Genomic DNA, 57318 nt, shown 5'->3' on the forward strand with positions numbered 1-57318 from the left:
GACAGGAATATGAATCACTTCATAAACCTGACTTACTTTAGTGTGAGACTCTTGATACTTTCGCTTTTCTGATCCGAAGATCAGCTCGCTACCATCAAGCGCCCACACTTATCGGCTGTTAATTTTTAAAGAGCATTTCTGCGAGGACCCGGAGGTTTTCTCAGCAGCGCTGCGTTTTCAGCAGCAGAGAAGCGAGATTATGAACCGCTTTTTTCAGTTCGTCAACAACTTTTTAACTGCTTCGTTGCGACGGCTGGGGTTCAACTTCCTGCACCGCCGAGGCCGCTACGACCCGCCCGACAGCACCGCTTCCCTTCTTCCCCCGCGCTGCGTTTCCGTTAGCGCGAAAGAGGCGTGATTCTAAGCACCCGCCCCGCTCTCCGCAACCCCTTTGTGAAAATATTTTGAAAAAGCCCCGTGCGCTGCCGCGCTCGGGGCTTGGGGTGTCACGCTCAAAATACTGCAGCGCGAGAAGTCCACGGCGGATCAGGAGCGCCGCCTTCTTTCCTCCTATATATAGACGGTCGACGACATCCTCTGGTCCACCGCGCTCCGTATTGGCGTCGCGCTCTCGTCATCCTGCTGCGGAACAAACGAGGGGGCGCACGCCGTCGAGTATCATGCCGCGATCGAACAACGCACTCACACCGACGATGGACAGCACCACACAATGCGGCGACGCCGATCTCCGCGATGAATACGCCGCGCTGCGCGAGCGCGCCGTCATGCTCGAAGAACAGGTCCCGCCGCTCCTGCAACGCATCTCGGATGTACTGCCGCGCATCAGCGGCGATTCCGAACTAGCGGACGAGCATCGTGAACGGCTCGTCGGCGCGCGCAACGCAGCGATGGTCTCGATCGAAAACTATCAACAGGCGATCCCGTTCCTGCAGACCGCCGACTCGATCATCGAGCAGCTCGACAAGACGCCCGAGCGCGACGAGGACATCGAGTGGCGCGAATCGCTGCTGCAGCGGCTCGACGAACTGATCGACGTCGCGGTCGTGATGATCGACGATGCGCAAGGCTACTTCGAGCAGGCAGATGCCTGCGATCTCTCCAGCGTACCGAAGTCCATTCTCGAAGACTGAGCATCACGGCCGTGAGGCATACGGTGCGTCGACTGCCTATGTCGATGCGCACGCCACCTGCTGCGCACATGCCGAACGGCCGTCCCTGCTCGACACCGTGACGTCGGCAGTCCGATGCGCCTCCCGAAAAAGCTCACCCCGCTGCCACGGGTTCACCGGTATCAGCGAGCCGCGGCCCGTGACTGGAGCGTATCGAGAACGATAGTCTCGCCGACGACCGGTACACGGATATACCCGCCCTCCGCATCGCCATACGCGTGTGCGCTGCCGTCGATCACGTATTGCGCGGTCAATGCGCACAGCGTGGCGTCCCGCGCGTCGACCGATCGCAGCGTCGAAACATCGATTCCGAGTTGCGCGAGCAATTGCCGCCGCTGGTTGCGTTTCTGCTTCGCCGACGCAATCGCCTTGCCGAGCATCGCACAGGTAATCGCGTACGGATAAGTCTCGAAGCTCACGCGCCCGCCGGCATACCGTGCGTCGGTCAGCAGCGGATAGGCGCCGGCCAGCGCGCGGTAGACGCGCTCCCCCATGAACATCCAGTCGAAAAAGCCCGACGTGCTGGCCACGGCCTGCTCGCGCGACGGCGTCGGGAAACATGAGATCCGTTCACGCGCGAGCGCCTGCTCGGCCGCCCGGCGCCCGCTTCCGGTCCACCACAGGCTCGGCGCGTCGACGCCGACCGCCACCACGTCATGCTCGATACACAGCGAAGGCAGCGCTTCGGGCGCGATCCGCGCCTCGCGCCGGACGATCGTCGAGCCGCGCAGGATCACGAGGTCGCACTGCTTCCTGTCGCCACCCACGTCGACGCCCGCCACCGCAGGCAGTGACCGCGCGACGGATCGGGATCGGGCCGCCCGCATGGCCGCGCGTCAGTCGGCCGGCCGCGCGTCGTACGCGGCGTCGAAGATCCCTTCCAGACCCGGATGTACGCCGCGCATACGGTCGACGACCGACTTCGCCCAGTCGAAGTACGCCTGTTTGCGCTCGAGCGGCCAGTCCGCGGGCGGATGCCGGGCGATGTCGCGCAGGTTGCAGATCTTGTCCGCGAGCTTCACGAGCTTCGCGCGGCGGCTGATCGTCGCCGCATGCTCGACCTGCAGGCGCTTGCGCTCGTCCTTCGGCAACGACTTGTCGTCGGTGACTTCCATCACGATGTCCGCGACGTCCTTGCCGAACAGCCGCAGCAGTTCCTGCTCGGTGGTCTCCGTGTCCTCGATCGTGTCGTGCAACACCGCGGCGACGATCACGCGCTCGTCCTCGATGCCGGCTTCGTTGGCCAGCACCGCGGCCAGCGCAATCGGATGATTGATGTATGGCGACGCCTCGTCGTCCTTGCGCCGCTGATTGCGATGCTTGTCCGCCGCGAACGCAATCGCAGCTACCAGCTTGTTCATGTCGATCCCTCGTGTGGCTGGACCCGTGACCGGCAGAACCGGTCGCGTGCGTTTCGGAACCGCACATACTACCTGTACGCGATGACCATTCCCACGTATCGGGACATCGGGCCGCCCGGCGTCATGCGCCGGCTGCCTCGCGCTGCAGCGCGACCACGTTGACCTGCGCGCCGAACACGTCCCGCACGAGCGGCAGCAGGTGATCGTGGTGCGTCAGGAACAGCACCTGGGTTCGCGTCGACAGATCGCGCAGCGCCTCGAGCCCCGCCTTCGCACGTGCATCGTCGAAGTTGATGAACAGGTCGTCGGCAACGAACGGCAGCGCGGTCCTGCTGGCGAGCTGCAGTTCGAGCGCCGCGATCCGCAGCGCGAGGAACAACTGGTCGCGCGTCCCTTCGCTCAGGCCGGCGACCTCGACCGACGCGCCCTTCGTGCGCCGCGCATACAGCGCGGGCGGCGTCCGTTCGGTGTCGACGGTCAGCCGCGCGAATTCGCCCAGCGTGAGTCCCGCGAAAATCTCGCCCGCCCGGCGCAGCATCGGCCCCTGCTTCTGGTCGCGATAACGATCGGTCGCCCACTTCAGCAAGCGACTAGCGGTCGCCGCTTCCAGATACTGTTCCGCTGCATCGCCCATCGCCGCGAGCGCTTCCTGCCGCTTTGCTTCGGCCACGGCCGCATTCGCCTGGCCGTCGATCGCGCCGAATGCCTGCCGGGCCACCACCTGCTGCTGCGCGAGCGCGTTCAGGCGCGTGCCGACGTCGCCCAGCGACTGCTTCACCGCTTCGAGATGCGCGGGCACGTCGGCGATGTCCTGTTCAGCGACCTCGGCCTCGACGGCCGGCTGGGACAAGCCGTCGCCGTCGCGCACCAGCGCCTCCTTCGCGGCATCGACGGCCTGTCGAAGCTGGCGCTGCCGATCCGATTGCTCGGCCAGTGGCAGCGCCGCGTCGATCGATGCGACGCCGGCCAGTTGCAGCAACGGCTGAATGCGCGCATCCGCGCCTGCCACCGCGGCGGCGGCATCGGCGACCTTGCCGTCAGCCTGCCGCACCGCGTCGTCGGCACGACCGATCGCACGCGCGGTTTCCCGTGCGGCCGCAACGCGCATCGTCAACCGGCGCGCAACGTCCAGCCAGTCGCCGCTCGCCAGCCACGCGGGCTCGAGCGCTTCGGCCAGCCGCCGTGCGCCGGCCTCGAGCGCGGCCAGCTCCGCGCGGATCGCGGTCATCCGATTGCGCGGCGCATCGGCGTCGGCCAGTTCGGCGGTCACCGTATTCGCGAGCGCGAGCGCACCTTCCGCGGCAGCCAGCGTCACCGCATGGGCGGACAGCTTCGCGTCGGCAAGCGCGTCGCGCCATTGCGCGTGCCACGCATCGTAGGCGGTCTGGGCCTGGTCGGCGCGCGAACGAGCCGTCGCGCATCCGCGTTCGGCTTCGCGCGCGCGGTCCTCCAGGCTGTCCTTTTGCGCGAGCGTCTTTTCCGCCGACTGCACGAACGTCCCGGCGATCGCGATGAGTGCCGTCAGGCCGTCGGCGTCGCCGCCGCGCGATACCATGCGCAGCGCCGAACGCAACGCGGCTTCCGCACCGGCCCGCGCATCGCGGATCGTCGCGAATTCGCGGCGCAGGCGGTCGAGCTCGAGCTGCGCGGCAAACACCGTGTCGCGCTTGGCGAGCCAGTCGCCCATCGCCGCCAGCGGCATGCCGGGCACGCCGGCCGTCGTCGCCAGTTCGGCCCACGCGTCGCGATGTGCCGCCAGCTCGCGTTCGCGCTCGTCCACGGTCGCCTGTCGGCGCGTCAACACGACGCGCGCGGATTCGACCTGCTGACGCAGCGATTGCAGTGTCGCCGCCGCTTGCGTGGCGCCGAGCTGCGCATCGACGAGTTCGTCGGCAAGGCGAATTGCATCGTCGACGGCCGGCGCGCCGGTTGCCAGATCCACCGCGCCGCTGCGAACGTCGCCCCAGGCGCCATCGCGGCGAGCGCGCGCCGCCAGCACCTCGGCGGTCGTGACGACCTTGTGGGTCTGAGCGAAATGCTTCTCCTGCAGTTCGAGCCGCTCGTATTCTTCCTGCGCGCCGTCCCGTGCATCGCGTGCGGCGGCGGCCGCGCTCGCGCGTTCGCTCGCTTCGGTCAGCAGCACACCGAGCCGAGCCGCCGACGGCACGTCGAGCGCACGCAGCGCGTCGACCGGCTTGCGCCACTGGCCGAGCGCATCGAGCGCGTCGGACAGCGTCTGCTCGGCGGCCGCGATGTCGCGTTCGAGTGCCTGTTCACGCTGCCCGCTATTGCGAAAGCCCTGCGCATCGGCGAGCGCCGCACGAAGCGCTTCAGGCACATCGACGGTCGACAGGCGCGCCAGTTGTTCCCGTGCCTGCGCGAGTTCCTGCGTGCGCTCGTCGAGCGACTCGCGCGCGCCGGCCAGCGCCTGATGCAGCGCGCCGTGGTCGCGCAGCAGGTTCGCGACCGTCTTCAGCGACAGCGCGGTCGGCAGGGCCGCGCGCAGCGACGTCTCGTCGGTCGGCCAGCCGAGCTGCGCGGCGGCCGAACCCGCGGCGGACAGATGCCGCTCGACGTCCGCGCCGAGCAACAGCAGATCCTGTGCATGATTCATGCATGCGCCGCGCAGCCGGTCGAGCGCTTCGATATCGGCTTCGAGCGCGAGCGCGTCGGCATCCGGATCGATCGCATCACGCGCCTGCCGTTTCGCGAGCAGGTCCGCGCGCCGTTCCTCGAGCACCTTCTGTTCGGCCGCGAGATCGCCTTGCGCTTTCAGCAAGTCGGCATACGCGGTCGGCGGCAGCTCGACGACGGCCCCCAGTTCGGCCAGCGCCGCTTCCTTGATCGTCAGTTCCTTCAGGTACGGCGCCAGCCGCCGCACGCGCTCGAGCTTCGAGCGCAACGCTTCGAGGCGACGCTGCTCCACGCGCGCCTGCTCGATCTCCTGCTCGACCGCGTCGCGCGCCTCCTTGCGATCGACCCAGTCGCGCGTGCGCACCTGGACTGCCTTCAGTTCGCCAACTGCTTCGTTGAACGAAGTCTCGGCCTGCGCGAATGCGCTACCGCTGCGCCGCGGCGCCCACAGCTCGGCCGCGCGCGCGTCGAGTTCCTCGCGCACGGGGCCGAGCGTGCCGACACCCGCCGCCGATTCGAACAGCACCTGGCCGAGCTTGTCGGACGCGTCGAGAATGCTCCGGCCGCCGTCGACGAGCCGCCCGTGGTCGAGCCCGAACATCTGTTCGAAGAACTCGCGCGTCGCGCCGTCGAGGATGGCGTCGAGATAGTCGTCCGGCAGCTTGTCGTCGGCGGGCGTGCGCAGCGGACTGCGCCCGCGGGCGCGATGAAAGGCGAGCGCGCCGGCGCCGCCCTCCAGCACGCCGCCGATCCGCAGTTCGGGCGTCGCATGCAGGAAGTCGAGCGGGGTCTGCAGTTTCATCCCGAACAGCAGTTCCGACACGGCCGTCCGGATCGTCGACTTGCCGGCCTCGTTCGGCCCCACGATCACGTGGAAATCCTGGCCGGCCGACGGAAAGCGCAGCGTCTCGTCGGTGAACTTGCCGTACTTGATCAGGTCGAGCTGGCTGATTCGCATCGCTTATTCCCCCCTCGCCAGCCGCGCGAGCAACGCGGGACCGACCTGCTCGACCAGCGCCGTGAGTTCGCCGGCGCGCGCCATCGTCAGCAGCGGCACCTCTTCCTTCACGTCGCTGCGCACCTTGCCGACGAACGGCTTCAGGTCGCGTTCGAGCAGCGCGAGAAAATCCGGATCGTGTGCGGCATCGGCCAGGATCTGCTTCAGATCCTCCAGCGCCTCGAGTTGCTCGCTCTCGCCTTGCGGCTGCACGGGCGCGGACGTCGCGAGCCGGACCTTCTCCAGCCACAGCCGTTCGTTGCCGATGATGCCGATCTGGTTCAGCACCTCCGCACGCAATTGCGGCGCACGGCCGAAGAAGAGACCGTGCGCGGGCGTGCGGCCCGTGACCGTCACGCGCACCGCGCGCGGCACGTGGCCATCGACGCTCAACAGCGTCTCCAGCGACTGGCCGATCTTTCTCGACAGGTCGGCGACCGTCAGGCAATCGGACGCGTCGACCGACAACGCTTCCCAGCGCAGCACGTCGAGGTACAGGCGCTCGACGTGCGTGCGGCCCTGCTCCACCGTCACGAGTACCGCACCACGGCGGCCCGTCTCGCGGATATGGCGCCCCTGCAGGTTGCCGGGAAACACGACGGTCGACGGCCCCGACCAATGCTGGAATTCGTGCACGTGGCCGAGCGCCCAGTAGTCGTAGCCTTTCGCATGCAATTCCGCCAGCGAGCACGGCGCATAGTTTGCATGCGCCGCATAGCCTTCGAGCGCGGTGTGCAGCACGCCGATGTTGTAATGGCCCGGCACGGGATCCGGATAGCCGATCGCGAGATTGTCGACGACGGCCTTGTCCTTGAAGCTCTGCCCGTGCAGCGCCACGTCGAATTCCGGCAGCTTGAAGGTTTCCGGCTTGCGGTGGCCGAACACGGTGACGTTGTCGGGCAAGGTCAGCTTCTTCGTCATCTCGCTTTCGGCATCGTGATTGCCGCCGAGCACGAATGCGCGAATGCCGGCCTTGCGCAGGCGGCCCATTTGCTGGCCGAAGAAAATGCCGGTGTTGTGGTCCTTCCAGTCGCCGTCGTACAGGTCGCCGGCGATCACGAGGAACGCGACTTCCTCTTCGATCGCACGATCCACGAGCTGCCGCAGCGCCTCGCGCGACGCGTTGCGCAACTGCGCGGCCGGCGCATCCGGATACGCGCTCAGGCCGTGCAGCGGGCTGTCAAGGTGAATGTCTGCGGCGTGGATGAACTTCACGAAGATTCCTCTGGTTCATGACGAAAGGGCGATGTCGACCGGCATTGTGCGCCGTCGAACGACGCGCGGCCGCTGGTCGCAGTCCGGACCGCCGCCGGATGCGCCGTCGCGGGTGGCGGCGCTCGTCCGCACCGATCGTGCCGCCCGTCGCCAGCGGGTCGGGATGGTACCTGAAAGCGGGCGCCGCGAATTCGTCCGGCCTCGCGCCCACCGTGCTCACCCCGCACGCGTCACTCGCCGCACGGCATAGGCGGTGACGCGCAAGCCGCGAACCGCGGCACGCAAGCAGGCGCGAGAAGACGGAGCGGGATGGTCATGGTCGTGGTGCCTCGGAATGTTATCGGACCACGCCGGGCGGGCCGCGGCAGCGCTTTGGAGTCGTCTGTCGTCATGATGCCGATCGGACATGCTTGCCTGCATCGACCGGTGCCGCGCAAGAACGACCGTCGACCGGGAGCCCCGCTATTTAAGCATGGCGGGCAGGCAATGGGCAGAGGGTGCGCGGCACGCCTGTTCCGGTTCGCGGCACACTGACGCGGCCGCGATGCGCGGCTCGCGCCCAAAAAAAGACCCGGCCCGCATCGAAGCGGGCCGGGCCTTGGCTGAAAGCGTATCGCTTACAGCGCGCCGCCTTGTGCCGACGCCGAACCCTTCACGCCGACCGATGCGCCGCCCTGCACCGAGTTCGCCGCACCCTCAAGCGCTTCGCCGGCCTTCGCCTTCGCGCCGCCTGCGACATCACCCGCCGTCGACACCGCGCCTTGCGCGTGGCTCTTTGCCGAGGATGCAACGTGCTTCACGTGCGACTTCGTCGTGTGCACGGCCGATGTCGCGGCATCCTTCGCCGAACCTGCAGCCGAGCCGACCGCCTGCGTCGCACCGCCAACCGCATTGCCCGCTGCCGAGCCGACGCCGCCGACCGTCTTGCCCACGCCGTTCAGCGCACCGCCGACCAGGTTGCCTGCGCCCGAACCCGAGCCCGCGGCATTCGCGCCTGCACCCGCCTGCACGCCCACGCCGCCGCCGAGCAGCGGCGTCTGGACTTGTGCGCCGACGCCGGCGGAACCTTCTGCGCCCGTCTGGGCCGTTTGTGCGAAAGCGGCCGACGCGATTGCCGTCAGCGCGGCGCCAAGCAGAATCGTGCGAATCTTGTTCATGGTCATTCTCCCCAAAGACGTTGTTGCTGCGGGCCGCCTTCGTGCGGCTTGTCGCATGCCTCACCGCGACGTGCGGCAGGTGGAGCCAATGTAGCCGCACCCACGCCCGAAACCGTCGAATTGCGGGGACTGTTACTTCCGTTGCAAATGCTGACGATTGACTCACACTGTTTGACAATCATCGCGGCAGGCACGTGATTGGCATCGTCCGATCGCATGCATCGGCGCATCCGGTACGCCGCATCGGCTAGCAGGGAAACCGGCCGTTCCTGTAGGCATCCCAAAGAACGCGTGACGGCCAGCCGTCGGTGCGGCCCGACAGCCGGCTTCGCGCGATCAGCTCGATGTCGTCCGACACGCACGCCGCGATGTCGGCATTCCCCGATGCCCGGAACGCGAGCCTGAACGCCTTTTCCCTCAGGGCATCCACGGCCGGCTTGTCCAGCACGGCGCCCGGATCGCCGTCGATTTCGTCGAATGCCGTCATCCAGCCGGCGTCGAACGGCTCCGCCTCGCGGCTGGCCAGCGCTCGATCGCAATCGACGTCGCCGAGAAAATCGAAAAACCCCGGGCCCGACAGGATGGCGTCAATTTCGAGCAGATGCGCGTTCGTCACGGCACCCCCTTGCCACGATGCGTGGCCGTTCTGTTCATCGATCGTTGCTGCCATGTGCCGCCTTCATGTTTCGCATTGGTGACGTGCAGCACCCTGCCCGCCGCGACCGGCAGACCGGAGCCGCAGGCGAGCGCTGATCGGCGCGGTGCCGCGCGACGGCGCGCAATCAGCCCTATTCGCTCTTGTTCGACTGGATCAGCCGCAGAATCCGGCTGTCGTACGGCGACTGCATGACTTCGGCGATGCGGATCCCGGATGCGGCAGGGTGCAGCGGATTCAACAGGAAGTTGTGCGCGTGCGGCACGACGACGCTCGGTACGCGCAACAAGGCGCTCGGCTGCGTGTGCAGCCACTCGGTGCCGGCGCTGCGGGTCCAGTCGACGTCTTCTCGCCAGTCGGCCGGCGCATCGCCCTCCGCGATCTCGGCAACATCCACCGATTCAGGCACCTCGACCCGAAGCAGCTGGTAGCCGCTCGGCAATTGCGCAACGGTGGCGATTTCGAAGTGAACGAGCGTCTCGAGCAGCGCGAGCGCCGGATGCTCGGCGAGATAGACGACGGGCTGCCCGGCAAAATGCCAGCGCCCGCCGGCCCGCAATCCGCCGATGCCTTTCAGGTCCGCGTAATTGCTGATGCGCCACAGCGTCGTCAAGCGAAGTACCCCTCGTCGATCTGCGTGAGGGCTTCCTCGACGAGCCGCGCGCCATGCTCGGTACTCGCCATGTCGAGCGACGTGCGTCCGCCGAAGCGCTGGAGCCCGTTGCGCAGCCACGCCATCGCCTTGTCCTGGTCGCCGAACGTGGCCGTCGCCTGCGCGACGATGCGCGCCAGCCGGATCGCCTTGTCGGACTCCTCCTGCGACAGCCGTTCGTGCGCCTGGCGGCGATGGCTCAGCGTGCGCCGCGGGATGATGAAGGCGAGTTCGTCCGACTTCAGGCCGCGCTCCGACAGCCGGTCGATCACCGCGACGTCGACACGCGCGCTCGCCAACTCCGCGAGATCGGCGCCCGAGCGCACGCGAATCGCGAGCAGTTGCTCGAGGATCGTGAACTCTGCCTGGCGCGGGTGCGCGACGCCCGAAGGGTGAAACGCGATCGTACTCATGACTCTTCTCCGGCAATTTGCCCAACCATTATAGGCGTTTTGCCGAAGACGGGCGGATTCGGTCGTCAGGCGGTCGACGACCGGTCGACGGCGGGCAATTGCGGGTGTCGGCGAAACGGGGCTTCCCGCTCGCCGCGCCGGCACGCGCGGCCGGAGATGCGCGTCTGAAGCGGGATCGTGAAATTCACGTATATGAAGTCGCTGACTGACGTCATGAAGTTGTCACGTAACAACTTTTCTAATGAATATTCCATCGACGAAACGGAGCCCGCCACGTCCGGCCACCGAATTCGACATGCGTCGCACCGGTTGCCTTCCCCCCGCCCCGCCTGCCACCGACACCGATCAACCGGCCCACGCCGACGCTCGGATCACGCTGCAGAAATTGCCTGCATGGAAATGCGGATCCTTGTCGGCCAGCACATCGGCCTTCACGTTGCCGAACGTCGTGTCCGGCTTGTGCCGGATACCGTCGTAGAACGCCTGGATGATGTCTTCCTTGAAGCGCGGCGTCCTCGGATGCGCGTGGACGACGGCTTCTCGCTCGACGTCGCTGTACTCCGGATACGTGAGGCCCAGCACGTCCATCTCGACACCCGCGGTGACGAGCGCGACGACCGGATGCATGTGCTGCGGAATGCCGGGGGTGGTGTGCAGTGCGATCGCGGTCCACACGACGTCGATGTCCTGCTGCGAAATACCCCTGCTCTTCAGGAAATCGCGGGCGGCATTGGCGCCGTCCACTTCGAATCGCTCGCACGCGCTGCTGTGTCGATGCGTGAGCCCCATGTCATGGAACATGCAGCCGCAATAGAGCAGTTCGGGATCGTAGCTCAGCCCGCGGCGCTGGCCCGCGAGCGCACCGAAGTAGTACACGCGGCTGGAGTGATGAAACAGCAGCTCGGACTCGGTATCCCGTACGAGTTCGGTGATCTCGCGCGCGAGTTGGCTATCGGGAAGGGTGATGCCGGCGACGTTCACAGTCATGATCGACCTCCTTGGAAGACAGCATTCATTCTGCGGAGACCGTCGTTTGGCATCAATCGGCGTATTACGCCAAATCCTGCCATTTTGCTCGATCGACGGCCACCACTGCCGGAACCATCGAATCGCACCCGCGTAATGCGCCGATGCCCCGCCCGTCGCATCGCACCGCGCGTCTATACTGCTACGCGTCACATTCGACACATCACGCAACCGAACATGCCGAAGGTCGTGGGTATTTTCGCGGTACCGGGCGTACAGCTGCTCGACGTCTCCGCGCCGCTCGACGTATTCGCACAGGCAAACGCCGAAAGCGGCAAACCGTTCTATACGCTGCGGATCATCGCGAGCGAGTCCGGCCCGATCCGCACGTCATCGGGCGCGCAATTGCTGGCCGACTGGATCGCTCCCGACATTCCCGATCGCATCGATACGCTGCTCGTTGCCGGTGCACCGGGTGCCGGCCGGATCGCGCTGCGCACCGACGTGCTCGCGTGGCTTCGATCGGCCGCCGTGCAAAGCAAACGGTATGGCTCGATCTGCACCGGCGCATTCATCCTCGCGGCGACCGGCCTGCTGAAAGGACGACGCCTGACGACGCACTGGGCCGCGGCCGATGCGCTCGCCGCCGCCTATCCGTCGCTCACCGTCGAAGCGGACGCGCTGTACGTACGCGACGGCAAGCTGCGCACCGGTGCCGGTGTCACGGCCGGCCTCGATCTCGCGCTTGCGCTGGTCGAGGAGGATCTCGGCCGGGAAATCGCGCGGCGCGTCGCCGCGCAACTCGTCATGTTCTTCAAGCGCCCGGGCGGGCAGCTCCAGTTCAGCCGCAGCGGCGCGGCGCGCCCGGCGGGGCGTTCGGTGCTGCAGGAAGTCCAGCGCTGGATCGCCAGTCATCCGGAACTCGAGCACTCGGTGGCGGAACTCGCGAAGCATGCGGGCATGAGCCCGCGCCACTTCGCACGGCTCTTTCGCGCGGAGGTCGGCATGACGCCGGCCGCGTGGGTCGAAGCGACCCGCGTCGCGGCGGCTCGCCAGTTGCTCGAAAACGGACATGACACGCCGAAGCAGGTCGCCGCGAAATGCGGCTTCGCGAATGTCGATACGCTCAGACGGTCGTTCGCGCGGCATGTCGGGATCACGCCTGCCGAATACCGGAAACGGCAGGCGATCGTCGACGCGTGATGCGGTACGCGCGACGAGATGGCACGGGCATTCCCGTCGATGCGTGCAGAAAGGCTCGGCTCGATTTCAACGCGATGGGGCGTGCGGCTTTCCGTGCCCACCATCAATACTTCGTTATCCGATTCAATTGAGCTTTCTATCGGCCAAGCTCGGGGCCAAGGTCGGCGTTCGGTCGCCATACGCTCCTGTCCTGTAGCGCGCCGGCCCATCGTTCTTGCGTCGACATGCCATGCTCGACTCACCGCCGCCGCGACGATCATGCCGCACCGCAACCCGTGACCGCCATCAGGCACGCCAACAATCGTCCGACAAAACCCGATTTTCCCGCGAATCGTTTACCCAGTTGCAATAATCATTCGCTGGAACGCCTATTTCCGACCGGTATCGCGATCGCTACGATGCAAATCAACCGCTCAACGCAACAAGCGAAGCGCGAAATCTACGAAAACCGGAGGTCATCATGAAGTCGTTCATCTACGCAGTCGCCGCGGCCAGCGCCCTGTCCGCATCGTTTGGCGCATTCGCTCAGTCGAACCCGTCGGACCAACTGACGCGTGCCCAGGTCCGCGCAGAGCTCGTCCAGCTCGAACAGGCCGGGTACAAGCCGGAAGTCTCCGATGTCCACTACCCGAATGCGCTGCAGACCGCGCAGGCGCGCGTGACGAACGGCGACACGACCGGTTACGGCGCACAGGCCGCCGCCGGCGTGCGTGCCGGCCGCGCGATCGTGGTCAAGCAGAACGCTCGCGACTCGGTCTATTTCGGTCAGTAAGACTGCCGCACGCGACGCATTCCGCGATACGCCCGTTGCCGACGCAACACCCCGCTCCCGTCCATCGGGGCGGGGTGCTGTGTTTTCGGCGCACGCGACATGCGCGCCGCACGACGCCCGATCGATGCGCGCGCGCGAATCGGCCGCCGCATCGCGCCGTTCACGCAGACCGCCGGCGTTTGCGCATAGAATGGCCGCGTGGTCGGCGCCGGCCGAAGCGAACGCGAGCGAGACCTCGACTCACCGGGCATACCGCACTCGCTGGCCGACCCGATGCTGCACTGATCGCATTTTTCGAAAAGGAGCGGTTTCATGTCTCAAACATCCGGTTCCATGATCACGTTTCGCCGTCCGGACGGCCAGGAACTGCAGGGCTACCTCGCCACGCCGGAAAAGACCGAAGGCGCACCCGCGGTCGTCGTCATCCAGGAGTGGTGGGGCCTGAATGACCAGATCCGCGGCGTCGCCGATCGCCTCGCGCGCTGCGGCTACTTCGCGCTCGTGCCCGACCTGTATCGCGGCAAGTCGACGGTCGAGGAGGAAGAAGCGCACCACCTGATGACGGGCCTCGATTTCGGCGACGCCGCATCGCAGGACATTCCCGGCGCGGTGCAATACCTGAAGACGCACGCGTCGCGCGTGGCGGTCACCGGCTTCTGCATGGGTGGCGCGCTCACGCTGCTGTCGCTGCAGTTCGCCGAGGCGGACGCCGGCGTCACGTGGTACGGCTTCCCTCCGCTCGACTACCTCGACCCGTCGAAGATCAAGGTGCCGCTGATGGGTCACTGGAGTACGCAGGATGCGTTCTTCGCGATCGACCAGGTCGATGCGCTGGAGAAGAAGCTGACCGATGCAAAGGTCGACGTCGAATTCCACCGCTATCTCGCGCATCACGCGTTCGCGAACGAAACGGCCGTCGGCCCCGGCCGCATCGGCGGCACGCAGTTCGATCCGGTGTGGTCGCAGATCGCGTGGGATCGCACGCTCACGTTCTTCGGGCGCACGCTCTGGGACAAGCAGCAGTAATACCGCAGCAGGCATCCGCCACTGCCGTGCAGCGGCACGTCAAGCAAAACGCCACGGACTTGCATCCGTGGCGTTGTCGTATGCGGCAAGGATTGCGTTACGCGAGCGGCGATGGCGCCTGCCGCGATCACCAGACCGGCCTCGATTAGCTGGCGACGGAATCCGGATGGTCGGTCTGCCATGGAAGCCTGTGTTCGACGGAGCGGAAACGGAGGAGCGGGTTGCGCGTGGCCGGTGCACGACTTGCAAACGGTCGCGTGAACGCGCGGGCACGCGTCGCATCGATGCCAGGCGGTCGACACTTCACACCGAACCGACGATCTCCGATATCGAAAGCAGGTTTTCCATAACGGCGCGCATCGAGCGATGCAGCCGGCCGGTGAAGTCGTGCCGCGTCTTTTCACCATCAATTCAGGTATGCAAAGTATCTTGCTCAGCCGAACCTGGATTCAAGGACGATGCGTGTGCCGCATCATGCGATCCGGCACACGTCGTCCACCTTCGCTCAGGACTCGCAGGAACCGCGCAGCGCAGCCTCGTCGGCGGACAGCATTTCAGGCACGCATTCACGCAGGAAATCGACGAAGGTACGGATCTTCGCGTCGAGGTACTGGCGCGACGCGTACAACGCGTAGACCGTCAGTTTCTGCAGTCGGTACTCGGGCAACACGCGAACCAGCGCGCCGCTCGCCAGTGCGGGCACCGCGGTCGACATCGGCAACGAACCGATGCCGAGGCCGGCGCGCAACGCGGCGCCGAGCGCGTCGGCGATGTTGACCTGGAAATCCGCCAGCGGCAGTTCGAACGTCTCGCGACCGTCGGGGCCGTCGAGATGCCAGCGGTCGCGCGGAAAGATCGGCGTGACGATCTGCAGGCACGCATGCGCTTCGAGATCGCGCACGGTGCGCGGCGTCCCGCGTTCCTTCAGGTACGCCGGCGACGCGCACAGCACGCTGTGCACATCGCCAAGCCGCTGCGACACCAGCCCCGAGTCGGGCAACTCCGTCGCGCTCAGTTGCAGCGACACGTCGTAGCCTTCGTCGATGATGTCGGGCACGTGCTGCGACAGCGTGAGCTCGACGGCCACCGACGGATAGCGCTGCCGGTATCGCACCACTGCGGGCACCAGGTAGGCCTGGCCGAAACTGGTCGTCGCGTGCACATGCAGGCGCCCCGACGGCTTCGCCTGCGCATCGGCCGCCTCGGCTTCCGCTTCGTCGATATAGCCGAGGATGCGCTGGCATCGGTCGAGATAGCGCTGTCCGGCATCGGTCAACGCGATGCGGCGCGTGCTCCGGTTGAGCAGACGGGTGCGCAGGTGCGTTTCGAGTTGCGCGACCGAACGCGATGCGTAGGCGGTGGTGATGTCCAGGCGCTGGGCCGCGCTCGTGAAGCTGCCCTCCTCCGCCACCCGGACGAAAATGCGCATCATCTGTAACGTGTCCATCGACATGTCCCCGGGATTGAAATCGCTTCGCAGCGGCGCCCGCCCCGGCACGGGCCGGTCTGGCGCGAATCGTGCGGAACAGTACCGCAGCGATGCAGGCGTGTCCAGTTTGCCGTGCACCGCGGCGGCAGGCAGTCGTTCACGCGACAACCCATGCCCCAGGACGACCGGCGCCGGAGCGATGCAGGCCGCATGGCGGCGGCCTGCCGGGCACGCATTGCGCGTGCCGCGTCGCGCTCAGGCCGGGTCGAAAGGATTGCTCAGCACGATCGTGTCGTCGCGCTCGGCGCCCGTCGTGATCATCGATACGGGCGCGCCCGCGACCGCCTCGACGCGTGCGATGAAATCCTGAGCGGCACGCGGCAGCGCCGCACGCTCGCGCACGCCCTTCACGGTCCCGTCCCACCCGGCGAACGTTTCATAGACGGGCGTTGCGCGTGCCTGCGCATCGAGGCTCGCGGGCAGATGGTCGACGCGTGCGCCGTCGAGTTCGTAGCCGACACACAGCTCGATCGACGCAAAGCCGTCGAGCACGTCGAGCTTGGTGAGCGCGAGCGAATCGATACCCGAGATCCGCACGGCCTGCCGCAACTGCGCGGCATCGAGCCATCCGCAGCGGCGCGGCCGGCCCGTGTTGACGCCGAATTCCTGTCCGCGTGCGCGCAGCGTTTCGCCGGTGGCGTCGTTCAGTTCAGTGAGGAAAGGGCCGCCGCCGACGCGCGTCGCGTACGCCTTGGTCACGCCCAGCACGTGGCCGAGTTTCGACGCGCCGAGGCCGGTGCCGGCCGCCGCTGCCGATGCAACGGTGCCCGAGGACGTCACGAACGGATACGTGCCCCAGTCGATGTCGAGCATCACGGCCTGCGAGCCCTCGAACAGGATGCGCTCGCCGCGCTCGTTCGCGTCGTTGAGGTCGGCCCACACGGGACGCACGAACGGCAGGATCTTCGGTGCGATGTCGACCAGCATTGCAACCATCGCGTCGCGCGAGCACGGCTCGAGCCCCAGGCCGCGGAACCATGCATTGTGGTGATCGACCAGCACGTCGAGCTTGCCGGCAAGCCGGTCCGGCTCCGCCAGATCGGCAACCCGCAGCCCGCGGCGCCCCACCTTGTCCTCGTAGGCCGGCCCGATCCCGCGCAGCGTGGTGCCGATGGGCTCACGACGCAGACGCTCCTGCGCCTGGTCGATCGCACGGTGAATCGGCAGGACCAGCGTGGCGTTCTCCGCGATCGACAGATTGTCCGGCGTCACCGACAGCCCGAGCTCGGCCATCCGCCCGATCTCGGCCAGCAGCGCCTCCGGATCGAGCGCCACGCCGTTGCCGATCACGCCGCGCTTGCCGCGCACGATGCCGCTCGGCAACAGCGCGAGCTTGTACGTCTTGTCGCCGACGACCAGCGTATGGCCCGCGTTGTGGCCGCCGTTGTAGCGTGCGACGAGATCGGCCTGCGCCGCCAGCCAGTCCACGACGCGCCCCTTGCCTTCGTCACCCCATTGGGCGCCCACCACCACCACGTTCGGCATGCTCCATACTCCATGTGAGAAATTCAGACACATATTCCGGCCGCGTAGGCCGTTTGTGTGCCATATTGGCGAAGCATGATCGCCCGATCAAACGATTAAATCTGAGCATTCGCGTGAGTAAAACTCACGCGAAACGATGAATGGCCCGACGACTTCCTCCGTTGAATTCGCTGCGCGCGTTCGAAGCCGCGGCCCGGCACGGCAGTTTCACGCTCGCCGCCGACGAGCTGTGCGTGACGCATGGCGCGATCAGCCGGCATGTCCAGCAACTGGAGGCGTGGCTTGGCCGGCCGCTGTTCGAGCGGCACAACCGGCGGGTCGACCTGACCGATGCCGGTCGCGCGTACCTCGCCGAGGTCGGTGCATCGTTCGACCGGATTGCGCTGGCCACCGCGCAGCATTTCGGCCAGGGGCAGCAGCGCGTGCTGCGCGTCAGCGCGCCCGCGACGTTTTCGCTGCGCTGGCTCGTGCCGAAGCTGTCGTCGTTCCAGGTCGCCCATCCGGCCGTCGAAGTGCGGCTGTCGACATCGAACGAGCCGATCGAGAAGTTGCGCGACAAGGTCGACCTGATCGTCCGCGGCGGCCCGCAGGCAATCGACGGCTATGTCGCCGAGGAATTCCTGTCCGAAGTCAGGCTACCCGTATGCGCGCCGAAGCTGCTCGATGGCAGGCCGTTGCGTACGCCGGCCGATCTCGCGGGCTTCACGCTGCTGCATGCGGCGACCTATCCCGGCATGTGGCCCGAGTGGCTCGCGGCAGCGGGGCACGCGAATCTGGTGCCGCGGCATTCGCTCACGCTCGAGCATTTCTATCTGACGCTGCAAGGCGCACTCGACGGTCTCGGCGTCGCGATGGGGCCGATCGCGCTCGTCGCGGACGACATCGCCGAAGGCCGGCTGGTGCAGCCGTTCAGCGAACCGGCACTGCCGCCGTGGCGCTACTTCACTTATGTGGCGGCTGCGCGCGCGGAGGACGAAGCCGTGCGGGCATTCAAGGACTGGCTGAAAGTGACGGGGAATGCGGCGACAGCGAACGCGCGGCGCTGACCAGGTCCTGATGGCGACGATCGCTCGGTCGGTGTGGGTTTCGGGCGCCGTTGCGACGCCGCGTATTGCTCATGCTCGAACGTCTTTCGCCTCGCCCTTCATCCAACGTTTTTCATTCAGTAGGATTACTACTAGTCTGAACAGGACGGACAGAGCAGAAAGAGTCAACGCATCGAGATGGTTTCCACTTCATCTAAAAACAAAGGACATCGAATCATTTGATGCGAATGTGATACCCGCATGCGTGCCCGGACACGTATCGCGTTTCCGCAGCACAAACGACAAACCCCGGCTCGAGCCGGGGCTTTTCACGCGAGGGACGCTTATTGGCTGGCGCCCGCGGCTTCGCCCGCCTTCTTCTCAGCGTTCTGCAGATTCTGCGGGTAGTTCGGATCGTTGGCCGCCGGCTTGTAACCCGCGTCTTCGAGCTTCTTCAGTTCGGCGTTGTTCTTCGCGCGCGCTGCCTTGTGTTCGGCTTTGCGTTTTGCCCGTGCTGCCTTGCGTGCTTCACGCTTCGCAGCTTTCGCATCCGAAGCGGCGGATGCGGCCGGTGCGCTGGCGTCGGTCTGCGCGAACACCGGAGCAGCCGAGCCGAAGAGGAACGCCGCTGCCGTAGCAGCCAGCGTCAGTTTTTTGATCTGGATTCGCATCGCTGAACTCTCTTTTCTGATTGGTCACGGAGTGAAAGTACATCGAGATACCGCCCCTGCCCCTGGCCGGTCTTCATCTCGCGATCAGGGCCTTTGCATCATAACCGCGTTGCAAAAAATGTGGCGCTATCGTGCGCACATTCTTGGGGATATACGTATGGGAAACGTCGCATCGTCACGTCTCCCGCGTGTCCGCCGGACCCTCGTTTCGCAGGGACACGGCAATACATCACGCGACGCGTGCGACCGCCGCAAACATGTGACGAAGCGGATTGTTCCGTCGATACGATGCAGGTTGCCGATGAGGATGAGATCCGCTTCGGCGCACCGCGCCCGCGTACGACGCCGACTGTTTCATCCGTGGAATTTGCTGCTCCCGCAACGCGATCGTTGCCTCATGAGCGGAACATGCGACGAAATCGCGGACCTGTGCGCCATGTTGCGATTTGCGGCCGCGCGAACGACGGCTCCTCCCATAAATGACCACGAATCGTTCCATGCCGAGTCCGCCCCGTTCCTCCACTACACGTCGGCCCGATACGATGCGAACGATCGGGTAACCGGTGGCCGCTTGCATGGTTACCTGTTCGGCGCGATTCGTCGCCACTTTTGGGAGACGGCATCTGCAGCACAAGGTGAGCGCTTCGATCGGCATTCGTTCACGATCGCGCATCTGCATCGTACGATGCAGTCGCATGAGCGCCTGCGCTGCGCGCGTCATCGTATCTGCGTCACGAAGCGTTTTGCGCCTGTGCGACAAGCACGCCGGCGCGTCTGGCGCTGCGCGCATACGCCACAGCTTTTCCATCGGGTGCCCGCATCTCGTGCGGACGCGTCGCACGGATGGTCCATCAACCTGCGAGGAGCTAGTCGGTGAGCCTTTACAGGATCCGACAACTTCCGACGGTGAGCATTTTCGGGATTCGAGTATGTATCCAGTGAGGGGGAGCCTGGTTGATGGCGCTTGCCTCACGTTCGGAACCATGCCGGGATCGCCGTGACCGAAGCGCGTTTGATTGTCGTGTCGACCGGCACAGGGATGCAATTCTTGTCCCGGCTGTCGGGATCCTGTACCGATTCCGATACAGGCCCAAAGGTAGAAAGCTATGAGGCCAAATGAACGGAGCAAGGGCCGGGGGTTTCGTCCGCGCACGGGTTACTGACTGAAAAGTGTCGGACGAGCCGGCGCGCGATAGCCGGAGACTTATCCACGGAAGCGCGGGCACAGACGCAAAAATAACCGCTTGCGGATGAATTCCGGTCATTTCTCACTGCCCTGAGGCGTACCCGCAGTATTCCTGTGCGGGTGTGATGGCCGTCGCCTACGGGTAATCCCGGACGGAGAAACCTCCCGCTGTGGGCATTTTCCGATCCCATAGATGGGAACCTATGTCCTGAAAACGCGGATTCCATCCCATAGGTTTCTACGTTTGAGCGCTTGTTAGTAGGTACTCACCTTCTTGCGAAGCCTTGTCAGGCCTGGGAGGCTCGCAGAATGAGGCCACATATCCGGGGATCCACAGGCTGGAGACCCGGATTGCTGTGCCAGTTGAGCCCGCTGGAGTCCCTTTGGTAGCGGTTTATGGGGGTTGTTTTTCTGCACAGGCACACGTGTGTTTACATCTTTGGTAAACAACGTTTACTTCTTTAACTACTTTTAGACGGCTCACAGCCTTGTCTGGCAAGGGTTTGACAGGTGTTCGGTACCCATTTATGGGAGCACAGGCGGAAGAGTATGGGGTTTCAGGTCTGTGGATTTGGGGAATCGGGTACCGCGTTGTGGGAAATGGGGGTTGTGGATATGGGGCACGCGTAGCCTGTTATGGGAATTCGGCCCAAAAACACTTCAGGTAGCCCTCTATGGGGGAATCCATTGGTAGCCATTTATGGTGCGTTCCAGCTGATCGGTTCGTGCCGCCGGGCACAGCATTTTATGTGGGGTAGCCGGTTATGGGGCGGACTTCAGGTAGCCGTTTATGGGTGCCTGTATTGACCGCGTGATCTCGTTTGGCTCGTCCCTATGGTTGTGGCGTCCCATAAACAGGATCAGGCCGGTAGAAAGGTTACCTTCTGTGGGGGAGTCTGAAGGTAGTCATCCATGGGGAGCATTTTCGCCTGTCGGACACAGTTGAAGACACAACGCCACGCCGGTGGATTTCGACAGGTACCCATTCATGGGGCGTGTCGAAGGTAGCGCGTTATGGGAGGAACGCAGATCGTGTTGCAGGGCACCACGAATCGGGTTCGCCAATCCAGTTCGAGTCGATTGTTTCCCATGAATGGGTACCTTTGATAGGGCAAGTCCCATGCCGGATCCTGGCGACAAACCACACAGGTAGAAGGTTTTGGGAGCTACTTTTGACCCAAAGGTATATGGATATGGGGCTCCGAACAAATAGGAAAACCTAGGTTTTTCCTTTTGTGACTGGAACTTAGCATCGATAGTGAAAGTGATACCGTAGAAAGAGACGTTGCTCGGTGGCTGGAAAAGGTATAAAGTCCGCCATCAACACGGTCACCTTCTCCGGACATCACGATGCCGCGCAAGCCCGCAATCAAAGGCTCCGACAAGCAGGTTTCGCTATTTCAGACGCCCGAGCCTCCCGATCTGCTGCGCAAGGCGGTCCAGGCCATTCATATCGCTCCGAAGTCCGGAAAGATCGGGCTGCAGCAGCGCAAGATGTTCAGCTCGTTGATCAAGAATGCCCTTCGTCAGGAAGCGTTCGAGCCCGGCCGGACGAGCTTCTCGATCTCGATCGCCGCGCTCTCGCACGAAAGCGGGTTGAACAGCAACAACACGAAGTACGTGAAGGACACGGTCAACTCGCTGATCAGTACCGTCGTCAACTGGGACTACCTTGCGGCCGACCGCTCGACGGTGTGGAAGGCGTCGGGCCTGCTCGCCGGCGCCGAACTCGAGCAATCGGTGCTGAAGTACAGCTTCTCCGACCAGATTCGCAGCGAGCTGCTCAATCCGGAGATCTACGCGCTCATCGATATGCGGATCGCGCGCGAGTTTCGGCGCTCGCACTCGCTTGCCCTGTGGGAAAACACGGTGCGCTACGAGGGGATCGGCATCACGGCGAAGATTCCGCTGCCAAAATTCCGCGATCTCATCCTCGGTCAGGACAAGGCATCGCAATCGTACAAGGAGTACAAGCTCTTCAAGAGCAAGGTCCTGGTGCCGTGCATTCAGGAGGTGAACGAAGTTTCCGACCATACGCTCGAGCTGATCGAACACAAGTCAGGTCGCAGCGTGGAGGCCGTCCAGTTCAAGGTGACGCGCAAGCAGAGCGCAGATATGGTGGAGGAAGGCGACGTCAAGAACGAAGCACTCGTCGACGAAGTCGCCAAGTTCGGCATCCCGCGTTCGGAAGCGCGCCGGCTGATCACGCAGTACGGTGTGCAGCGCATCAAGGCGGCAATTGCCTATACGCTCAATCGGACTACGAAGAAGAATGCCGCCCCTGTCGACAACGTGGCCGCGTATTTCCGCAAGGCGCTGACACACGGCTATACGCTGGCCGACGGTCAGGGGACCGAAACGGCCGCGCCGGCAAAAGAATCCGCGCAGAGCAAGCAGGAACAGATTCGCGACAAATACCTGGCGGCGAAGGTCGACGAAGCTGGCGCGTATTTCCGCGAGCTGGAGATCGACGACCAGACCAAGCTGATCGAGCGCTACAACGAGACGGTGGCCGGTTCGAAGGATCTCACGCTGTCGCCGAAGAAGAAGGCGAGCAAGCTGGCGCAAACCAGTTTCTTCCGTTGGCTGGCGATCGACACCTGGGGCGAACCGACCTCGGACGACCTGCTGGAATTCCTGCTGAAAAGCAGCCTCGCGACCAACTGATCAAGGCCTCGCAGCCTGGCATGCGCCGCGCGCCGGACTTCATCCGGTTGCGCGGTGCCGTGCAGGCGCGGGGCCTTTGTCTTGGCGCGGCTACTTTTGCGCGGCGTCTGCCAGTTCGGCGACGTACGCATCGATTACGGTCTTGAGGCGGTCGGCGAGTGCTTCCTGGTGAGACGCATCGACTCCCTTCAGTTGCAGATCCAGACGCCCGTCCGGATAGGTCTTCAGCTGACCGATCGCGCGTGATTCGAGCGCGAAATCGTGACGGACGCTGTAGCGCGTGCGCCCCGCCTTCTTGTTGCCGTCGCTCTGCGCGCGCAGGAAATTCTCGAGGTCGCGTACCGACTTTTTCCGGTCGATCACCGCGGTGAGCAGCCGGTCGGCAGCCGGTTCGCCCAGGCGCTCGAAAATCAGCTTCAGGAAGTACGCCGCCTGCAGGCCGACCACATCGTTCGCGCTGGCCATCCGTTCGAGCAGCGTGTTGGGCAGAGCGTTCAGCGACAGCGTCTTGCTGATCGATGCCTTGTCCTTGCCGATCTTTTCCGCGAGCGTGTTCTGGTCGGGGAAGACCTTTTCGTCGAGAAGACGCTTCCACGCGACCGCATCGTCGAAGATCGTCTGGCGCTCGTGGTCGTGGTTGGCGCGATACGCGATCGTATAGAGTTGCTCGGGCGTGTGGTCCGTGCGAAACGTCGCGTTGATCGTCTCGTCGCCGTTGATGCTCGTCGCGCGCAGGCGGCGTTGCCCGTCGATCACGACGAGCTTGCCGGGAAACTCCGGGAGCCGCGTGACCTTGATCGGCTCGATCTGCCCTTCCCGCTTCAATGTCAGTGCGAGCTCGTGCAGGCTCGATTCCGAATAGAACACGCGCGGGTTGAACGGGTTCGGGATGCAGTCCTTGACCGCGACTTTCTGCGGCGCGCCGAGGTCGATCGCGTCGGCGGACGTGGTCGAGGCGGGGGCGACGGGGGAAGCGGCTTCGGTGGCGGGATTCGACGCGGCCACCGGCTCCGGCAGGCGCGTTTCGAGCGCCGCGTTTTCCTGCGCGAGCCCGCGCAGCAGCCCGGCCGCGAGGTGCAGGTTGCCGGTCGGCTTCTTCTCTTTTGAGGTGTCCTTAGCCATGAGCGGCTCCGGTAGCGCGCGTCGACGCGATGTATTGGGCCATTTCGGTGACCAGCCGCTCGATTTCCGCGCGGGCTTCCTTCAGCCCCTTCAGGTATCGATTGTGATGATGGATCGTGGTGCCGAGGGCGAACGTCTGCCGGTAGACCTCTCGCTGCGCGATCTGGCTGTCGAGCAGATGCTCCCCTATTTCTTCAGCCTTTAGAATTTTTAAAATTTCTTCACGCATTTTAGTTTTTCCATTGACGCTATTCAGCATCAGCGCGGAAGACAAATTCGGGTTCCGAACGGCACGCATCGACTCGATCATCCGAATCATCGCGACGGTGCTGTACAGGTCGGCGGGCGACGGGGACAGCGGGACGAGGCAGAAATCGGCGACTTCCAGCACGGACGCGATGCGCGGGTCTTCGAGGTTGCCCGGGCAATCGACGACGATCACATCGAAATTTGCATCCTGCTTCTTGATCTCGCCGCCGATGCCGCGACCGGCGGGGGCCAAAGACAGAACCGTCATCGGGAGCGTATTTTCCCCGCTTGTGACCCATCTGACTGACGTGCCTTGAGGGTCGGCATCGATCAAGGCGACTTTGTTGCCGCCAGCCTCGAAGGCCGCCGCGATATTGACGGAGATGGTCGTCTTTCCAGTACCACCTTTTTGATTACTAACGGCGATCTTGAAAGCCATTAAATTCCTCCAAGGAGTTTTGTGTAATATATGCAGTTGTTGTTGAAAAGTCCAGAAAAGTGTTAGATAAACAGAGAAATTTTCTGATCAATGTGGTTGTCACGTGACAAGCAGGCCAAATGGCTAGCAGATTATTTCTTGAGTTCAAATCGACTGAAAAATAAAAACGGACAACACGTCATTTGAGATAGTAAGTGCCGATGGAGTGGTGGGGAATTCAGCGGCGGAAGCGACAAGAATCGCGGTGCGGTTTCTAAGGGTGATTTTGTTGTCGACCTGAAAATGCGGGACAGGTTTTCCAACTACTTGAGAACTTGAACAGCGTCGGGATCTGCAGTTGTCACGTGACAAGTCGATGCGGATGACTAAGATCGCAAATGCCCGCCGACGGGGAGTATGCAGATTCGACGCGCGGTGGACTCGTGGGGATTCTTTCTTCCTCTTTCGTCATTGCCGCTGTTGCACTCAGATATGCTGGTGCTGGTGCTGGTGCTGGTGCTGGTGCTGGTGCTGGTGCTGGTGCTGGTGCTGGTGCTGCGACTGCGACTGCGACTGCGACTGCGACTGCGACTGCGACTGCGACTGCGACTGCGACTGCGACTGCGACTGCGACGGACGTGGTTGTTACGTGACAACCCGCCTCAGTTGTGATTCCGGGTGGGTTCGCTTGCCTCAATGCACTTACTAGAGAACTTGCTAGCGTGAAGAAATCCGTGCGATATGTGAAGTGACGTGGTCGATCGGACTAGGTCATGGATGGGGGAGCCGTTCGAGTCGCATGGTTGTCACGTGACAACCGCTGAGGTCTCGTGTCGGAATGACCTGCTTCATATCGATGCGGCGTCTTCATTGGGGAGCCAAATTAGCGAGTTGGAACGTGCGAGTGATATGTGCGAGCGAGCGGTACTGGCCGGGCGGCTCGGCCATCCTCTAGCATTCTTGTACTGTGCGGGCTCTCGATCTCCCCACGGCATGTCAGATGGGAACTTTGGCGGCCATGATATGGCCCCAATAAATTGACCCCTGTCTGCGCTCCCCTTGCCACGACGACGTGGCAAGGGGAGGGTTGATATTCGGAGCTTTGTTGCGTTGACGAGTGCTTCAATGGTGGCGGGTATCGACGTCGTTTCACGTATCCTGATCGCGCGACGGCTTTTGGGGCGAATTCATGCATGTCGACGAGGCGAGATGACGCGAATCGACAGGGTCGTGAAACATTTCTCTAAAACGGTTCGTCTCCGTAAACCCTTGTCTAGCAATCAGTTGCGCCACTTTCTTCATGTTGTTTCACGCGAACTGAACGTGATTGATGGGTAAAATGGGGGCGCATGGATCTCGAGCGTCCTATTGGGTTCAAGCGATGAAGAGCGAGGTCAAACCGTATCAATGAAAACGTGTTTTGTAGTTTTCAATACGTTTCGCTCTGCGAAGACAATCGACACGCCGTCGAGCTGCGACGTCGCGCCGAACAGACCCGGGATTCAAGAAATGCGACGCTCCTCTTCATCGCCAGTTGTCACGTGACAACGCGCTGTCCCGGCGGTGCCGGATTGCGAATCCACGGGGGTTGGGAGAAATCGAAGCGGGCGCCGGGCCGATGTTGAATTTACCGGGCGTCCAAAGACTGCGTCGAACTAATGCTGATTCTGTAGACAGCCTCGGATGAACGTCTCCGAGGGGCTTGGCCAATGTCTATCGCAGCGCATACGAAACGGGGATCTGCAGAAACTGCATCAAGATAAGGTGCATTGCCATCGTCGGGCCGGCCGTGTCTATCTGGATAGCGTGGAAGGTCAGATTTCCGGCCTCACCGACCATCAATCCCGTATCGCGACGAAAATTCATCGCCGCGACGTTTCCGCCCAGAAACCGTCGCGGCCATCGAACCTACTTCGTCGCTTGCGACGCGCAGGGTTGCCACCGGCGTGTCTTCGTTTCGGAAGTCTTTGCCGGCTCATCGACCGATCGCCACCACCGCTCGCCGCGATGCGGCTTATTCAGATCGAGTCGCTCGCCCATCCTGGGCGTTGACAGCTCGACGCCATGCACCATTGCCAGCGCGGTGACGCGTTCGAACGGCTCCTGCCAACGGTGCATCGCGAGATCGAACGTGCCATTGTGAATCGGCATCAGCGTGCGACCGCGCAGGTCGATATGCGCCTGCACGGTTTCTTCCGGCTGCATGTGCACGTAAGGCCATTGCGGGTCGTATGCGCCGGTCTCGATCAGCGTCACGTCGAAGGGCCCAAGACGCTCGCCGATTGTCCGGAAACCGTCGAAATAGCCGGTGTCGCCGCTGAAGAACACGCGCAGATCGTCGTCGACGACGACCCACGACGCCCACAGCGTGCTGTTGCCGTCAAACAGGCTGCGCCCGGAGAAGTGCTGCGCCGGTGTCGCGATCAGCGTCAGGCCGTCGACGTCGATGCTCTGCCACCAGTCGAGCTGCCGTACCTTCTGCGAGTCGATACCCCATTCGATCAGGCGGTCGCCGACGCCCAACGTCGTGACGAACACGCCGGTGGTGGCCGCAAGCGCGAGCACCGTGTCGCGGTCGAGGTGATCGTAGTGATCGTGAGACAGGATCACGCCGCGCAACGGCGGGAGGTCCTCGAGCGCAATCGGCGGCGCATGGAAGCGCTTGGGGCCGACGCGCCGGAACGGCGATGCACGCTCGGCAAACACGGGATCGGTCAGCCAGAACTCACCGCGCAGTTTCAACAATAACGTTGAATGCCCCAGCCGATACAGGCTGCGGTCGGGGGCCGCGTCGAGTTGCTCGCGGGTCAGTGAATCGATGGGCAATGCGCCTGTCGGAACCGTGTTGCGCGGCTTGTTGACCAGCATGTTCCATGCGATACCCAGCGTCTTGCCGAAGCCTTCGACCGGTCGCGGTGCGACGTTGCTGAAGCGTTCGCCGTTGTGCTGCGGCGACTCGCCGGACAGCGTGCGGCCACGCCTGGCGGCGGCGAAACCCAGTACGCGATGAAGAAAAACGAGAGGCGAAGCCATGTCGATTCGTCCGGAAATAAAAGTACACCGAGCAGTGTAGTTTATCCCTGGGAAAAGTAAACTCGGCGGTGTAAAATTTTTTGTATGGATACGAGCACTTCTCCTCAGCGCCTGACCGACCGAAAGCGTGCGGCAATACTCGCCGCGGCGATCGAGGAATTTCTCGCGGCCGGCTATGACGCAACCAGCATGGATCGCATTGCCGCGCGCGCCGACGTGTCGAAGCGCACCGTCTACAACCACTTCCCGGGCAAGGAAGCATTGTTCGCGGCGATCCTGCATCAGCTGTGGGACGCGACACTTACCGCCGGCGCGCCGGCTTACTGCGCCGACGTGCCGTTGCGCGATCAACTGCTCGCGCTGCTGGGCCGCAAATTGCGGTTGCTGAACGACGAAGCGTTTCTCGCACTCGCACGCGTCGCGATCGGTGCGGCCATCCACTCGCCGGAACGCGCGCGCGACATGGTCGAGCGCATGGGCGAGCGCGAAGAAGACGTGACGGTCTGGATTCGCGCGGCCGCGGCGGCCGGCCGGCTCACGGTGACCGATCCGGTATTCGCCGCGCATCAGCTGCACGGAATCGTAAAAGCGTTCGCGTTCTGGCCGCAGGTGACGATGGGCCAGCCGCCGCTCGGTGTGCGGGAGCAGAAGAAGGTCGCGGAAACGGCCGCCGACATGTTTCTTGCGTACTACGCGCATGCGGACCGCGCCGATGCGAGTGCCGGGCAGGACTGACCGCACATCGTGCGAAGCGCGGAGTGGAACAGGCGCGTCGATATACTCGATGTGCGCTGCGTCTGCCGCCTCGAAGAATCTGCCATTCGACAGCGGAAGAACGCAGGCCCGGGCACACACGTCGACGTAGTCCGTTTGAGCCGTACCGACGTGTGCGGCGGACGCATTTGAAACCGAACGCGAGCGAACCCCGATGAAGACGCTGTTGATCGTCTATCACACGATGACCGGAGGCACGCAGCAGATGGCCGAGGCGGCCGCGGATGCCGCGCGTCAGCAACCCGGCGTCGACGTCAGGTTGCAGCGTGCGGATGCGACGAGCGCGGATGACGTGCTCGCCGCCGACGCCTACCTCTTCGCGACGCCGGAAAATCTCGCCGCGATGTCCGGGCTGATGAAGGATTTCTTCGATCGCTGCTATTACGCGGCACTCGATCGGGTGAACGGCCGTCCGTATGCGGCGATGATCTGCGCAGGCAGCGACGGACAGAACGCGCTGCGCCAGATCGACCGGATCGCGACCGGATGGCGGCTCAGGAATGTGGCGCCGGGCCTGATCGTCTGCACCCATGCGCAGACACCGGAGCGCATCCTCGCGCCGAAGACGATCGGCAGCGAGGATCTCGCGCGCTGCGCGGAGATCGGCGCGGGTCTTGCCGCAGGGCTTGCTCTCGGCGTGTTCTGATTGGCGACGATCGAGCCGGCCGCCGCGAAGCCGCAACTGCGCGCAACGACCGGAGCGCGACGCCTCGTGTGCCGCATTCGATGACCGCGAGTGCTAGCGATGCGCACGATTCGCGGGACACCACTCCAGCGAACCGCATTGCCGTTCGCGGCAGCGACACCCAGCGACACCAGCGACACCCAGCGATACCAAGCGACACCAAGCGACACCAAGCGACACCAAGCGACACCAAGCGACACCAACAGCTTGTCGATGCCCCGGTCAACCTTTGCCGACACTGGCAGCCGATGATGTTCGGGCCACATGCTTTTCACGTGAAGCGCACTGAAGCGAGAAAGTGCGGAAAGCGACACTACGTAACGCGTGTGTCGATACCTGTCGAAAACACCGCCATAATGCGCGTCACGACTGCGCGGACGCCTTGCCTGCCACCCGGATCCGTCAAATCCGAACCGGTGAGTCAACCGACTGCCGCGCGTACCGGTATACTTCCACTCCTGCCTTTGTCCGGCATCGTGGCCGGGTGCCTGAAACAGTGGTGGTGGCGATGCGGCCCCGCAATGATCCGCATCGGTGGCAGTCGAGCCGCAGGCGATGCGGCGAACGCCGATGTGCGGAATGGCCGCACGAACCACACCTTATATTCCTGGTGGATTGAATTTATGGGTTTTGAACAACTTGCCGAATTGCGGGCGCAGCTCGCAGCCAAGGCCAAGCAGGAGCGCAACGCGAAGCGACCGGCTACGCAACCGGACGCAGGCGCGAAGCCGAAGTCCGGCGATCGGCCCGCTCGTGGGGCCAAATCGGGTGCCGGGGCCAAAGCGCCGTCCGGCGCGAAGCCCGCTTCGGCGAAGCCGTCGACGCCGGTCGATCCGGTCATCGTCGCAATCGGCAAACTGCAGCGCCGGTTCCCGCGCGCGTTCCCGAAGAATCCGGCTCCCAAGGTGCCGCTGAAGGTCGGTATCTGGGACGATCTCGCCCGCGAGGCGCAAGCCGTCGGCCTGAGCGAAGCCGAGCTGCGCGAGGCAATGTCCACGTGGTGCCGCGGCAATCGTTACTGGTCGTGTCTCGTCGAAGACGCGGTGCGGGTCGATCTGCAAGGTAACGAAGCCGGACGTGTGACGCATGACGACGCCGCGCGTGCGCGCCGGCTGAAGTCGCGTCGTCCGGGCAACAAGGGCGGCGCACAAGCAGCGAAGGGCGCACCGCAGCAGCCGAAGGCCGATGCACAGGCCGCCGCCGCCGCGTCGCAGCCGGCAGCCGTGGAAGCACCGGCCGACGCAGCACCGCAGGCCGAGCAGCAAACGGCCGCGAGCGAGTAACACGCGATGCGTCGCCGCGCGATATGCGCGGTGACGCGCCGGCCTTCACCGCGCATATCGCGCATCACAGACGGACCGACCTGTCCTTGTCCGGGCGGGTCGGGACTGCCACCGCTGGCCGTACAGCCAGTCAGCCTTGCCCGATCAGCATCGAACTGCCAATCGAACCGACGACGAAAGCACGTCGGCGGACGCGGCTTGCGAAACGTGTCGCTTACGTCGGGCGCGCGGCGACCAGGCATCGGGGAGTGTCGGCGCGCATCATGATGCACGGTGCCGTCCCATCCGGAGAACGATGCACAGGCGGGCGTCCCGCACGACTGCGTATCCGCGCTTGCGCGCAGACGATCGACGCATGCGCCATCGAGTGAGTGACCAACGCACATCCGCTTGCGTTCAATCACGATAATTCGTGTTCCTAATGTAATCGGATCGGCGATGAAATCCGGATTCGCACCCACGCGAATATGTCTCACGGGAACTGTTGTCAGGCGTGAAGTGCGGCCGTATTCGAGAGACGGACGTTGAGATGTCCGGATGCGCCGTCGCGGCCGGCCGCTCGTCAGTTGGCGACCCGCAACACAAACGCGATAATCTCCCCGGCACGAATCGTCGGGCCGGCCTGCGTTGCCGCCCGCGCATGACGCGACAGGCACCTGAAAGCCTGCGCAATTCGTCCGACATTCCCCGACATTGAAAGGCACCGGCAAACCGCAAGCGCCACCGCATCGCACGCAACCTGCCGATTCCATACGCCCAACGCCAACGCCAAGACCGCATCATGAACCCGAGACATTCCGCGATTCTCGTCGCGCTCACCGCCGCCGCGCTGTTCGGCGCCGCGACGCCGCTCGCCAAGGCACTGATCGGCGCGATGTCGCCGTTCATGGTCGCGGGCCTGTTCTATCTCGGCAGCGGCATCGGCCTGGGCGTCGGGATCCTGCTGCGCGGGTTGCGCCGCCGCCGAGCGCCGGCCGAGGACGCAGCGCCGCTGCAGCGCGCGGACCTGCCGTGGCTCGCCGGCGCGACCGCGGCCGGCGGCGTCGCGGGTCCGGCGCTGCTGATGCTCGGGCTGTCGAGCACGCCGGCCGCCACGAGTGCGCTGCTGCTCAATCTCGAAGGCGTGCTGACGGCGGTCATCGCGTGGGTCGTGTTTCGCGAGAACGTGGATGTCCAGGTGTTTCTCGGCATGGTTGCGATCGTCGCGGGCGGCACGCTGCTGTCGTGGGTGCCGGGGCGCGCCGGCGTGCCGGTCGGCGCGCTGCTGATTGCCGGCGCATGCCTGTGCTGGGCGATCGACAACAACCTGACCCGCAAGGTCGCCGCGAACGATGCGATGGTCATCGCGTGCGTGAAAGGCCTGGTCGCCGGGCCCGTGAACATCGGCATCGCGCTCGCGACGGGTGCGTCGCTGCCCGCCGTTCCGGCCACGGCCGCCGCGATGCTGACCGGCCTCGGCGGCTACGGGATCAGTCTCGTGTTGTTCGTCGTCGCGCTGCGCCATCTCGGCAGTGCACGCACGGGCGCGTATTTTTCGGTGGCGCCGCTGTTCGGCGTCGTGCTGTCGTTGCTGATCTGGCCGGCGCTGCCGTCGGTCACGTTCTGGATCGCGGCCGCGCTGATGGCGCTCGGCATCTGGCTGCATGTGCGCGAACGGCACGAACACGAGCATGCGCATGAGCGGCTCGAGCATACGCACCGGCATCGGCACGACGAACATCATCAGCACGCGCACGACTTTCCGTACGACGGCGATGAGCCGCACACGCATCCGCACGTGCATCTGCCGATCACGCACAGTCACGCGCATTTCCCGGACATTCACCACCGCCATCGACACTGATCGCGCGGCACGGGCGCACGACCCGCGCTGTATGCCACGCGCATCGCAAGGTAACCGTTTATGGGGCCGTCGTTCGTGTCCGCTGCACGGCTTCGGCGTCGATCGATGAGGCGAACCGTAGCGAGTCAGTCGTCCGTCTGAATCAACCGGATCAACGACCCGTCCGGGTCGATCAGCGCGCCGACGGTGCCGCCCCATGCCTCGCGTTTCGGCCGATGCACGCGCGGCCAGCCGGTCGTTTGCTCGGGAATGCCGGCGGCGAGCACTTCGTCGAAAAACGCACCGACGTCGGCGAGCCGGAAGCAGCAGCTGAACCAGCTCGTGGCCGGATCGGGACCGGGATGCAAAAAGAATTCCAGCAGCAGGTCGCCGCGCCGCAGGATCATCCAGCCGTCGTCGCGCCAGGTTTCGACGAAGCCGAGCTTCGCGTAGAAAAGCGACGTAACTTCGAAATCGCGCGACGGCAGATTGGGACTCGCAAAGTCGGTCAAGGCGGTTCCTCCAGTGGGCGCGGCGATCGAACGAACGCGCGGGAAAAACGTGCGGACGGATGTCGCGCATGGTCGGTCAACGATGCGCACCGGCAAGCCGCGCAAGCCGCCGCCGCGACTATCGTCCGGCGGGAAAGCAGAATCCGAAATCCTCGCAGCCCGGGCATCCGGGGGCGGGCCCGGGCGGCAGGCCGAGCGATGCGGCCGCTTCCTGCGCGAGGAATTTCTTCCAGCGCAGGTTCGCGACATTGCGTGCGGCGAGCGCGGGAAAATAGCGGTCGAGCAGCGCGGACACCGCGGCGCGTCCGTCGAGGCCGAGATCGCGCCACAGGTGATCGGGGCGCAGGCACGCATGCGCGATGATGGTAGCGACGCAGTCGGCATCGTCGCGTGCGACGGCGCAATGCGCATCCTGCATCAATCGCGCGTGCAGTGTCGCGACGAACTGCGCGTGCGCGGTCGGCAGCGGCGCGATGGCGGCCGCCGACACGAGCGCGGCGGCATCGTCCGAACCCAGGTGCGGGAACTGGCGAGCAAGCAGGCCGCTCAACCGCGCGGGAGACAGACCGAGCAGCGCGAGCTCGTTGCGGCATGCGCGTGCCGCGACGAGCGTGCCGAACAGACGTGCATCCGGAGAATCGGCGTCGGCCGCCCCGGCCAGCAGCGATTGCAATATGCGCTCATGCGCGTGCTCGAGCATGGACGTCATCGTGTGCGCCCGCGCGCCGGTCGAGCGTCGCACGCCGCGTGCGGGCGCGGCGCACGATGGATCGTCGGTGCGGTCGACAGGGCGCTCACTCGACTCCGACGATCACGCTCGACGCCTTGAAGATGGCGGACGCGGCCTTGCCGCTCGCGAGGCCGAGACGATCGACGCTGTCGTTGGTGACGATCGCGACGATCTCGGCGCCGCCCGCCGCCTTGATCACGACTTCAGAATTGACCGCGCCTTTCGCGATCGACGACACGGTGCCCGAGACGCAGTTGCGGGCCGACACCTTGCTGCTGTCGACGTCGACCATCACGATCACCGACGATGCCTTGACGAGCGCAAACGCCTTCGTGCCGGCCGCGAGGCCCAGCGATGCGACGCTGCCATGCGTGATCACCGCGACGATGTCGAGGCCGTCCTGGGTACGCAGCGTGATTTCGTCGTTGACCGCACCGGGCTTGACGGCGCCGATCTGGCCGGCGAATTGATTACGGGCGCTGGTTCGCATGATGACTCTCCGGGAAATGGGCGGCCCGACGGGCGGCCGGCGAATGACGGAAACTGCGGACGAGTTTACCGGCAATGCAGGCGACGCGCGACGTCGGCATCGACATACCGGACATGCGAAATCGCGCACGATGGCGCGGGACGGCAGACGTGTCGTGCACGCCGGCTGCCGCCCCGCGCGCGCTTACTTTGCGGCGGCCGGCGCAGCAGCCGGCGTACCCGCTGCCGAAGTCCGCTGCGCCGCAGCGGGCGCAGCATCGCCTTCCCATCCGCCGCCGAGGGCGAGGAACAGCTTGACCTGATCGGCGGCGACCTGGCCCTCGGCCGCGGCGACCTGTGCGCGCACGCTCGTCAGCGTGCGCGTCGCATCGAGATCGGAGATGAACGACTCGCGGCCGGCCGTATAAAGCCGGTGCGTTTCGTCAGCGGAACTGCGCGCCGATTCGTAGGCCGTGCGCAGCGCATCGGTGCGCTGCACGTCGGCAGCATAGGTCGCGAGGCTCGACTGCGTTTCGCGCAGCGCGTTCAGCACGACGCCGTCGAAATGCGCGAGCGCGCCACCGGTCGCGGCTTCGGCCTCGCGCACGCGCGCGCGCTGGCCGTTGACCGGGAACGACCAGCTGATCAGTGGTCCGAACGACCAGCGATTGGTGGTGGACGAGAACAGGTCGGCGGCGACGCCGACCGAGCCGGCCGACGCACCGATGCTGACCGACGGATACAGCGCGGCCGTAGCGACGCCGATCCGCGCGGTCGCGGCGGCGAGCTGGCGCTCGGCCTCGCGCACGTCGGGGCGGCGGCGCAGCAGCGCGGCGCCGTCGCCGATCGGAATCGGCTGGCGCAGCTTCGGCAGCCGCTCGCATTCGGCGACAGCCTTCGGCAGGTCGGCCGGCGAACGCGCGAGCAGCGCGGCGAGCTGGTACTGCGCGATCTTGCGGCGGCCTTCGAAACGCGGGATGTCGGCCGCGAGCGTGCGCACCTGCGTGACGCCGCGCGTGACGTCGGTCTGGTTGCCGCGCCCCGCGTCGCGCAGCCGCTGCGACAGCTTCACGCGCTGCTGCTGCAGCGCGAGCGACTGCTTCGCGATCGCGAGCTCGTCGCCGGCGGAGCACGATTCGACGTAGGCGCGCACGACGTCCGCGACTACCGTGATGCGCGCGAGGTCGGCGGCCGCCTGCACGGCTTCGCTGTCCGCGCGCGCGGCCTCGACGCCGCGCCGCAGCTTGCCGAACAGGTCGAGCTCGTACGACACGCTGATGCCGACCGCGCCCTCGTTCACGACCGGCAGCTTGTTTTCGAGCAGATACTGTTCGGCCGATTCCTGCGCGCGCTGCACGGCGGCTTCCGCGCGGCCGGAAAAGCCGCCCTGTTCGTTCGCGACTTCCAGCGCCGCGCGCGAACGCGCAAGGTTGGCTGCGGCGACGCGCAGGTCGGTGTTCGATTTCAGCGCGCTGCGCACGAGTTCGTCGAGCACGCGGTCGTCGTACAGCTGCCACCAGTTGCCGGGCACCGCGTCGCGCGACACGAGCGTGCCGTTCGCATCGTCGAGCGCATGGTTCGCGAGCGGCGCATTCACGTACGCCTGCTGCGGCAGCCTGTAGTCGGGGCCGACGGATTTGCACGCGCCGAGTGCGAGCGCGAGCGGCGCGAGTGCCGCCGCGAGGCGCAGGCCGTGCCGCTTCATTGCGAGGCTCCCGTCGCGCTTGCGCCCGCGGGTGCCGAAGCCGTCGCCGGCGCGGCAGCGCCGGCAGCCGGCTTCGCCTTGTCGTCACGACGCGCATCGGGCGAGCGCATCGCGACGGTCGCGGTGCGCCCTGCGATCATCCGGAAGTCGTCGGGCACCTCGTCGAGCACGACGCGCACCGGCACGCGCTGTGCGAGCCGCACCCAGCTGAATGCCGGGTTCACGTTCGGCAGCAGGTTCGCGCCCTGCGTGCGGTCGCGATCCTCGATTGCGGCGACGATGCTCTGCACGTGGCCGCGCAGCGGCCGCGGCTCGCCCATCACGACGATGTCGACCGGCTGGCCGATGTGGATGCCGCGCAGCTTGGTTTCCTCGAAGTAGCCGTCGACGCGGAACGAATTGCGGTCGACGACCGACAGCACCGCGCGGCCGGCCGGCACGTATTCGCCGACGCGCGGCGCGCGATCGTTCAGGTAGCCGTCGACGGGACTCACGATCGTCGTGCGCTGCAGGTTCAGCTTCGCGGTGTCGAGCGACACCTGCGCGTCGGCGACGGCGGCTTCGCCCTGCTCGACGCGCGTGCGGCTTTCCTCGACCTGTTCGCTGGCGACCAGGTTGCCGAGCTGCTGGTTGCGCGCATATTCGCGCTTCGCCTGGGCGAGAGTCGCGCGGCGCTGCGCGAGCGTCGCTTCGGCCAGCCGTTGCGCGAGCGCGTAGCGGGCCTGGTCGATCACGAACAGCACCTGGCCGCGCTTCACCTCCTGGTTGTCGGCGACCTGCACCGCGGTGATGAGCCCCGCCACGTCGGGTGCGACCTGGATCACGTCGGCGCGCACGTGGCCGTCGCGTGTCCACGGCGAGAACATGTAGTAGTTGATGATCCGCCACAGCACGAGGGCGGCCACGACGACGACGATCAGGGTGAGCAGGATCTGCCCTGCCGAGAGCCAGGTTTTTTTCACGGTTAGCTAGCCACGAGATGGTGAGACACGATGACGACCGCGGCAAGCACGAACACGTAGATGCCGAGGTCGAAGATCGAACGGTGCCAGACGAGGCGGTAAAAGCCGACGCGTTCGAGCAGCGCGCGCACGACGATGTTGATCAGGTAGGCGATCAGCATCAGCACGAGCGGAGCCGGCACGAATACGCCGAAGATGTCGATTTCGCCGATCATGGTCGCGGTCGGAAAGACGGGTTGGAAAGCGGGATCATGCGCGTGCTCCGTCCGGTGCGGCTTGCGGCGGCTGCGCGGATGCGGCCGGGTACAGCGACAGGCGCAGGCCGACGAGCGCGTGCAGCGTATCGCGCAACCGGCGGTGCGTCGCGGGCGTGACCGGCGCCGCGGGCGCGCCGGGCGTCGTGCCGCCGTCCGCCGGCGCGACGGAAGTGCCGGGCAGGTTGCGCCCGGCCACGCGCTGCAGCGCGTCGTCGATCGATGCGAGCAGCGCGGGCGGTGCAGGCTGGCGCGCATTCGCGGCCGCGCAGCGCGTGTAGTGATCGTTGACGCCGGCGAGCACGCGGTCGATCGCATCGGGCACGTCGCCCGTCAGCTTGCGGCGCGAACGGCGCAGGTCGAGCGCGTTCAGCGCGATGCGCAGGTCGCGGAAGCTCTCGATCGACGGATGGCGGTGGTCGTCCGACGCGCCGAGGCGCGGCAGCAATTGCGTGACGCGATCGAGCATGCGCGACGCATGGTTGCGCTGGTCGTCGAGCGGCTGCGTCGACGCGGAGCGCGCGACGTCCTCCCAGCCCGAGCGCAGCAGGCGCCGCACCGCGAGTTCCGCGCCGAACGGCCGCGTCGCGCGCGTCCATACGTACGCGAACAGCAGCCCGGCGACACCCGCGAGGTTGCTGTTCAGGAACACGAAGAAGTCGGCATCGTATGCGCTCTGGATGCTGATGAAGGTGGCGGTGTTCACCGCGACGAGCATCGTCACCATGTTGAATTGCGGGCGCGGCAGCAGCGTGCCGATCAGGATGAACGGCCCCGCGAACATCAGCACGAGCATCGGGAAGTCGTGCACGTGCGGCAGCACGACGAACAGGTACAGCCCGGCGAACACGACGCTCGCGGCCGTCGACAGGAAGAACTTGAACACCAGCGGCGCCGGTTCGTCGAGCGCGGCGAAGAAGCTGCACGACACGGCCACGAGCGTGACGGCCGCGGCACCGTCGTGCCAGCCGGACGAGATCCACAGCGAGCACGCGAACACGATCGCGAGCACGACGGTCAGCGTCGAGAACAGCATCATCCCGCGATCGAAGAAGCGTTCGGTGCCGCCGAGCCGCCAGTGCCGGTAGCGCGGCTGCCAGACGCCCGACTCGTTCGCGATCAGCGCGCGCAGCGAGCGGCAGTCCTGCCAGATGTCGATGACCTGGCGCAGCCGCCACAGCGCGTTCGACAGCAGCGCGCCGTCCCAGCTCGCCAGCGCGCCGTCGGCCGGCTGCAGCGCGGCGATGCGTTCGCGCAGGTCGTCCGCGACCGGGTCGTGCGCCATGTCGCCGTCGCTGCCGGCCTTTACGGCCGGCAACGGCGCGTCGAACCACTTCGCCGCGTCGGCGAGCAGCGCGTCGAGCGCCGGCGGCCGCACGTGCAGGTCGCGCATCAGCGCGATCAGCGGATCGGCGAGCGACGACATCAGCGGCAGGAACAGCTGCATCCGGCCGGCGAGCGCCTGCGCGCGGGCGAGCACGCGCGGGTGCGCATGGTCGTAGCTCAGCTGGCTCAGCAGGAATTCGAGGCCGGTGATGGTCGCGGCGAGGCGTTGCCGGCACGCGGACAGCGCCTTGCCCGCGATATGCCCGGACAACGTCTCGCGGCCGTAGAATGCGGCGTCCTTGAACCATGCGTCGGTGCGCTCGATCAGCGTCGGCGCGAGCCGGTTCGGGAACACGGCGCTGCCGACCACGCTCGCGCACACGATGCCGAGCACGATTTCCTCGGTCCGCGCGATCGCGACGTCGAAGATCGTCGACGGATCGGTCACCGTCGGCAGCGCGACCAGCGGCATCGTGTAGCCGGCCAGCATGAACACGTAGCTACGCGCGGTGCGGTCGGAGATCGCGAGATAGAGCAGCGTGCCGCACCATGTCGCGACGATGACGCTGAACAGGAACGGCGTCTCGACGAACGGCGGCACGAACAGGATCGCGGCGGCCGCGCCGAGCGCGGTGCCGAGCGCGCGATAAAGCGCCTTCGAGCGCGTCGCGCCGACGAACGGGTTCGACACGATGTAGACGCTCGCCATCGCCCAGTAAGGGCGCGGCAGCTGGAAATACAGGCCGAGGTACAGCGCCAGCATCGACGCGGCGAACGTCTTGCCCGAGAACAGCCAGTCGCGAAGGCTCGGATAGGTCATGACGCGGAGTCGGCGGGGTGGGACGGACGCGACGCCGGATGCTGCGCATCGGCCGCGTTGAACGCGTTCAGCACGCGCAGCGTGGCTTCGAGATCGGCGCGCGTGACGCCCTTGAGCACCTGGGCGCGCAACACGCGCAGGTCTTCTTCCATCTTCGCGGTGACCGCGCGGCCGGCGGCCGTCAGCGAGATCGTCTTCGCGCGGCGGTCGTGCGGATCCTCGTCGCGGCGTGCGAGGCCGGCCGCGCACAGCTGGTCGAGCAGGCGCACGAGCGACGGCCCCTCGATGCCGACGTGTTCGGCGAGCGTACCCTGGCGCACGCCTTCGCCGAGGCGGCCGGCGATCAGCAGCGGCGTCGCGCAGGCTTCGGATACGTTGTACGCGGTCAGCACGCCGTCGCTCGTGCGGCGCCACTTGCGCGCGGTGAGCACCAGCAGGCTGCTGACGGCGAGGCGGAGGTCGTGCAGATTGGTCATGGGCGAGATGATAGGAGCAAAAACATTCGATAGCAAACTATCGGTTTTGTCACCCGGGTGTCATGCCGCATGCCGGGGCGCCGACCTGCAATGCGCAATTCGGGCGTCCGGCCGAGAGCGGGTCAACCTGTAAGGTCGCAAGCGCGCGGTGCGCCGTGATGCCGCGCGGCAACCCGATGGATCGCCCGGATCGCGCCGTCTGGTCCGACCGGGAGATCGCGCCCGGCGAACGCCGGCTCGCGAGGCCGACGCGTCGCCCGGATCCCCGTCTACCGCACGTACGGCAGCAACGCGCGCAGCCAGTACGCGACCGCCGCCGCGCCGCCGTCCGGCGTGCCGATCGCGCGTTCGCCGAGATAGCTCGCCCGTCCCGCACGCGGTGTCATGCCGGCCGTCTGCTGCGCGCCGCGTTCCGCGGCGTCCACCGCGGCCGCCCATGCGCTCGCGGGGTCGCGGTCATGGTCGAGTGCGTGGTCGAATGCATCGGCGGCGGGCAGCAGCGCGTCGAGCATCGTCCGGTCGCCGGCGCGTGCGCCGCCCAGTTCGGCGATTGCATCGGCTGCGCTGCGCAACGCCGCGGCCCAGTCGCGTGCCGACGGCTCGGCGGTATCGGCCGCCGCGGCGAGGCGCCGCGACGCGCGCAGCAGCGCGGTCGCGTAGAACGGTCCCGAACTGCCGGCGATCGCGCGGCGCAATGCGGCGCCGAGCGCCGCGAGCGTGCCGGCCGGCGAGCCGTGCGCGGCGTCAGGCAACGCGAGGATCGCCTGCGCGGCGCGCCGCATGCTCGCGCCGAGATCGCCGTCGCCGGCGGCCGTGTCGAGTTCCGTCAGGGTCGCCTCGTGGTCGATCAACGCCTGCGCGACCGCACGCAGCGCCGGCTGCAGCCGGGCGGCCCACGCATGACCGGCCGCATCGAGCGGCGGCAGCGGCTCGTCGTGCGCGGCGGCCGCGGCCACGCGAATCTGCGCGTTGACGGCGCCGCCGCCGGGCCATGCGCGCGCCTGCGTCGGCGCGTCGAGCAGGGCGATCCGCTCGTCGTTCAAGCGCAGCAGCGAGATCGAGCAGCCGGGCATGTCCAGCGCGGACAGGAACGTGCCGGCCCATGCGCGCGCGACGGTGATACCGCGCCGGCTCAGGTTGTCGTACGCGGCGCGCAGCACGATCGCCAGTTCCATGTCCGGGGTCGCGCCGAGACCGTTGACGAACAATGCGACGCGTTCGCCGCGATCGAGCACGAGGTCGGTGACGATGCTCGACAGCAGCGTCTCGACGAGCGCGTCGGCCGGCATCGGCGCGGTGCGTTCGACGCCTTTCTCGCCATGGATGCCGAGGCCGAGCTCGATCTCGTGTTCGGCGAGGCTGAACCCCGACTTGTCGGCGCCGGGGATCGTGCAGCCGTCGAGCGCGACGCCCATCGTGCCGAGGTCGGCGGCCGCGTCGCGTGCGATCGCCGCGACGCGGACAAGCGGCAGCCCGCGCGCGGCAGCCGCGCCGGCCAGCTTGTGGATCAGCACGGTGCCGGCGATCCCGCGCCGCTGCCCGCGCTCGACGCGGCCGCGCAGCGACACGTCGTCGGCAACGATCACCGTCTCCACCGGAATGCCGTCGGCGCGCGCGAGTTCGGCGGCCAGCCCGAAATTGAGGCGGTCGCCTGTGTAGTTCTTCACGACGAGCAACGCGCCGTTCGGGCCGGCGCTCGCGCGGATCGCGGCGAGCACGGCATCGGTCGGCGGCGACGTGAACACTTCGCCGCAAACGGCCGCGCTCAGCATCCCTTCGCCGACGTAGCCGCCGTGCGCGGGCTCGTGACCGCTGCCGCCGCCGGACAGGATCGCGACGGGGCGCCGCGACGGCTCGGGCAGCGGCTGGCGGACGAGCACCTGCTCGTCGCCGAGGATCGCGACATGCGGCGACTGCCGCGCGATGCCTTCGAGCATTTCGCGCACGACGTCGGACGGGTGGTTCACGAGCTTTTTCATGGCGACGGTTTCCTGACGATGGGGCGCAGCCCGGCGGCACGCGTGCGGTGCCGCCGGGGCTGCGTACTGTGGATGGTAGGCGGTGAATGGCAGGCGGCGCGCGCCGAATGCAATGCGCCGCGCTTAGCGTTACGTAACATCGAAGCATTCGTAGCACGAATGTAACGATACCAGCGCCGCTCATGGGCATGAAACGCATCGATCGCGATCGCGGGCAGGCGCTTGTCCGGGCCCGCGGGCGCCGGCACGGCGGCGGGAATGCCCGTGCGCTCGCACCAATGGCATGGAAAATGCTGTTTCTTCCTCCGGTCCTCAATCGAACCTTCCATCGCCCGGACCGCGAGGAGACCACCATGTATCGCACCCGCATTGTCACGTCCGCGGCGTTGCTCGCCGCCGCCGGCGTGCTGGCCGCCTGCGGCGGCAACGACGTCGCCGCGCCGTCGAGCGCCTCCGCGAACACCAGTGGGGCAACGACCGCCGGCAACGCGTCCGGCGGCAACACGTCGGACGGAGGCTGGGGCACCAGCGGCGCCCCCGGCACGCGCGGCGTCGTGAGTACCGCCGGCGCGCTCGCGGTCGGCGTCGGCTCGACCGTCAGCGCGGCGTCGTTGCCGGTACTCGGCAACGCCGTGACGCGCAGCGCAGGCGACACGATCTCGAGCGTCAGCACGATTTCGCGCGCCGCGACCAATGCGCTCAGCGACGGGCTCGGCAGGATCGGCTCGACGTCCGATCCGGTCGGCACGACGGTTGCCGGCCTCGGCGACGTGGTCGGCGCAACGGCGAATCCGGTCGCGGGCCTCGCGCAGACCGTCCGCGCGCTCGGCTCGGGGCCGCTGGCGCCGCTCGCGCCGGTGACCACCCCCGTCGGCGCGGCGCTCGACACCGTGGCCGGCGGCCTCGGCACGGCGGGCAAGACGGTCGGCGCGACGCTGGCGTCGGGCGCCGTGCAGCAGGTCACGCAGCCGCTCAGCTCGGCCGTCACGCCGCTCGTCATCACGGCCGGCCAGGCGACGCAGCAGATCGGCGCGACCACGGGCCTCGGGCAGCCGGTGGCCGGCCTGCTCGGGCAGGTCGGCGGCGTGCTGGCGACGACAGGGGGGCGGATGGGCTCCGTTTCGTCGCAACCGGCGGTCGGGGCGGTGGGCGAAGTCGTCGGCGCGCTTGGCAATACCGTCACGAACGCAGGTGGACTCGTGAACGCCAACGGCCCGAACGGCGTCGCGCCGATTCCCGGCCTGATCGTGAGTCTCGCGGGCGCTTCCATCACCACCGTGCAGAACGGTCCGTCGAACGGCGCGCCGGGCGGTTCGAGCGCGTCCGGCCCGCTCGGCGGCTTGCTGTCGGGGGCCGGCTCGACGCCGCTCGGGTCGCTGACCGGTGCGCTCGGCAGCGCGGCCGGTGCCGGCGCGGCGAGTCCGCTTGCTCCGGTGACCAATCTCGTGTCGACGGTCACCGGTGTGGTCGATAGTGGCGCGGGCGGCGCCGGTGCCGCGGCGAATCCGCTCGCGCCCGTGACGTCGTTGCTCGGCGGTGTGACGGGCGGCGTCGGGAAATAGCGGCGCACCGCGCGGCGAGCGGCCGGACGACGCGCGGCTCGCCGCTGCGGGAACGCGCGCCGCATCGCCTTCGCCGAGCCACGCCGTCGACGATGCGCGACGATGCGCGACGCGCCGACGCGGCCGTCACCCGCAGCACCTGACGCGCGGCGCCGCGTGCCGCCGCGCGATCGCGCCTACTTGGCTGCCGCGATCGCCTTCGCGCGAATCAAGCGCGCGCGCAGCACATTGCGGCTGATGCCGAGCAGGCGCGCGGCCTGGATCTGGTTGCGGTGACTGAAGTCGAACGCGACCCGCATCACGGTGTCCTCGATATACTCGAACAGGCTCTCGTGCGCCTCGTCGAACAGCGCGCACAGCGCCAGCTCGAGCGCTTCCCGGGCAGGCACCCGGCTCGCCGCTTCCCCCGCGGCCGTGACCGGCACGCACGACGATGCCAGGTTCAGGTCGGTGTCCTGCAGTGCATCGTGACGGCTCACCAGCAGCGCGTGATGCATCACGTTCTCCAGTTCGCGGATATTGCCGGGCCACGAATGCGCTTCGAGGCGGCGTGCCGCGCGCGGATCGATGCTGCGCGGCCCGTGGCCGAGGCGGCCGCGGTATGCGTCGAAGAAGTGGCGCGCGAGCGGCAGGATGTCGCCGGGCCGTTCGCGCAGCGATGGCACGTCGAGCCGCACGACGTTGAGCCGGTAGAACAGGTCGCCGCGAAACCGTCCGTCCGCCACCGCCTGCTGCAGGTCGACGTTGGTCGCGGCCACCACGCGCACGTCGATCGGGATGCCCGTGCGCGAGCCGAGCCGCACGACCTCGCGTTCCTGCAATACACGCAGCAGCTTGACCTGCATCGACAGCGGCAGGTCGCCGATCTCGTCGAGAAACAGCGTGCCGCCGTTCGCGGCCTCGAACCAGCCCGGCTTCGTGCCGGCCGCTCCCGTGAATGCACCTTTCTCGTGACCGAACAGTTCGCTGTCGACGAGCGTGTCGGAGAGCGCGCCGCAATTCACGGCGACGAACGGCCCGCCGCCGCGATGGCTGACGTCGTGCACGTGGCGCGCGATCAGCTCCTTGCCGGTGCCGGTTTCGCCGACGATCAGCACGTTCGCGTCGCTCGGCGCGACGCACCGCACGCGCTCGAGTAGCGCGAGCGAACGTGGATCGACGAAGACGTGCGTACGTGGGCGGGCCGGTGCGTGGTGCGCCGGAACGGCGGGAGCGGGCGCGCTATGCGATTCGTCCGGCTGCGCGGTGACGACACGAAGATTGACCGGACGTGGCGTGGCAAACAGTGAAGTCATGGCGATGAAGGCGTAAGTCGATCGAACGGGCCGGACCCGCGCCGGCGGGCGCCGCGGTCCGGTTGCTGCCCGGTCAGCAGAGTGTTCAGTGTTTTGCGCCGCACGGGAAACATCGATTTCTGATAACGAAAGCGGGATTGCTGCGCAGGATGCAACGGCGCGGGAACGTGCTGCCGTGACAGCGGATTCGACGGCATTGCGCTCGGCGCGACGCGCGCAGGGCGTTGCGATCGGACGGCTGGAGCGCGCGGCACTGCTGATTGAGCAGCAGCGCATCAGCACGGCTGTTTCCGCCGGTTCATCGCCGCGCGGAATATCGATGTGACGTGATTTCCGGAACGCTTGCCGCGGCTGGTCATATGGCTGCGGAAGCCATGCCAGGCGGGCGCTCGGACGATATTTCGTGATGCAGAGGATCGACGCGATCGCGCCTGCGTCGACAATGGCACGCTCCTTGCGGACCCGACACGGTATCGGCGCGGCAACGCGCAGCTCGACAACGGGAACGCATGGCATGAGCAATACCCTCAACGTCGTCGCCATCTCGGGCGGCCTGCAGCGGCCGTCACGCACGCTGGCGCTGACGAACGCGATTGTCAGCGCGCTCGGCGATGCCGTGCCGATCGACGCACGGTCGATCGAACTCGGCGAAATCGGCAGCCGGCTGGCCGGCGCGCTGAAGCGCGCGCAGGTACCGCCCGATCTCGACGCGCTGATCCGCGCGATCGAGACGGCCGATGCGCTCGTCGTCGCGAGCCCCGTGTATCGCGCGTCGTACACCGGCCTCTTCAAGCACCTGTTCGACCTCGTGCATCACGAGTCGCTGGTCGATGTGCCGGTGCTGCTCGCGGCCACCGGCGGCAGCGAGCGGCATGCGCTCGTGATCGACCATCAGCTGCGGCCGCTCTTCAGCTTCTTCCAGGCGCGCACGCTGCCGATCGGCGTGTATGCGGCCGAAAGCGATTTCGACCGCTACGAGATCGCGAACCCCGCACTGCGCGCACGCATCGCGCTCGCGGTCGAGCGCGCGGTGCCGCAGCTGCGTCCGCGTGCGCTTGCCGCCGCGGCCGCGTAGCCCGTCTCTCGTTTTTCCATTCGATCAGGACTTCTCATGAGCATTCAAGAACCTTCGGCCGACGGCGTCAAATTCGCATACTGGGTGCCGAACGTCAGCGGCGGCCTCGTCGTCAGCACGATCGAGCAGCGTACCGACTGGAGCCTCGAATACAACCAGAAACTCGCGCGCACAGCCGAAGCGGCCGGCTTCGACTACGCGTTGAGCCAGATCCGCTTCACGGCCGGCTACGGCGCCGAATACCAGCACGAGTCGGTGTCGTTCAGCCAGGCGCTGCTGCACGCGACGACGAAGCTCAAGGTGCTCGCGGCGATCCTGCCGGGGCCGTGGCATCCGGCCGTGGTCGCGAAGCAGCTTGCCACGATCGACCACATTTCGAACGGACGCATTGCGATCAACGTGGTGAGCGGCTGGTTCAAGGGCGAGTTCACCGCGATCGGCGAGCCGTGGCTCGAGCACGACGAACGCTATCGGCGCTCGAAGGAATTCATCCAGGCGCTCAAGGGCATCTGGACGCAGGACAATTTCACGTTCAAGGGCGACTTCTACCGCTTCAACGACTACACGCTGAGCCCGAAGCCCGTGCAGAAACCGCACCCGGAGATCTTCCAGGGCGGCAGCTCGCGCGCGGCACGCGACAACGCGGCCAGCGTGTCGGACTGGTACTTCACGAACGGCAATACGCCGGAGAACCTGAAGGCGCAGATCGACGACATCCGCGCGAAGGCCGCTGCGAACAACCATCGCGTACGGATCGGCGTCAACGCGTTCGTGATTGCACGCGACACCGAGGAAGAGGCGAAGGCCGTGCTCGACGACATCATCCGGCACGCGCATGTCGAGGCAGTGAATGCGTTCGGCGATGCGGTGAAGGAGGCCGGCAAGGCGTCGCCGGAAGGCGAGGGCAACTGGGCGAAATCCACGTTCGAGGATCTCGTGCAGTACAACGACGGCTTCCGCACGAACCTGATCGGCACGCCGCAACAGATCGCCGAGCGGATCGTCGCGCTGAAGGCGATCGGTGTCGATCTCGTGCTCGCCGGGTTCCTGCATTTCATCGAGGAAGTCGAGTACTTCGGCAAGCGCGTGCTGCCGCTCGTGCGCGAACTGGAAGCGCAGCGGCAGGCGGTTGCCGCGTGATGCGCGGCGCCTGCGCGCTGAAGCGCTGAGGCGCTGACGCAGGCCGCGCACCGGGCGGGCGAACGGACTGCCTGCGAGGAGCATCGCAGGTGACTGACGCTTCCCCTATCGAAACAGGCGGTCGACGGATGCCTGCGCGGCGCCGTCGATCCATGCAGATTTTTGCCGGAAACTCCATGTCCACGGAAATCATCGAAGAACACACGCGGCCGCAAGCAGACGCTGCGCCGGTTCCCGTCATCGGCTCCGATGCCGAAGCGCTCGACGTCGCGCATCAGGTCGCGGCGCGACTCGCCGAACATGCGGCGCTGCGCGATCGCGAACGGAAGCTGCCGTACGACGAAATCGAGTTGTTCTCGTCGAGCGGACTGTGGGGGATCACCGTGCCGCGCGAATACGGCGGCGCGGAAGTGTCGAACGTCACGCTCGCGGAAGTGATTGCGATCGTCTCGCAGGCGGACCCGTCGATCGGGCAGATTCCGCAGAATCACTACTGCCTGATCGAGGATATTCGTCTCGAAGGCAACGATGCGCAAAAACGCTTCTTCTTCGATCTCGTGCTGAAGGGCGCGCGCTACGGCAACGCGTTTTCGGAAGCGGGCGGCAAGAACGTGCTCGACATCCGGACCCGCGTGCGCCGCGACGGCGACGGATTCGTGCTGAACGGCCGCAAGTTCTACTCGACCGGTACGCTGTTCGCGCACTGGATTCCGGTGCTGGCCCTCGACGAGGCGGACCAGGCGGTACTTGCATTCGTGCGGCAGGGCGCGCCGGGGCTTACCGTGGTCGACGACTGGAGCGGCTTCGGCCAGCGCACCACCGCGAGCGGCACGGTGATCGCCGAGAACGTGCGCGTGAGCGCGTTCGAGATCTTCCACACGCAGCGTTCGTACGATCGCCCGACCTTCGCGGGCCCGTTCGCGCAGATCACGACGGCCGCGATCGATCTCGGCATCGCGCGCGCCGCGCTGCAGGACACGATCGCATTCGTGCAGCAGCATGCGCGGCCCTGGATCGACAGCGGCGTCGAACGCGCGAGCGAGGACCCGCTGACGATCGCGCAGATCGGCGACATCGCGTACCGCGTGCATGCGGCCGAAGCGCTGCTCGCGCGCGCGGGGCGCTTCGTCGACGTCGCGAAGCGCGAGCCTGACGAGGACACGGTCGCGCAGGCCGCGATCGCCGTCGGCGAGGCGAAGATCGCGACGACCGAGGTATCGCTGCTCGCGGCGAGCAAGCTGTTCGAACTGGGCGGCAGCAAGTCCACGCTCGCGAAATACAACTTCGACCGCCACTGGCGCAACGCGCGCGTGCATACGCTGCACGATCCCGTGCGCTGGAAATACCACGCGATCGGCAACTACTACCTCAACGGCGCGAAGCCCGCGCGCCATTCGTGGAACTGACGAACCCGAGCCGGCGTCGTTGCCGTGACGTCGTTCCGATGCGCGCCGCGATGCGCATTTTCGTACGGGCGCACGCAGCGGCCCGCGTCGAGGCGATGCCACGGACGCGGCACACGCCGCGCCGCCTCAAACATGACAAGGTGAATCGATGAGCCATCCAGCCACACCCGCGCAGGCGCTGCCCGCGCCGGGCACCGCGCCGCAGGCAGGCGGCCTGCGGCGCAATTACCTGAGCCTGCCCGAGCTGATCGCGCAGTCGATCGGCCTCGTCGGCGTGTCGGGCGGTATCGGCGTGCTGATTCCCGCCGTGTTCGCGACGGCCGGCAACGGCACCTGGCTCGCGTACCTGTTCGCGATCGTCGCGCTGCTGTTCTCGTCGTGGAGCATCTCGGTGTTCGCGCGCGATTCGGCGTCGCCGGGCGCGCTGTATGCATACGTGTCGGCCGGCATCGGGCCGACCTGGGGCGCCATCTGCGGCTGGTCGCTGCTGATCGCCTATGCGGTGGCCGCGGCGGGCATCCTGCAGGGCACGATCAACACGTTTCTCGTGCTCGGCCGCGAAACGGGGCTGCTCGGCGGCGCCACGCCGCTCGGCACGGTGCTCGGCCTCACGGTCGTCACCGGGTTTGCCGCGTGGTACATCGCGTTTCGCGACATCCGGCTGTCCACGCGCTTCACGCTGTTCGTCGAGCTCGCGACGCTGCTGCTGATCGCCGCCGTCGTGATCGGAACGATCGCATTCGGCGGTCATCCCGTCGATCGCGCGCAGCTCACGCTCGAAGGCGTGAAGCCGACGCAGCTGCAGCTCGGGATGGTGCTGGCGTTCTTCAGCTTCACCGGGTTCGAGAGCGCGACCGTGCTCGGCGCCGAGGCGCGCGACCCGTTCCGCGCGATTCCGCGTGCGGTGCTGATCAGCGTGGTCGGGCCGGCGCTGCTGTTCGTGGTGGGCGCGTACGGGATGGTCGGCGCGTTCCACGGGCAGACGCCGCCGCTCGATCGCGTCGACGGGCCGCTCGCGGTGCTCGCGCATCGGCTGGGCGCCGGGTGGGTCGGGGTGCTGATCGACGCAGGGGTGGCGCTCAGCTTCTTCGCGGCGTTCTTCTCGTCGATCAACGCGGCGGCGCGCATCGTCTATACGTTCGGGCGACAGGGCGTGCTGCATGCGTCGACCGGGCGCGCGCACGAGACGAACGCGACGCCGCACGTCGCGGTCGCGCTGATCGCGGTGCTCGCGCTGGCGACGGCGCTGGTGCTGACCGCACGCGGCACGGCGCTGCTCGATTCGTACGGCTATCTCAGCTCGATCGCCACCTACGGCTGGCTGCTCGCCTACGTGCTGGTCGCGATCGGTGCGCCGCTCTATCTGCGTCGGCAACGCAGGCTTCGCGCGCGGCACGTCGCGATCAGCGTCGTCGCGGTCGTGCTGCTCGCGATTCCGCTCGCCGGCAGCGTGTATCCGGTGCCGGACGGCGTCTATGCATGGCTGCCATACGTGTTCGTCGCGTTGCTGGCGGTCGGGCTCGCGTGGTTCGTGGTGCTGCGCGTGCGGTTTCCGGAGCAACTGCGCGATCTGGAGGCCGAATTGCTGACGAAGTGAACGCGCGGCGGCGCGATGTACCTCGATACGTGCGTCGCGGCCGTCACGCCACACCCGCCATGCTCGACGCCTCGACGAGCATCTGCACGCCGAGGCCGCCGAGCACCGCGCCCATCGCCCAGCGTTGCGCGAGCAGCAGCGCCGGCCGCCCGTGCAGGAACGTCGCGATGCGGCTCGAGCCGATCGCGACCAGTCCGTTCGCCGACACGAACGCCGCGATCAGCAATGAGCCGAGAAAGAGCGACTGGCCGAACACGCTGCCTTGCCGGTAATCGATGAACTGCGGCAGCAGCGACACGAACAGCATCGCGAGCTTCGGATTCAGCACGCTGGTCGTCGCGCCCATTGCGAGCAGCCGCAGCGGCTGCTCGTTCGGCAGCGTCTTCACCTCGAACGGTGAACGGCCGCCGGGCCGGACGGCCTGCCACGCGAGGTAGAGCAGATATGCGGCGCCCACCACGCCGAGCACGGTGCCCGCGTACGGCACGCTCAGGAACAGCGTCGTGATCCCGAACGCGGCGCCGAACATGTAGAACAGATAGCCCACCGTCACGCCCGCCAGCGAAATCATCCCGGCGGTGCGCCCTTGCGCGATCGAGCGCGACATCACGTAGACCATGTTCGGCCCCGGCGTGATCGCGAGCATGCCGCCGATGACCAGGAATCCGTAGAGCGAGCCGGAGGTATGCATGGTTACAGTTTCCCGCGATGAATGTCGATGACGTCCATTGTCCGGCGTTGGAGGAGGACAGTAAAACGGGATAAACTGAATCGATTGATCAGATTTTCTGAATGACATGAAAAAGCTCGATCTCGATGTGCTGGCGATGGTGGTGGCCGTGACGGAGTCCGGCTCGTTCGCGCAGGGCGCGCAGGCGGTGCACCGGTCGCCGTCGGCGGTGAGCATGCAGATCAAGGCGCTGGAGGATGCACTCGGCAAGCCGCTGTTCATCCGCGACACGCGCAACGTCACGGCCACCGACGACGGCCGCATGCTCGCCGAATACGGCCGCCGGATGCTGGCGCTGCGCGACGAGGCGTGGGCGTCGGTCGTGCGGCCGGAGATCCGCGGGCGCGTGACGATCGGCGTGCCGGACGACTACATCTCGTCGCTGCTGCCGCAGGTGCTCGGCAAGTTCGCCGCGATGCATCCGCGCGTCGAAGTGCGCGTGATCGGCCAGCCGAGCAGCGCGCTGGTGCCGATGCTGAAGGACAACACCATCGATCTTGCCTGCCTCACGCGCATCAAGGGCGTGACCGGCGAGCTGGTGCGGCGCGAGCCGATCGTGTGGACCGGCTCGGCGAAACGGAACGTATGGGAAGAGCGGCCGCTGCCGGTCGCGCTCTTCACGCACGGCAGCATGGCGCGCGATCACGCGCTCAAGGCGCTGAACCGGCAGAAGATTCCGTTCCGGATGTCATACGAAAGCCCGAGCTTCCTCGGCTTGCTCAGCATGGTCGAGGCCGGCCTCGCGATCGCGCCGCTCGCGCGCTGCAGCATTCCCGCGCATCTCGTCCGGCTGTCGCAGAACGAAGGGCTGCCGCCGCTCGACGCGGTCGAGGTCGTGCTCGCGCGCAGCGCGCAATCGGCGCGCCCGCTGTGCGACTACCTCGCCGAACAGATTCTCGACGAATGGCGCGCGTGAGCGCGCCGCGCGGCTGCCTGCACGTCAGCACGATTTCAGCAGCCATTCCCGAAACGCGACCAGCGACGGCAGCGTGTCGTTTTCCGGCGGATACACGAGGTAGTAGCTGCGCTGGCTGGTGATCGCGTCGCCGATCGACACGAGCTCGTTGCGGCTCAGTTCGTCTTCCACCAGCACCTTCGGCACGAGGCCGATCCCCATTCCCGCCCGCACGGCCTGGATCAGGTGCGACGTCAGCTCGAAACTGGGACCGATGCGCATCTCGCGATGATCGAGCCCGAAATGCGAGAACCATTCGGCCCACGCGTGCTGATTGCTCGTCACGCCCAGCAGCGTCTGCCCGGCCGCCCATGCCGGCGCACGCGGAGCCGCCTTGCGGCGCCCGACTGACTCGGGGCTCGCGATCGCGATCAGGAACTCGTTGTACAGCCGGTGCGCGTGCAGGCCGGGCCAGTCGCCCGCGCCGACGGTGATGGCCGCGTCGAGATCGTCGGTATGGAAGTCGATGCCGCCGATCCGCGAATGCAGGTGCACGGTCACGCCCGGATGCGCGGCATAGAAATCGTGCAGGTGCGGCAGCAGCCATTTCGAGCCGAAGGTCGGCAAGGTCGCGAGCCGCAGCGTGCCGGCGCCGGCCTGGTGCGACATCGCCTGCAGCGTCGCGCCGCGGATGCGCCCGAGCGCGCCGCTCAGCTCGACGAAGTAGCGCCGGCCGACTTCCGTCAGCTTCACGGAGCGGCCTTCACGCCGGAACAGCGGCACGCCTAGCTGATCCTCGAGCGTCTGGACCTGCCGGCTGATCGCGCTCTGGCTCAGCGACAGCTCGTCGGCCGCACGCGTGTAGCTTTCGTGGCGCGCGGCGGCCTCGAACACCAGCAGCAGCGACATGGATGGGGTCAGGCGACGGTAATTCATGAGTTTTATGCAAGTTTTGCCGGGGGAGAATTCGTTTGTTTCTCGCGCTGATTCGCACGATACTGGATTTCCGGGCTGCGCGAAATCTTGCTCAAAACTCATGTTTTCGATCGAGGCCGCGCACCGGCTCCCTCCACATTGCGCTTTCATCCCATGCCGATCGCTCCGTTGCCCCGTCCCGCCAGCCCGCCCGAGGCTCGTTACCGCGACTTTCTCGTCGCCCTCCAGGCGGCCGGATTCGCCGGCGAAATCCGCGCGGACCATGCGAACCGGACCGTGCAGGCGACCGACAACTCGATCTACCAGCGCCTGCCGCAGGCGGTGATCTGTCCCGCGCATGCGGACGACGTGCGGCTGCTCGCGCGCCTGCTCGCCGAACCCGCGCACCGCGACGTCGCGGTGGCGGCGCGCGGCGGCGGCACGGGCACCAACGGGCAGTCGCTGACCGACGGCGTGGTCGTCGACCTGTCGCGCAACATGAACCGGATCCTGGAGATCAACGCCGGCGAGCGCTGGGTGCGCGTGCAGGCGGGCGTCGTCAAGGATCAGCTCAACGCCGCGCTGAAGCCGCATGGCCTGTTTTTCGCGCCCGAACTGTCGACGTCGAACCGCGCGACGGTCGGCGGGATGATCAACACCGACGCGAGCGGGCAGGGCAGCTGCACGTACGGCAAGACACGCGACCACGTGCTCGCGCTCGACTTCGTGCTGATGGGCGGCGAGCAGCTGCACAGCGACGCGCTCGCGGACGACGAACTGGAACGCCGCTGCGCACGGCAGGACCGGGTCGGCAAGGTCTATCGCACCGCGCGCCGCATCAGCGACGAAAAGGCCGCGCTGATCGACGCGAAGTTTCCGAAGCTCAATCGCTGCCTGACCGGCTACGATCTCGCGCACCTGCGCGAACCGGACGGCCGCTTCAACCTGAACAGCGTGCTGTGCGGCGCCGAAGGCTCGCTCGGTTTCGTGGTCGAGGCGAAGCTGAACGTGCTGCCGATCCCGAAGTATTCGGTGCTGGTCAACGTGCGCTACGCCGGCTTCATGGACGCGCTGCGCGATGCGCGCGCGCTGCTCGAACTCAAGCCGTTGTCGATCGAGACGGTCGACTCGAAGGTGCTGATGCTCGCGATGAAGGACTTCGTGTGGAGCAGCGTGGCCGAGTATTTCCCGCAGGACGATGCGCGTCCGACGCTCGGCATCAACCTGATCGAATTCTGCGGCGACGACGCCGGCGACGTCGATGCGCGTGTGCGTGCGTTCGTCGAGCATTTGCGCACCGACACGAGCGTCGAGCGCCTCGGCCACACGCTCGCGACCGGCGACGACGCGGTGAAGCGCGTGTACGCGATGCGCAAGCGCGCGGTCGGCCTGCTCGGCAACGTGCAGGGCGAGGCGCGCCCGCAGCCGTTTGTCGAGGACACCGCGGTGCCGCCCGAGAATCTCGCCGCGTACATCGCCGAATTCCGCGCGCTGCTCGACGGCCACGGGTTGCAGTACGGGATGTTCGGCCACGTCGACGCGGGCGTGCTGCACGTGCGTCCGGCGCTCGACATGAAGGACCCGAAGCAGGCCGCGCTGGTGCGGCCGGTGTCGGACGCGGTGGCCGAACTCACGCAGCGGCATGGTGGCCTTCTATGGGGCGAGCACGGCAAGGGCGTGCGCTCCGAATATGCGCCGGCGTTCTTCGGCGAGCTGTATCCGTCGCTGCAGCAGCTGAAGGCCGCGTTCGATCCGCACAACCAGTTCAACCCGGGCAAGATCGCGACGCCGCCGGCGCCGACGCTGCGGCTCTTGAAGATCGACGAGGTGCCCACGCGCGGCGATCACGACCGGCAGATCGACGAGCGCGTGTGGCAGAGCTACGGCACGGCGATGCACTGCAACGGCAACGGCGCGTGCTACAACTTCGATCCGGACGACGCGATGTGCCCGTCGTGGAAGGCGACGCGTGAACGCGTGCAGTCGCCGAAGGGGCGCGCGTCGCTGATGCGCGAATGGTTGCGTCTGCAAGGACATGCCGGCGTCGACGTCGTCGCGGCGGCGCGCGCGCGGCAGCCGTTCCTGCGCGGTTTCGCGCAACGCTGGCGCAACAGCCGCGCGGCGCGCAACGGCGAAGCCGACTTTTCGCACGAGGTGTACGACGCGATGGCCGGCTGCCTCGCGTGCAAGTCGTGCGCGGGGCAGTGCCCGGTCAAGGTCAACGTGCCCGAGTTCCGCTCGCGCTTTCTCGAGCTGTATCACCAGCGCTACTTGCGGCCGCTGCGCGACTACCTGATCGGCTCGCTCGAATTCACGATGCCGTGGATGGCGCGCGTGCCCGCGCTGTACAACGGCCTGATGCGCGCCGGCTGGGTGCGCACGCTGCTCGAGCGGCACGTCGGCATGGTCGATAGTCCGCTCCTGAGCCGCTTCGACCTCGCGGCCGTGATCCGGCAATGGAAGGTGCGGCCGGCCGAGCCGCAGGCGCTCGCCGCGTTGAGCGATGCGCAGCGCGCACGCAGTGTTGTCATCGTGCAGGACACGTTCACGCGTTATTTCGACACCGAGCAACTGGCGACGCTGATCGAACTGGCCGCGCGTATCGGCTTCCAGGTGTGGCTCGCGCCGCTCGCGCCGAACGGCAAGGCGCTGCACGTGCAGGGCTTTCTTCGCGCGTTCGGGCAGGCGGCGATTCGCAACGCGACGCAACTGGCCGCGCTCGCGCGCTCGGGTGTCGCGCTCGTCGGCCTCGATCCGGCGATGACGCTCACGTATCGGCAGGAATACCTGAAGGTGACGGGGCTCGCCGACGTGCCGAAGGTCGCGCTGCCGCAGGAGTGGTTGCTGGACGCGATGCCGGAGGCCGGGGCGGGCGCGCACGGCGTGTCGGCGGCGTACCGGCTGCTGCCGCATTGCACCGAGAAGACCAACGCGCCCGACAGCGGCAAGCAGTGGGCGCAGGTGTTCGCGCGTCGCGGGTTGCGCCTGGCGGTTCAGGCGGCAGGGTGCTGCGGGATGTCGGGGACCTACGGGCACGAGGCGCGCAACCTGCAGACGTCGCGCACGATCTATGCGCAATCGTGGGCCGCGCATGTCGATGCGCCCGAAGAGGAGGGTGAAGCGCTGGCGACCGGGTATTCGTGCCGCAGCCAGGTGAAGCGCATGTCCGCGCGGCAGGTGCGTCATCCGCTGCAGGCGCTGCTCGAGCATGTGCGTGCGGCAGCGTGACGAGCGGGCCGCGAGCGCGGCGCGGCAGCGCGCGTGACGATGTCGAGCGGCACCGGCGATGCCGCTACCGACCGCTGCGGCTCAGGAGCCGGCTTTCGCGGTCTTTCGCGTGCGCGGCTTGTCCGCCACCGGAAATGCGCCGACGCCGCGCGGCCGTTTGGGCTCGATGCCCGTCTTGCCGATCACGTGCCGGAAATCGATCTCGTGCGCGGCGAGCGCGCCGATGAGTGTCGCGATGACCGCGAGGTGGGAAGGGACGGTGCCCTTGCTCGAATAGTTCGTGATGGAACTTTCGTTCATCCGGATCAGCCGGGCGAACTCGCGCGCCGTCAACTGCGCTTTCTTCAACTCCTGTTGAAATTCCGCGTACGCCATTGCACACATGTCGCCTCGTCTCCGCAAAACTTGAATCGGCCCCGCGCGACGCCGGCGCAAACGGGTGGCGTTCCCGTCGTGCCGGCGTCGCGAGGCGTTACATCTTCACCTGGTCGAGGAAGGTCTTCTTGCCGCTCTTGTAGCCGTAGATCGAGATGATCCCGTGCGTCAGGTCGCCCTTCGCGTCGAACGTCGTCGTGCCGATCACGCCTTCATACTTCGTCGACGGCATCGCGGCGAGGATCTTCGCCGGGTCCGTCGAGTTCGCGCGCTTCATCGCGTCGACGGCGATGTAGACCGCGTCGTACGCGAACGGCGCATCGAACTTGATGCCCTGGTTGAAGCGCTTCTGGTACTTGGCGAGGAACGCCGCGCCGCCCGGCATCTTCTCGAGCGCCGCACCCGCCTGCGAGCACAGCACGTTGTCGGCGGCCGGGCCGGCCAGCTCGGCGAGCGAGTCGGTGCACACGCCGTCGCCGGACAGGATCTTCGCGCGCAGGCCGAGCTGCTTCGCCTGCTTCGCGAGCGGGCCGCCGGTGGCGTCCATGCCGCCGTACATGATCGCGTCCGGGTTCTCGCCCTTGACCTTGGTGAGAATCGCGCGGAAGTCGACGGCCTTGTCGTTGGTCGCGTCGTGCGACAGCACCTTCAGGCCGAGCGCCTTCGCCTTCTTCTCGAATTCGTTCGCGAGGCCCTGGCCGTACGCCGTCGAATCGTCGATCACCGCGACGCTCTTCACGCCCTTCGACTGCGCGTAGCTCGCGAGTGCCGGACCTTGCTGCGCGTCGGTCGCGACCACGCGGTAGGTCGTCTTGAAGCCCTGCAGCGTGTAGGTCGGGTTCGTGGCGGACGGCGAGATCTGCACGATGCCCGCGTCGCTGTAGATCTTCGACGCCGGGATCGACGTGCCCGAGTTCAGGTGGCCGATGACGGCGACGACCTTGTCGTCGACGAGCTTCTGCGCGACTTGCGTGGCCTGGCGCGGGTCGGCCGCGTCATCCTGTGCGTCGAGCTGCAGCGTGATCTTCTGGCCGCCGATCGTCAGGCCCTTCGCATTGATTTCTTCCACCGCGAGGCGCGCACCGTTCTCGTTGTCCTTGCCGAGGTGCGAAATGCCGCCCGTCGTCGGTTCGACGCTGCCGATCTTCACGATCTGGTCGGCCATCGCGCCCGACGCGGCCGCAAATGCGGCGGCCGCCAGCGCGACGGTGATCAGGGGTTTGCAGCGCATGCCGACAGTGCTTCGTTCCATCTGCCATCTCCGTTGATTGATATTTCTGGTGCCGTCCGGTTTGCCGCGCGCCCTTGTGAGGCGGTCGGTGTGCCGGACGAATCTCCGTGACCCGTGACGGGCCCGGCTTGCATGTCGCCCGGGGCTCGCACGAGCGAGCGGGCGATTGCGTCCGGCGACACGCAATTCGTATGAATATATCCGAACGCGCTTGCGCCCGCTTCCGCGAATTGCCCGGCCTTGCGCAAATGTGATGCGATGGCGCGGCCGTTTCGCGATGCGTCGCGCAGGTGTGAGCGTCTTGCGCCGTCGATTGCTTCGATTATTCGATCGGGCCGATCCCGATGACCATGGACAGCGCGATGCAATCAATCCGGCACTGTTCGGTCGATTCGTCTGCACAGTTTCATCGCCGTGGCGCTGCTCGAGATGCCGCCACCCGCTTGTTGCAACTAACGGTCGAGCCCGGCGGCGTCGACGAATCGCGGCGGGTCGACCGGCGCAGCGTGCGCGTCCTGCTTTGCAGATGACGAGGCCGGTTCGGCCC

49 protein-coding genes are annotated in these 57318 nt (G+C 66.4%); 18 read left to right on the plus strand and 31 right to left on the minus strand.

What is annotated here, in order from left to right:
* Window positions 1-620: 620 nt before the first annotated feature.
* Entirely contained in the window at window positions 621-1091 is a 471-nt protein-coding gene (locus DIE02_RS28850) for an ATPase (protein WP_124523133.1), read from the plus strand.
* Window positions 1092-1252: 161 nt separating this feature from the next.
* On the opposite strand, the gene DIE02_RS28855 is transcribed toward DIE02_RS28850, so the two are convergent.
* From DIE02_RS28855 to DIE02_RS28895, 9 genes are all read right to left on the minus strand, one after another.
* Window positions 1253-1957: a DUF429 domain-containing protein gene (locus DIE02_RS28855; protein ID WP_124523068.1), complete on the minus strand. Its 705-nt coding sequence runs from the start codon at window positions 1955-1957 to the stop codon at window positions 1253-1255.
* Between the two features lie 9 nt (window positions 1958-1966).
* Window positions 1967-2491, minus strand: a complete 525-nt coding sequence (locus tag DIE02_RS28860) for an HD domain-containing protein (RefSeq protein ID WP_044848835.1) — start codon at window positions 2489-2491, stop codon at window positions 1967-1969.
* Window positions 2492-2612: 121 nt separating this feature from the next.
* On the minus strand, window positions 2613-6083 hold the full coding sequence (locus DIE02_RS28865) for a YhaN family protein (protein WP_124523070.1): 3471 nt from the start codon (window positions 6081-6083) through the stop codon (window positions 2613-2615).
* 3 nt (window positions 6084-6086) lie between these two features.
* The gene (locus DIE02_RS28870; RefSeq protein WP_124489712.1) at window positions 6087-7337 is read right to left on the minus strand and encodes a DNA repair exonuclease; all 1251 of its coding nucleotides are present in this window, start codon (window positions 7335-7337) and stop codon (window positions 6087-6089) included.
* Window positions 7338-7954: 617 nt separating this feature from the next.
* Window positions 7955-8494 (minus strand): hypothetical protein, encoded by a 540-nt coding sequence (locus tag DIE02_RS28875; protein WP_044848832.1) that lies wholly within the window; start codon window positions 8492-8494, stop codon window positions 7955-7957.
* A 247-nt stretch (window positions 8495-8741) separates the two neighbouring features.
* Window positions 8742-9164, minus strand: a complete 423-nt coding sequence (locus tag DIE02_RS28880) for a hypothetical protein (RefSeq protein ID WP_124489713.1) — start codon at window positions 9162-9164, stop codon at window positions 8742-8744.
* A gap of 118 nt (window positions 9165-9282) precedes the next feature.
* Window positions 9283-9762 carry an RES family NAD+ phosphorylase gene (locus DIE02_RS28885; protein ID WP_044848830.1) on the minus strand — a complete coding sequence of 160 codons (480 nt, stop codon included), beginning with the start codon at window positions 9760-9762 and terminating at the stop codon, window positions 9283-9285.
* Window positions 9759-10214 carry an antitoxin Xre/MbcA/ParS toxin-binding domain-containing protein gene (locus DIE02_RS28890; RefSeq protein ID WP_044848829.1) on the minus strand — a complete coding sequence of 152 codons (456 nt, stop codon included), beginning with the start codon at window positions 10212-10214 and terminating at the stop codon, window positions 9759-9761. Before DIE02_RS28890 ends, DIE02_RS28885 begins: the two co-directional genes overlap by 4 nt.
* Window positions 10215-10559: 345 nt before the next feature.
* Entirely contained in the window at window positions 10560-11201 is a 642-nt protein-coding gene (locus tag DIE02_RS28895; RefSeq protein ID WP_124523072.1) for an HD domain-containing protein, read from the minus strand.
* A gap of 216 nt (window positions 11202-11417) precedes the next feature.
* Between DIE02_RS28895 and DIE02_RS28900 the strand changes: the two genes are divergently transcribed.
* The 3 genes from DIE02_RS28900 (at window position 11418) to DIE02_RS28910 (ending at window position 14181) form a co-directional block, all read left to right on the plus strand.
* Window positions 11418-12383 (plus strand): GlxA family transcriptional regulator, encoded by a 966-nt coding sequence (locus DIE02_RS28900; RefSeq protein ID WP_185640901.1) that lies wholly within the window; start codon window positions 11418-11420, stop codon window positions 12381-12383.
* Between the two features lie 460 nt (window positions 12384-12843).
* Window positions 12844-13155 (plus strand): DUF4148 domain-containing protein, encoded by a 312-nt coding sequence (locus tag DIE02_RS28905; RefSeq protein ID WP_124523074.1) that lies wholly within the window; start codon window positions 12844-12846, stop codon window positions 13153-13155.
* 312 nt (window positions 13156-13467) lie between these two features.
* Entirely contained in the window at window positions 13468-14181 is a 714-nt protein-coding gene (locus DIE02_RS28910) for a dienelactone hydrolase family protein (RefSeq protein ID WP_124530008.1), read from the plus strand.
* A gap of 505 nt (window positions 14182-14686) precedes the next feature.
* Here the strand turns inward: DIE02_RS28910 and DIE02_RS28915 are convergent.
* Both DIE02_RS28915 and DIE02_RS28920 read right to left on the minus strand, forming a co-directional pair.
* Window positions 14687-15628, minus strand: a complete 942-nt coding sequence (locus DIE02_RS28915; protein WP_044848839.1) for a LysR family transcriptional regulator — start codon at window positions 15626-15628, stop codon at window positions 14687-14689.
* 237 nt (window positions 15629-15865) lie between these two features.
* On the minus strand, window positions 15866-17155 hold the full coding sequence (locus DIE02_RS28920) for an adenylosuccinate synthase (protein WP_124489719.1): 1290 nt from the start codon (window positions 17153-17155) through the stop codon (window positions 15866-15868).
* Between the two features lie 140 nt (window positions 17156-17295).
* Between DIE02_RS28920 and gcvA the strand changes: the two genes are divergently transcribed.
* Window positions 17296-18201, plus strand: a complete 906-nt coding sequence (gene gcvA, locus DIE02_RS28925; protein WP_124523078.1) for a transcriptional regulator GcvA — start codon at window positions 17296-17298, stop codon at window positions 18199-18201.
* A gap of 323 nt (window positions 18202-18524) precedes the next feature.
* Here the strand turns inward: gcvA and DIE02_RS28930 are convergent, their stop codons facing one another.
* Both DIE02_RS28930 and DIE02_RS28935 read right to left on the minus strand, forming a co-directional pair.
* Window positions 18525-18851, minus strand: coding sequence for a hypothetical protein (locus DIE02_RS28930; RefSeq protein WP_044848822.1), 327 nt, complete (start codon window positions 18849-18851; stop codon window positions 18525-18527).
* 229 nt (window positions 18852-19080) lie between these two features.
* Window positions 19081-19659, minus strand: coding sequence for a hypothetical protein (locus DIE02_RS28935; RefSeq protein ID WP_124523947.1), 579 nt, complete (start codon window positions 19657-19659; stop codon window positions 19081-19083).
* A gap of 1728 nt (window positions 19660-21387) precedes the next feature.
* On the opposite strand from DIE02_RS28935, the gene DIE02_RS28940 reads away from it, so the two are divergent.
* Window positions 21388-22704 (plus strand): replication initiation protein, encoded by a 1317-nt coding sequence (locus DIE02_RS28940; protein WP_044848821.1) that lies wholly within the window; start codon window positions 21388-21390, stop codon window positions 22702-22704.
* A gap of 90 nt (window positions 22705-22794) precedes the next feature.
* Here the strand turns inward: DIE02_RS28940 and DIE02_RS28945 are convergent, their stop codons facing one another.
* Together DIE02_RS28945 and DIE02_RS28950 are read right to left on the minus strand one after the other, a co-directional pair.
* Complete coding sequence (locus tag DIE02_RS28945) at window positions 22795-23826, minus strand: ParB/RepB/Spo0J family partition protein (protein ID WP_124523082.1); 1032 nt, start codon at window positions 23824-23826, stop codon at window positions 22795-22797.
* Window positions 23819-24514: a ParA family protein gene (locus tag DIE02_RS28950; RefSeq protein WP_011879640.1), complete on the minus strand. Its 696-nt coding sequence runs from the start codon at window positions 24512-24514 to the stop codon at window positions 23819-23821. Before DIE02_RS28950 ends, DIE02_RS28945 begins: the two co-directional genes overlap by 8 nt.
* Before the next feature lie 396 nt (window positions 24515-24910).
* Between DIE02_RS28950 and DIE02_RS35680 the strand changes: the two genes are divergently transcribed.
* Window positions 24911-25165 carry a hypothetical protein gene (locus tag DIE02_RS35680; RefSeq protein WP_185702665.1) on the plus strand — a complete coding sequence of 85 codons (255 nt, stop codon included), beginning with the start codon at window positions 24911-24913 and terminating at the stop codon, window positions 25163-25165.
* Between the two features lie 1236 nt (window positions 25166-26401).
* Here the strand turns inward: DIE02_RS35680 and DIE02_RS28960 are convergent.
* Window positions 26402-27526, minus strand: a complete 1125-nt coding sequence (locus tag DIE02_RS28960) for an MBL fold metallo-hydrolase (protein ID WP_124523084.1) — start codon at window positions 27524-27526, stop codon at window positions 26402-26404.
* 84 nt (window positions 27527-27610) lie between these two features.
* Here DIE02_RS28960 and DIE02_RS28965 point away from each other — a divergent pair, with 84 nt between their 5' ends.
* The 4 genes from DIE02_RS28965 (at window position 27611) to DIE02_RS28980 (ending at window position 32111) form a co-directional block, all read left to right on the plus strand.
* Entirely contained in the window at window positions 27611-28261 is a 651-nt protein-coding gene (locus DIE02_RS28965; protein WP_124523086.1) for a TetR/AcrR family transcriptional regulator, read from the plus strand.
* A gap of 193 nt (window positions 28262-28454) precedes the next feature.
* Window positions 28455-28946, plus strand: a complete 492-nt coding sequence (locus DIE02_RS28970; protein ID WP_044849164.1) for a flavodoxin family protein — start codon at window positions 28455-28457, stop codon at window positions 28944-28946.
* 662 nt (window positions 28947-29608) lie between these two features.
* Window positions 29609-30268, plus strand: a complete 660-nt coding sequence (locus DIE02_RS28975) for a ProQ/FinO family protein (RefSeq protein ID WP_124530053.1) — start codon at window positions 29609-29611, stop codon at window positions 30266-30268.
* A gap of 781 nt (window positions 30269-31049) precedes the next feature.
* Window positions 31050-32111, plus strand: a complete 1062-nt coding sequence (locus DIE02_RS28980; protein ID WP_124530010.1) for a DMT family transporter — start codon at window positions 31050-31052, stop codon at window positions 32109-32111.
* A 125-nt stretch (window positions 32112-32236) separates the two neighbouring features.
* Here the strand turns inward: DIE02_RS28980 and DIE02_RS28985 are convergent, their stop codons facing one another.
* From DIE02_RS28985 to DIE02_RS29030, 10 genes are all read right to left on the minus strand, one after another.
* Complete coding sequence (locus tag DIE02_RS28985; protein WP_124489335.1) at window positions 32237-32602, minus strand: bleomycin resistance protein; 366 nt, start codon at window positions 32600-32602, stop codon at window positions 32237-32239.
* Between the two features lie 118 nt (window positions 32603-32720).
* Entirely contained in the window at window positions 32721-33311 is a 591-nt protein-coding gene (locus DIE02_RS28990; RefSeq protein ID WP_044849173.1) for a nitrogen fixation protein NifQ, read from the minus strand.
* A gap of 85 nt (window positions 33312-33396) precedes the next feature.
* Window positions 33397-33822, minus strand: a complete 426-nt coding sequence (locus tag DIE02_RS28995) for a molybdopterin-binding protein (protein WP_124489331.1) — start codon at window positions 33820-33822, stop codon at window positions 33397-33399.
* Window positions 33823-34005: 183 nt separating this feature from the next.
* The gene (locus tag DIE02_RS29000; protein WP_124523094.1) at window positions 34006-35505 is read right to left on the minus strand and encodes an efflux transporter outer membrane subunit; all 1500 of its coding nucleotides are present in this window, start codon (window positions 35503-35505) and stop codon (window positions 34006-34008) included.
* Complete coding sequence (locus DIE02_RS29005; RefSeq protein ID WP_124489329.1) at window positions 35502-36467, minus strand: HlyD family secretion protein; 966 nt, start codon at window positions 36465-36467, stop codon at window positions 35502-35504. The genes DIE02_RS29000 and DIE02_RS29005 overlap by 4 nt, the downstream gene beginning before the upstream one ends.
* A gap of 2 nt (window positions 36468-36469) precedes the next feature.
* Window positions 36470-36682: a DUF1656 domain-containing protein gene (locus tag DIE02_RS29010; RefSeq protein WP_044849171.1), complete on the minus strand. Its 213-nt coding sequence runs from the start codon at window positions 36680-36682 to the stop codon at window positions 36470-36472.
* A gap of 34 nt (window positions 36683-36716) precedes the next feature.
* Window positions 36717-38867, minus strand: a complete 2151-nt coding sequence (locus DIE02_RS29015) for an FUSC family protein (RefSeq protein WP_124489328.1) — start codon at window positions 38865-38867, stop codon at window positions 36717-36719.
* Window positions 38864-39343: a MarR family winged helix-turn-helix transcriptional regulator gene (locus DIE02_RS29020; protein WP_124530012.1), complete on the minus strand. Its 480-nt coding sequence runs from the start codon at window positions 39341-39343 to the stop codon at window positions 38864-38866. Before DIE02_RS29020 ends, DIE02_RS29015 begins: the two co-directional genes overlap by 4 nt.
* 269 nt (window positions 39344-39612) lie before the next feature.
* The gene (locus DIE02_RS29025) at window positions 39613-41322 is read right to left on the minus strand and encodes a dihydroxyacetone kinase family protein (RefSeq protein ID WP_124530014.1); all 1710 of its coding nucleotides are present in this window, start codon (window positions 41320-41322) and stop codon (window positions 39613-39615) included.
* Complete coding sequence (locus tag DIE02_RS29030; RefSeq protein WP_124530016.1) at window positions 41319-41651, minus strand: hypothetical protein; 333 nt, start codon at window positions 41649-41651, stop codon at window positions 41319-41321. Before DIE02_RS29030 ends, DIE02_RS29025 begins: the two co-directional genes overlap by 4 nt.
* Window positions 41652-41675: 24 nt before the next feature.
* On the opposite strand from DIE02_RS29030, the gene DIE02_RS29035 reads away from it, so the two are divergent.
* Entirely contained in the window at window positions 41676-42884 is a 1209-nt protein-coding gene (locus tag DIE02_RS29035) for a collagen-like triple helix repeat-containing protein (protein WP_124530018.1), read from the plus strand.
* A 176-nt stretch (window positions 42885-43060) separates the two neighbouring features.
* Here DIE02_RS29035 and DIE02_RS29040 read toward each other — a convergent pair whose 3' ends face one another.
* On the minus strand, window positions 43061-44179 hold the full coding sequence (locus tag DIE02_RS29040; protein ID WP_124530055.1) for a sigma-54-dependent Fis family transcriptional regulator: 1119 nt from the start codon (window positions 44177-44179) through the stop codon (window positions 43061-43063).
* 514 nt (window positions 44180-44693) lie between these two features.
* On the opposite strand from DIE02_RS29040, the gene msuE reads away from it, so the two are divergent.
* The 4 genes from msuE to DIE02_RS29060 all read left to right on the plus strand — a co-directional run bounded on the left by msuE (window position 44694) and on the right by DIE02_RS29060 (window position 49397).
* Window positions 44694-45254, plus strand: a complete 561-nt coding sequence (gene msuE / locus DIE02_RS29045; RefSeq protein ID WP_124523108.1) for an FMN reductase — start codon at window positions 44694-44696, stop codon at window positions 45252-45254.
* A gap of 36 nt (window positions 45255-45290) precedes the next feature.
* Window positions 45291-46394: a dimethylsulfone monooxygenase SfnG gene (gene sfnG, locus DIE02_RS29050; protein WP_044848650.1), complete on the plus strand. Its 1104-nt coding sequence runs from the start codon at window positions 45291-45293 to the stop codon at window positions 46392-46394.
* 176 nt (window positions 46395-46570) lie between these two features.
* Window positions 46571-47800 carry an SfnB family sulfur acquisition oxidoreductase gene (locus tag DIE02_RS29055; RefSeq protein WP_124530020.1) on the plus strand — a complete coding sequence of 410 codons (1230 nt, stop codon included), beginning with the start codon at window positions 46571-46573 and terminating at the stop codon, window positions 47798-47800.
* A 148-nt stretch (window positions 47801-47948) separates the two neighbouring features.
* Window positions 47949-49397, plus strand: coding sequence for an APC family permease (locus DIE02_RS29060; protein ID WP_124530022.1), 1449 nt, complete (start codon window positions 47949-47951; stop codon window positions 49395-49397).
* Window positions 49398-49440: 43 nt separating this feature from the next.
* Here DIE02_RS29060 and DIE02_RS29065 read toward each other — a convergent pair whose 3' ends face one another.
* Window positions 49441-50088, minus strand: a complete 648-nt coding sequence (locus tag DIE02_RS29065) for a LysE family translocator (RefSeq protein ID WP_124489319.1) — start codon at window positions 50086-50088, stop codon at window positions 49441-49443.
* A gap of 106 nt (window positions 50089-50194) precedes the next feature.
* Here DIE02_RS29065 and DIE02_RS29070 point away from each other — a divergent pair, with 106 nt between their 5' ends.
* Window positions 50195-51043 carry a LysR substrate-binding domain-containing protein gene (locus tag DIE02_RS29070; protein ID WP_124530024.1) on the plus strand — a complete coding sequence of 283 codons (849 nt, stop codon included), beginning with the start codon at window positions 50195-50197 and terminating at the stop codon, window positions 51041-51043.
* A 24-nt stretch (window positions 51044-51067) separates the two neighbouring features.
* On the opposite strand, the gene DIE02_RS29075 is transcribed toward DIE02_RS29070, so the two are convergent.
* A complete protein-coding gene (locus DIE02_RS29075) occupies window positions 51068-51958 on the minus strand; it encodes a LysR substrate-binding domain-containing protein (RefSeq protein WP_124530026.1) in 891 nt (296 codons plus the stop codon).
* A 153-nt stretch (window positions 51959-52111) separates the two neighbouring features.
* On the opposite strand from DIE02_RS29075, the gene DIE02_RS29080 reads away from it, so the two are divergent.
* Entirely contained in the window at window positions 52112-55165 is a 3054-nt protein-coding gene (locus DIE02_RS29080) for an FAD-binding and (Fe-S)-binding domain-containing protein (protein WP_124530028.1), read from the plus strand.
* A gap of 81 nt (window positions 55166-55246) precedes the next feature.
* Here the strand turns inward: DIE02_RS29080 and DIE02_RS29085 are convergent, their stop codons facing one another.
* Together DIE02_RS29085 and DIE02_RS29090 are read right to left on the minus strand one after the other, a co-directional pair.
* Window positions 55247-55549, minus strand: coding sequence for an XRE family transcriptional regulator (locus tag DIE02_RS29085; protein WP_124489315.1), 303 nt, complete (start codon window positions 55547-55549; stop codon window positions 55247-55249).
* An 88-nt stretch (window positions 55550-55637) separates the two neighbouring features.
* Window positions 55638-56792 (minus strand): branched-chain amino acid ABC transporter substrate-binding protein, encoded by a 1155-nt coding sequence (locus DIE02_RS29090; RefSeq protein ID WP_124530030.1) that lies wholly within the window; start codon window positions 56790-56792, stop codon window positions 55638-55640.
* Between the last annotated feature and the right edge of the window lie 526 nt (window positions 56793-57318).

This window comes from Burkholderia sp. Bp8991 (genome assembly GCF_003853795.1).
In the GTDB taxonomy this organism is placed as follows: Bacteria; Pseudomonadota; Gammaproteobacteria; order Burkholderiales; family Burkholderiaceae; genus Burkholderia.

Coding starts and splice junctions, on each gene's coding strand:
- DIE02_RS29010 (WP_044849171.1), bottom strand. CDS start 36,682: ATGATCGGCGAAATCGACATCTTCGGCGTATTCGTGCCGGCTCCGCTC.
- DIE02_RS28905 (WP_124523074.1), top strand. CDS start 12,844: ATGAAGTCGTTCATCTACGCAGTCGCCGCGGCCAGCGCCCTGTCCGCA.
- DIE02_RS29035 (WP_124530018.1), top strand. CDS start 41,676: ATGTATCGCACCCGCATTGTCACGTCCGCGGCGTTGCTCGCCGCCGCC.
- DIE02_RS28880 (WP_124489713.1), bottom strand. CDS start 9,164: ATGGCAGCAACGATCGATGAACAGAACGGCCACGCATCGTGGCAAGGG.
- DIE02_RS29060 (WP_124530022.1), top strand. CDS start 47,949: ATGAGCCATCCAGCCACACCCGCGCAGGCGCTGCCCGCGCCGGGCACC.
- DIE02_RS28975 (WP_124530053.1), top strand. CDS start 29,609: ATGGGTTTTGAACAACTTGCCGAATTGCGGGCGCAGCTCGCAGCCAAG.
- DIE02_RS29085 (WP_124489315.1), bottom strand. CDS start 55,549: ATGTGTGCAATGGCGTACGCGGAATTTCAACAGGAGTTGAAGAAAGCG.
- DIE02_RS29030 (WP_124530016.1), bottom strand. CDS start 41,651: ATGGAAGGTTCGATTGAGGACCGGAGGAAGAAACAGCATTTTCCATGC.
- DIE02_RS28920 (WP_124489719.1), bottom strand. CDS start 17,155: ATGCCGAACGTGGTGGTGGTGGGCGCCCAATGGGGTGACGAAGGCAAG.
- DIE02_RS28945 (WP_124523082.1), bottom strand. CDS start 23,826: ATGGCTAAGGACACCTCAAAAGAGAAGAAGCCGACCGGCAACCTGCAC.
- DIE02_RS28965 (WP_124523086.1), top strand. CDS start 27,611: ATGGATACGAGCACTTCTCCTCAGCGCCTGACCGACCGAAAGCGTGCG.
- DIE02_RS29090 (WP_124530030.1), bottom strand. CDS start 56,792: ATGGAACGAAGCACTGTCGGCATGCGCTGCAAACCCCTGATCACCGTC.
- DIE02_RS28990 (WP_044849173.1), bottom strand. CDS start 33,311: ATGACGTCCATGCTCGAGCACGCGCATGAGCGCATATTGCAATCGCTG.
- DIE02_RS29020 (WP_124530012.1), bottom strand. CDS start 39,343: ATGACCAATCTGCACGACCTCCGCCTCGCCGTCAGCAGCCTGCTGGTG.
- DIE02_RS29055 (WP_124530020.1), top strand. CDS start 46,571: ATGTCCACGGAAATCATCGAAGAACACACGCGGCCGCAAGCAGACGCT.
- DIE02_RS28850 (WP_124523133.1), top strand. CDS start 621: ATGCCGCGATCGAACAACGCACTCACACCGACGATGGACAGCACCACA.
- DIE02_RS28970 (WP_044849164.1), top strand. CDS start 28,455: ATGAAGACGCTGTTGATCGTCTATCACACGATGACCGGAGGCACGCAG.
- DIE02_RS29065 (WP_124489319.1), bottom strand. CDS start 50,088: ATGCATACCTCCGGCTCGCTCTACGGATTCCTGGTCATCGGCGGCATG.
- DIE02_RS28900 (WP_185640901.1), top strand. CDS start 11,418: ATGCCGAAGGTCGTGGGTATTTTCGCGGTACCGGGCGTACAGCTGCTC.
- DIE02_RS28940 (WP_044848821.1), top strand. CDS start 21,388: ATGCCGCGCAAGCCCGCAATCAAAGGCTCCGACAAGCAGGTTTCGCTA.
- DIE02_RS28960 (WP_124523084.1), bottom strand. CDS start 27,526: ATGGCTTCGCCTCTCGTTTTTCTTCATCGCGTACTGGGTTTCGCCGCC.
- DIE02_RS29025 (WP_124530014.1), bottom strand. CDS start 41,322: ATGAAAAAGCTCGTGAACCACCCGTCCGACGTCGTGCGCGAAATGCTC.
- DIE02_RS29080 (WP_124530028.1), top strand. CDS start 52,112: ATGCCGATCGCTCCGTTGCCCCGTCCCGCCAGCCCGCCCGAGGCTCGT.
- DIE02_RS28915 (WP_044848839.1), bottom strand. CDS start 15,628: ATGGACACGTTACAGATGATGCGCATTTTCGTCCGGGTGGCGGAGGAG.
- DIE02_RS28860 (WP_044848835.1), bottom strand. CDS start 2,491: ATGAACAAGCTGGTAGCTGCGATTGCGTTCGCGGCGGACAAGCATCGC.
- gcvA (WP_124523078.1), top strand. CDS start 17,296: ATGGCCCGACGACTTCCTCCGTTGAATTCGCTGCGCGCGTTCGAAGCC.
- DIE02_RS29015 (WP_124489328.1), bottom strand. CDS start 38,867: ATGACCTATCCGAGCCTTCGCGACTGGCTGTTCTCGGGCAAGACGTTC.
- msuE (WP_124523108.1), top strand. CDS start 44,694: ATGAGCAATACCCTCAACGTCGTCGCCATCTCGGGCGGCCTGCAGCGG.
- DIE02_RS28930 (WP_044848822.1), bottom strand. CDS start 18,851: ATGCGAATCCAGATCAAAAAACTGACGCTGGCTGCTACGGCAGCGGCG.
- sfnG (WP_044848650.1), top strand. CDS start 45,291: ATGAGCATTCAAGAACCTTCGGCCGACGGCGTCAAATTCGCATACTGG.
- DIE02_RS28875 (WP_044848832.1), bottom strand. CDS start 8,494: ATGAACAAGATTCGCACGATTCTGCTTGGCGCCGCGCTGACGGCAATC.
- DIE02_RS28890 (WP_044848829.1), bottom strand. CDS start 10,214: ATGAGTACGATCGCGTTTCACCCTTCGGGCGTCGCGCACCCGCGCCAG.
- DIE02_RS29070 (WP_124530024.1), top strand. CDS start 50,195: ATGAAAAAGCTCGATCTCGATGTGCTGGCGATGGTGGTGGCCGTGACG.
- DIE02_RS28995 (WP_124489331.1), bottom strand. CDS start 33,822: ATGCGAACCAGCGCCCGTAATCAATTCGCCGGCCAGATCGGCGCCGTC.
- DIE02_RS28895 (WP_124523072.1), bottom strand. CDS start 11,201: ATGACTGTGAACGTCGCCGGCATCACCCTTCCCGATAGCCAACTCGCG.
- DIE02_RS28910 (WP_124530008.1), top strand. CDS start 13,468: ATGTCTCAAACATCCGGTTCCATGATCACGTTTCGCCGTCCGGACGGC.
- DIE02_RS29040 (WP_124530055.1), bottom strand. CDS start 44,179: ATGACTTCACTGTTTGCCACGCCACGTCCGGTCAATCTTCGTGTCGTC.
- DIE02_RS28980 (WP_124530010.1), top strand. CDS start 31,050: ATGAACCCGAGACATTCCGCGATTCTCGTCGCGCTCACCGCCGCCGCG.
- DIE02_RS35680 (WP_185702665.1), top strand. CDS start 24,911: ATGCAGATTCGACGCGCGGTGGACTCGTGGGGATTCTTTCTTCCTCTT.
- DIE02_RS28855 (WP_124523068.1), bottom strand. CDS start 1,957: ATGCGGGCGGCCCGATCCCGATCCGTCGCGCGGTCACTGCCTGCGGTG.
- DIE02_RS29075 (WP_124530026.1), bottom strand. CDS start 51,958: ATGAATTACCGTCGCCTGACCCCATCCATGTCGCTGCTGCTGGTGTTC.
- DIE02_RS29000 (WP_124523094.1), bottom strand. CDS start 35,505: ATGAAGCGGCACGGCCTGCGCCTCGCGGCGGCACTCGCGCCGCTCGCG.
- DIE02_RS28865 (WP_124523070.1), bottom strand. CDS start 6,083: ATGCGAATCAGCCAGCTCGACCTGATCAAGTACGGCAAGTTCACCGAC.
- DIE02_RS28935 (WP_124523947.1), bottom strand. CDS start 19,659: ATGGAAAAGCTGTGGCGTATGCGCGCAGCGCCAGACGCGCCGGCGTGC.
- DIE02_RS28950 (WP_011879640.1), bottom strand. CDS start 24,514: ATGGCTTTCAAGATCGCCGTTAGTAATCAAAAAGGTGGTACTGGAAAG.